Raw genomic sequence first — 57,671 nt, 5'->3', positions numbered from 1 at the left:
CTGGGGCGGTTGAACCTGATTACCGGCCCCAATGGCAGTGGCAAGTCCAACCTGTACCGCGCCCTACGCCTTTTGGCTGAAACAGCACAGGGTGGAGTGGTCAATGCCCTGGCCCGTGAAGGTGGACTGGACTCGACGTTCTGGGCCGGGCCGGAAGTGATCAGCCGACGCATGCGCAGCGGCGAGGTGCCCGTTGGCGCGACGGTGCGGCTCAATACCAAACGCCTGCGCCTGGGGTTCGCCATGGAAGACTTCAGCTATTCGATTTCCCTCGGCCTGCCGGAACCGAGTTCGTCCGCGTTTTCCCTGGACCCTGAAATCAAGCGCGAATGCATCTGGGCCGGCCCCACGTTCCGACCGGCCAGCCTGCTGGTGGATCGCAACGGCCCCATGATTCGTGCACGGGATGGCCGCGCGTGGGACGTTCTGGCCCAACACACGCCCACCTTCGACAGCCTGTTCGACCAGGTCGGCAGCCTGCGCACCTCGCCGGAAGTGCTGCAGATACGCGAGTTCATTCGACGCTGGCGCTTCTACGACCATTTTCGCAGCGACGCCGACGCCCCGGCGCGCCAACCGCAACTGGGCACCCGCACGCCAGTGCTGCACCACGACGGACGTGACCTGGCAGCCGCCCTGCAGACCATTCTGGAAATTGGCGACGATCAAGCCCTGCACACGTCCATCAGCGATGCCTTCCCTGGCGCCCGGCTGCACATCGATAAATTGCCAGGCGGGCGTTTCGGCATCGAATTTCACCAGCATGGCCTGCTGCGACCGCTGTCCGCCGCCGAACTGTCAGACGGGACCCTGCGCTACCTGCTGTTGATCGCCGCACTGCTCACGCCCCGCGCGCCTTCGCTGATGGTACTCAACGAACCGGAGACAAGCCTGCATCCGGATCTGTTGCCGGCGCTGGCGCGTTTGATCATCAGGGCTTCGAAGCACTGTCAGGTCTGGGTGGTTTCCCACGCCCGGCGCTTGATCACGGCCTTGCAGAAGGAGGGCGATTGCAATTGCATCGTGCTGGAAAAAGACATGGGCCAGACAGGGATCGTCGGCCAGGGAATGCTGGATGCGCCGGCGTGGAGCTGGCCGGATTGATCCATGGTATTTGCAGAAGGCTTGCAGGAGGTCTATTTTTCCTGCGCTGCAGGACGGGTCCGATGATACCGCCAAGGAATCGCAGCTTCAGGCCAGGCTTTCTGGCGACATGCACAAGGAGAATTGAAATGGCCGACGTGAAAGCCCCGCAACAACTCGACCCGCAAGACATGCTCAAACTGCTCGTGGCCCTGCGCCGGGCGCTGAAAAACAGGGCGGCGTAGATCCATCATCCCTATGGCAAGGGAGCTTACTCCCTCGCCATATAGCTTTTTACAGGGTGGATTCGATCAGAACGCCGGCAATACCGCGCCGCTGTATTTCTTCTCGATGAACGCCTTCACTTCCGGGCTGGTCAGGGCCTTGGCCAGTTTCTGCATGGCGGCGCTGTCCTTGTTGTCCGGGCGGGCCACCAGGAAGTTGACATAAGGCGAATCCGAACCCTCGATCACCAGCGCATCCTTGGCCGGGTTGAGACCCGCTTCCAGGGCATAGTTGGTGTTGATCATGTCCAGGTCGACCTGATCCAGCACCCGCGGCAGCATGGCCGATTCCAATTCCTTGAACTTGAAGTTATGCGGATTCTTGCCGATGTCCTTGGGTGTCGCCAGGGCGTTTTTCGGGTCCTTCAGTTCGATCAGGCCAGCCTTCTGCAAGAGGATCAAGGCGCGGCCGCTGTTGCTGCCCTCGTTGGGAATGGCGATGGTAGCGCCGTCTTTCAGCTCGGCCAGGCTTTTGACTTTCTTCGAGTAGCCGCCAAACGGTTCGACGTGCACACCGATCACAGTGACCAGGTTCGTGCCTTTGCCTTCGTTGAAGCTCTTGAGATACGGCAGGGTCTGGAAGTAGTTGGCATCCAGGCGCTTCTGATCGACCTGTACATTGGGTTGCACGTAGTCGGTAAAGACCTTGATCTGCAGGTCCACACCTTCTTTTGCCAGGGCCGGCTTGATCAATTCGAGGATTTCAGCGTGGGGGACCGGAGTCGCCGCCACCACCAGTTTCTCCGCAGCCTGGGCCAGACCCGAAGCCAACGCTGCCGCCAATGCGGTGAACAACAGAACTTTTTTCATGCAGTGTCCTTATCGAAAAATCACGGTCGTCATGGACGACGGCCAAAGGGTGAGGTGCCAGCGAAGTGCTATTGCTCGCGTGAAGCGGACGATACCGACATTCTTTATTCCTTAACAATATCTTTTATTCAAGTTCATATTCAAATTTCTCATATAGACAAAGCGTTCTCGGCAACGCTTCAGAAGAGTTGATCCAGACGGGTCAGCAGCGCCTTGAGTGCCACACGCTCGGCAGCCGTTCCGCTTGCGAGGGTCACTGCTGCCTGCTCGATGGCGTCGAGTGCCAAGGGCAGGGACGGCAGGTTCAAATGCTCCGGCAAGATCTCCTCTTCCGTGCTCACCAGCAACGCGAAATGGATGACGTTCTCCAGTTCACGGGTATTGCCCGGCCAACCATGCCGCTCAAGCGCCTGTTGGGCTGCCTCGCTGATCAGCGGCATGGTCAGGCCAAGGCGTTGGGTATAGATGCCCAGGAAGTACTCGGCCAGGGGCAGGATGTCCCCCACCCGCTCGCGCAGAGCCGGCAATTCGAGACGGCCTTCGCTGAGGTAGTGATAAAGCCGTTCGTGAAATTTTCCGGCGGCCACCGCTTGCGCCAGGTCGATGCTGGTGGCTGCCACCAGCCGCACGTCCACGGGGCTGGGCTGATGAGCGCCAACACGGGTGACCTCGTGATTTTCCAGGGCCGCCAGCAATTTGACCTGGATCGGCAGTGGCAGATCGCCGATTTCATCCAGGTATAACGTGCCGCCATTGGCCGAACCGAACCAGCCGGCACGGCTGCTGGCCGAACCGCTGTAGCTGCCGGCCGCATAGCCGAACAATTCGGCGTCGGCATAAGTCGGACTGATGGCGCCGCAATTGACCGAAACGAACAACCCACCACGATCACTTTCGCGGTGGATATGCCGAGCGAGCAATTCCTTGCCCGTGCCGGTTTCTCCGCGAATCAATACCGGAATCGCGCGTGGCGCCAATTGCTCCAGAGCCTGGCGCAACTGACGCGAGCGTGGGTCAACGAACACCAGCGCCTTGGCGCGGATGCTCAGGGGGCTTTTTTCCGCATCGGGAAAGGTCAGCAACGGCTGACCGAAGGTTTCATGCAAGCTCATGGCAGACTCCCGCCTCACACCGCCGGGTAACGGAAGGGCGTTGAAAATTCAGGCGCGACGCAGGGCGTGATGCTCCATGCGGTTTTGCAGACGATAGAGATAGGCGAAACCCTGCTCCCAGCGCTGATGGCCGGACTGCACATTGATGTGCCCCGCCCCGGCCAGGATGCCGGCTTCGGCCCCCCAGTTACGTGCCAGTTCCAGCGCACGCGGCGCACTCACCGCGGCGTCGTTGTCGGAACTGACCACTTGGCTGGGAAAGGGCAACAGATCGGTGGGAATCGGTGCGAAATTGCGCAGTGCAGGCGCGCAGGTCGGCCGTTCGACATCCGCCGGTGCGACCAGCAATGCTCCGCGAACCTGTCGTAGCAGTTGCGACGGCGCGGTAGCGGCCCAATGGGCAACCGTGATGCAGCCCAGGCTATGGGCAATGAGGATCACCGGCGTTTGGTCGGCGGCAATGGCTTCGGCCAGCGCGGCCACCCAGTCTTCACGCCGGGGCGTCAGCCAGTCGTCCTGCTCGACCCGGGTACTGTTAGGCAGACTGTTCTGCCAATAGGTCTGCCAATGATTTTCCGGCGATCCTTGCCAGCCCGGCACAATCAGGTAGCGAGTCGATTCGTTGCGCATGGGTGCTCTCCTGCGTGTCTGTTCAGGGACGAGTATAGGGAGGAGAGATATATTATTTAAGGAATAAGAAGATATTTATTAATAATTAAATTGAATATACGTTTTATGGGGCGAGCTGTACTGGCTCCCCCAGGATCTGTCCCATGCATCAGTCACTGCGGCCCTTTCTCAACAACTCGTTCAACCGATCCACCACCATCGCCCAATCGGCATCCTCGAGGATTTCGTCGCGCAACAACTGCCGCTGACCCTCGTTCCAGAAAAACGCGTCAGCCAGGTGCAGTTCGGGCTTGAGGGGTGAATGGCTGGCAATGAACTGATCGATGCTGATGGCATCGTCGGGCAGGCCCAGTTGCTTGAACAGGGCGGGAAGGCTGTGGGTTGGGGCTTCCATGGGAACTCCTGACATGGCTGGATGCGGTGTCTCTTCCAGCAGTCTAGCTTCTGGAGCATCGCCAGACTGTTCAAAACTCGATCAATCCACGGTTCGACTAGACTGTGAGTAACGACTACGGATAAACGTCACGCATAGGCATTGCGGAGGGTCCGGTGAATATTCGCTGCTTGATGCTTGCGCTGCTGGCCATGAGCGGGCCGACGCTGGCAGCCGATGGCCCTGCGCTGATGGTCGCCAACTCCCTGGGTTTCTGGCTGATCGCCCTGGGCGTGGCATTACTGATTGCTGAGGCGGCCTTGCCCAACTATGGCGTAGCCGGGCTCGGGGGCATCATTTTGTGTGTCATCGGCGCGGTTATCCTGACCAATGCCGAGGTCCCCATTCCCTTGATGATCGGGCTGGGTGTGGTCAGTGCCTTGCTGCTGATCTTCCTGTTGGTCCGCGCATTGAAAACCCGGCCGCGTCAACCCGTCAGCGGCGACGCCGCGTTATTGGGAAGCGTCGCCGTGGTCACCTCTCTGCAGGCCGGCAATCATCACCATGGCTGGGTGCAGTTGGAAGGCGAACGCTGGCAAGTGGCATGCGCGACGTCGCTACGGCCTGGACAAGCGGTGCGTGTCATTGCCCGCAAGGGCCTGCTGCTGGAAGTGGCCCCTGCGGATTCACAAGGAGCATGAGATGGGTATGCAAATCGGTTTTGTAATGCTGCTGTTACTGCTGATCGCGCTGGCAGCCTCGACCTTTCGGATCCTGCGCGAATACGAGCGGGCGGTGGTGTTCCAGCTCGGCCGGTTCTGGCAGGTCAAGGGGCCCGGCTTGATCCTGTTGATTCCAGTGGTGCAGCAAATGATCCGCGTCGACCTGCGCACCATCGTGCTCGACGTACCGCCCCAGGACGTGATCACCCGGGACAACGTCTCGGTGAAGGTCAATGCGGTACTGTATTTCCGCGTCCTCGACCCGCAGAAGGCGATCATCCAGGTCGAGAACTTTCTCATGGCGACCAGTCAACTGGCCCAGACCACCTTGCGCGCCGTGCTCGGCAAACACGACCTGGACCAACTGCTGGCCGAGCGCGAGCAATTGAATGGCGATATCCAGCAGGTGCTGGACGCCCAGACCGACACCTGGGGCATCAAAGTGGCGAATGTCGAGATCAAGCATGTGGACCTCAACGAATCGATGATCCGCGCCATCGCCCGGCAAGCCGAGGCCGAACGGGAGCGACGGGCCAAGGTGATCCACGCTGAAGGCGAGCTGCAGGCGTCGGAAAAGCTCATGCAGGCCGCCGAGATGCTCGGACGCCAGCCAGGCGCCATGCAACTGCGTTACATGCAGACGCTGGGATCGATTGCCGGAGACAAGTCCTCCACCATTGTGTTTCCCCTGCCGATCGAGTTGCTCAAGGGGATGGCGGAGCTGTCACCGAACAAGCCCTGACGGGTCGCAGTCAAGCCTGAGCAACTCCCTCGCCAGAAGCGTTTACTTCGTCAGGGCCTGCAATGCTTCATACGGCCCTTGCGCCCAGGCCTGCACCCGCTCGCGCAACAAGGGCGACGCTTCTCGGCGCTTCTCCTCGCTGTCGCCGGTAAACCCCTGCGCCGGCTGCTTGGCGTGCCGCTTCACGCTGGCGAACGCCTGCCTGCGCTGCGCCTCATCAAGCTGGAAAAAGACCGCCAGCCTGCCCGCCATGGCGTCCGGCAGCTCGCTGTAGTCAATCGTCTGCGCGACGGATGCCCGGCACTGCTCCAACCCGGCCTGTAGCAGTCGTCCGACCCTGCGTGCGATGAAATCTTCCGGTCCGCCGAAAGGCAACCCATCGTCCAGGATACTCGGACCGATCAGCCCCGGCACCATGTGCATGCCGGGGCGGCGCAGATGAGACACGGCGATTTCCAGGGGATCGCGATACACGAACAGCCAGGGTGTATCGGGAAAACAATCATGCAGCCGTGACAGCTCACCAATGTTCCAGGCATCGAGCTTGATCACCAATCGCCGTTCCACGCCTCGACGAGGCTGCCCATAGGCCGATAGCAACCCCTTGAGCGCCGCACAGCGTTCGGCGGCGGGCAGATCACTGCGCAGTAGCCGATCCAGCGGCGGCGGTTCGGAGACGACGATGTGGTCGTCCAGTTGCGCCAGCATCTGGCTGATCAGTGTCGAACCACAGCGCGAGGCATGGAAGATGAACGCACTGGGCGCAAGGCCAGGGCTCTGATGCTGCCACCGGGCGAGCGCGTCCAAGGGAGTCTGGCGCCGGAACGCCTGATTGAAGGGCAAACGCAAAGCGTTTTCCACGGCATCACCGAAGAAGGGTTGCGACAGAGGCTGATCGTCGAACCAGCACCAATCGACCCGCCACTGCCCCGCCTCTTGCCACACGCGGATCGGCAGCCAGCCTTGCAGATTCAGGCCTTCCATTGGTCGCTCCACTGCCGACGACCGTTGCGCATCGCCGCCCGCAACTCCTCCCGGCGCACCTGCAACCCTTGCTGCGCAGCCAACGTCACGGCACATTCGATGAAAGCGTCCGGGTCTTCCTGGCTCTGCAGGGTCCGGGCGAGTTGCGGATCGCTTGCCACCTGCTCTTGAAAACGCAGGAAGTCGCCGCGTTCGTCGCGGACAGCTGGGGTGGTGGGCAGCCCATCGACAATCTGTTGCTCCAACCAAGGGCCGGGGCGACAGTCGAGTACCAGATGAACCCGTGGCGACCGGTCCCGATTGTCGACACGATGGGGCCGCGACAGGTCGAGAAACCAGCACTCGCCAGCCTTCATCGGGATACGCTGCCCCTCAAGCCAAAAATCTACTTCGGGAGGGCTGAGCAGTGGGATATGCAGACGCAGGTCGGCATCCGGCCCGCCCAGGTCATAGTCTCGGTGTTCATGAATCTGCCCACCGGGACCGAGCCGCAACAGCCGAGCCGAAACGATCGCCAGGGACCAGTCGCGCAACGCCCGGTGCCAGCGATCATCGTTTGACCAGGGCGGCCGGTGCAAAGGCTGCCCCTGTCCGGGAGACAATTCGGTCAGCGCGTCGGCCGCCGAAATCAGCGCCACGCCGCTCCAGTCGCCGTGGTAATAGGCGTTGTTGAAATGCCCCTGCCAACGATCGTCCTCAATGGCCGCCAGCGCTTGCAGCAACAAGGGCAGGTCCACCGTCACCGGTAGCCGGGAAAACGCCGGGCGCATCATGCCCACGCCCAGTTATGGCTTCACCGCCGCCTTCGGCACCGTGATGTCGCCCTGGGCCCAGGCCGCTTCACGGCTGGCCAGTGCCGTGGCAATCGACTGCACCTGGGTCGATTGCACTTCATCGGGCATCGGGTCGAGACCGGCGCTGGCGAAGATCTGGCCGTAGGCATTACGCAGATCGGCATAGGACAGATCCCGTCGCAGATCGGCCTGCAAGGTATTCAACTCGCCCTGGATCAGGTCCAGCTCACCGATGCCGGCGGCCTGATGACGGCTGCGCAACTGGCCGACGATTTGCCCGTCGATGTCCGACAGTTGCTGGTTGGTCTTGAACTGGCGCAGTGCATCACGGTAGTTGGCGTTGGCCACGTACAACTGCGCCAGCACGGCAATCGACATTGCCTGGCGCCGTGCCGCCGCCACTTCTTCACCGGCCTTGGCCACGTCGATGGCCGCCGGGGCGGAGATCACGTTGAACAGGTTCCAGGTGACCTTCACGCCATAGTCGGCCCAGCCCTGCTCCACCAGGAACGAGTTGCTGTCGTAGTGCCCGCCGGCGGAGAACTCCAGGCCCGGCAACAGCCGCAGCATGGCCTTGCGGGTTTCGGCGGCCGTGATGCGTGTCTGGTAATCCTGCTCGCGCAGTTCCGGACGGCTGGCCAGGGCTTCGTGTTCGAGACGGGCCATGTCGACCTTGAGTTCCGGGATCTCGTACTCATCCGGGGTCGCAAGGGTCAACTCCGTGCCCAGCGGCAGGTTGATCAGGGTGGCCAGTTCGGTCTTGGCCAGGGACAACGCACGCCGCTGCTCTTCGAGCTGGCGGGTGGCCTGGATCAGCGAGCGCTGGTATCCCAGGGCCTGCACCGGGTCACCGATGCGCTGCTCACTCATGCTCTGGCTGTTGTTGCGCGCCGCCTCGACCCGGGCCATCAGGCTGTCGATCTGCTTGAGCAGGCGTTCGGCAGCCATGGCTCGCCAATAGGCCGAACGCACATCCTGGACGATGGTGTTGATCACTTTGCGCCGGCGTTCCTGGACGATCAATCGCTGGTCACCGGCTTGCTTGGCGCTGATGTAGCTCACGCCGAAGTCGAGCACGTTCCAAACCATGGTGAGGTCGGCCACTTCACGGTCACGGTCCTGGGAGGTCGACGGCTCCAGGGACTGGGTGCCGGTCTCCACGCTCTGGCTGCTGGAGGCGTTGACGTTGTTGCGGCCCACGTAGCCGGCGTCCAGCGCCATGCGTGGCAGCATGTCGAAACTGGCCAGGTCCAGCTGCCGCTTGGCCAGGGCCTCTTCCATGATTTTCAGGCGTCCCTCCAGGTTGTACTTCACTGCCCGGGCCATGGCCTGGTGCAGGGTCAGCGGGCCGCTGAGGGGCTCCTGGCCCTTGTACATATTCTGCAGATCGGTTTGGGCGCGCTGTTCGCTGACGCTACGATCGATCGGCTCACTGGTGACTGCACACCCACTGACCACCACTGCCAGCAGACTCATACCGAATAACTTCTGACTTCTATTCATTCCCTGGAATGCCCCTGGTTGCCGCAAATTTTCTTATTGAATGCTTCAGGCCTGTATCTGGCTGATCCCGACCTGTTGCAGAGCCATTGCCAGGGTGTCGACCTGACGCTGCTCCGTGTCCTTGAGGTGTTGCAGTTGCTGGCCCAAGGTCGGTGCGCCGAACATTGCGCGCATACCTTGGGACACATCGCCCCCCTGCATCGATGAATTGCCAAAGGCATCCATCGACTCGCCTTCGCTGCCGGAATCATGGTTGAACAGGGTCGAAAGGGTGCTGCTGCCGAACACCCCACCGTCACCGCCGCCAAAACCGAGGAACCCTTGACCCGAGCCATCGCCGGCGGCATCAGTGCTGAATACCTGGGCGATGTAACTGGGCGCCAGCGCGCCACGGTTGATGAAGATATCGCCTATCGGCCGCAGGCCGCCGCCCACATCCCGTTGCTCGAACAGCGGTGGGAAGCCCACCGGCGAGCCCAGATCGCCCGTCGGCGGCGTGAAGACGACCGGCTGCAACGGTACTTCGGACGGTGGGGCGACCGTGACGGGATCCGATGTCAGGAACTCCGGCGGTGGCTTCACGTCGTTGGGCACTACCGTGTCGATGGCGTAATTGTTGGACACCGCCACGCTGGCCCCGGCATTGCCTGCCGCGTCGCTGACATTGCTGGTGTCCAGGGCAATGAAATTGCTCGGGTCGGTGAGATTCGCCGCGGGGGTGAAAGTCGCCGTCCAGGTCTTGCCACCATCGCTGCTGGTCAGGTTGGTCAGTTCGCCATTGGTGACGCTCAGGTCCGACAGGTCGAAACCGGCCACGGCTTCGCTGAACGTAATAGTCACGGTGGTGGTTTCGCCCACACTCAGGCTCGGATCGGCGACCACGATGGTCGCGGTCGGCCGGGTGGCGTCGAGTGCGTAGTTGCTGGAGATCGCGATACCCGCACCGGCGTTGCCGGCAATGTCCTGCACGTTGCTGGCGTCGAGCAGGATCAGGTTGGTGGCATCGTTGATACCCGCCGTAGGTGTCAGGGTCGCTGTCCAGGTCAGGCCGCCGTCACTGCTGGCGAGGTTGGACAGCACCCCATTGGCGACACTGAGGTCCGACAGGTCGAAACCGGTCACCGCCTCGGTGAAGCTGATGGTCACGGTGGTGGTCTGGCCGATACCCAGGCTGGTATCGCCGACCACGATGGTGGCGCCCGGACGCACCGTGTCGACAGCGTAGTTGTTGGAGTTCACCACGCCGATACCGCTGTTGCCGGAAACGTTGACCACGCCGCTGGTGTCCAGGCTGATCAGGTTGCTGGTGTCGGAAATGCCGGCACTCGGGGTGAACGTCGCCGTCCAGGTCACGCCACCGTCGGAAGACGACACGTTGCTCAACGTGCCGTTGTTCACGCTCAGGTCCGAATTGTCGAAGCCGCTGACCGCTTCCGAGAAGGTAATGGTCACCAGCGAGGTTTCGCCCACCGTGAGTGAGCTGTCCGCGACCACGACAGTGGCGGTCGGCACCTGTGTCTCGACCGCATAGTTGGCCGAGTTGGTGGTGCCTGTCCCGGCGTTGCCGGCTGAGTCGCTCACGCCGGTGTTGTCCAGGACGATGAGGTTGGTGGCATCGCTCACGCCCACGGTTGGCGTGAACGTGGCGGTCCAGGTCAGGCCACCATCGCTGCTGCTGACCGCGCTGAGGCTGCCATTGGCAACACTCAGGTCAGCGTTGCTGAAACCGCTCACAGCCTCGCTGAAGGTGATGGTTACCAGGGCGGTTTCGCCCGGCCGCAGCGTCGAGTCGCTCAGCACGATGGTGGCGGTCGGACGCTGGGTGTCGATGGCATAGTTGTTGGAGTCGGTGGTCCCGGTGCCGATGTTGCCCGCCAGGTCGGCGATACCGCCGTTGGTGAGGGTGATGACGTTGCTGGTGTCGTTGATCCCGGCACTCGGCGTGAACGTCGCGGTCCAGGTGATACCGCCGTCACTGCTGCTCAACCCGGTGACCGTACCATTGGCGACCGTCAGGTCGGCAGCGGTGAAAGCAGTCACCGCCTCGCTGAAGGTGATGGTCACCAGCGAGGTCTCGCCAGCGCCAATGGCGGTGTCGGCCACGACGACGGTCGCGGTGGGGCGTACGGTATCGACGGCATAATTGTTGGAGTCGGTGGTGCCGACCCCGGCATTGCTCGCCCCGTTGCGCACGCCGGTGTTGTCCAGGGTAATGAGGTTGCTGGTATCGGAAACGCCGACACTCGGGGTAAAGGTGGCCGTCCAGGTCACGCCGCCATCGCTGCTGCTGACGTTGGTCAGGGTGCCGTTGCTGACGGTCAGGTCACTGTTGTCGAACCCGTTCACCGCTTCGTTGAAGGTGATGGTCACCAGCGAGGTTTCACCGATACTCAACGACGAGTCGGCGACCACGATGGTGGCCGTCGGCACGTTGGTGTCGACCTGGTAGTTGTTCGAACTGGTCGTGCCGGTACCAGTGTTGCCCGCCGCATCACTGAAGCCGGTGTTGTTCAGCACGATGACGTTCGTGGTGTCGACGATCCCGAGAGTTGGCGTGAGGGTAGCGGTCCAGATGATTCCGCCATCGCTGCTGCTGACCGCGCTCAGCGTGCCGTTGGCCACACTCAGGTCCGAGTTGTCGAAACCGCTGACTGCTTCGCTGAAGGTGATGGTCACCAGCGAGGTTTCGCCGACGCTCAGCGCGTTATCGGCCACGACGATGGTGGCGGTCGGGCGTTGCGTATCGACGATGTAGTTGTTGGAATCGGTGGTGCCGGTGCCGGCATTGCCCACACCGTCCACGACGCCGGTGTTATCGAGGGTGATCAGGTTAGTGGTGTCATTGACGCCGACGCTCGGAGTGAAGGTGGCGGTGTAGATGATGTTGTCGCTGGTGCTCAGCCCGCTCAGGCTGCCGTTGGCAACGGTCAGGTCGGCCAGGGTGAACCCGGTCACCGCCTCGCTGAAGGTGATAGTCACCAACGAGGTTTCGCCGGCGGCAAGCGCCGTGTCGGCAATCACTACGGTGGCGGTGGGGCGCACGTTGTCGATGGCGTAGTTGTTGGAGTCGGTGGTGCCACTGCCGGCATTACCCGCCGCATCGCTCACCCCGGTATTGTCCAGGGTGATGAGATTGGTCGCGTCGCTGGTGCTGGCGCTTGGGGTGAATGTAGCGGTCCAGGTAATGCCGCCGTCGCCGCTGCTCAGCCCGGTGACGCTACCGTTGGCGACCGTCAGGTCGGCGCTGGTGAAGCCAGTGACCGCCTCGCTGAAGGTAATGGTCACCAACGAGGTTTCGCCGATACTCAACGTGGGGTCGGCAACGACAATGCTGGCGGTGGGGCGCTGCGTGTCGATGGCGTAGTTATTGGAGCTGGTGGTGCCGGTGCCGGCGTTGCCCGCCGCATCGCTCACCCCGGTATTGGCCAGGACGATCAGGTTGGTGGCGTCGGTGACACTGACGCTTGGGGTAAGCGTCGCGGTCCAGGTGATACCGCCATCGGCACTGCTCAACCCACTCAAAGAGCCGTTGGCGACCGTCAGGTCGGCCAGGGTGAAACCGGTCACCGCCTCGCTGAACGTGATGGTCACCAGCGAGGTTTCACCGGCGCTCAGTGCGGTGTCGGCCACTACAATCGTCGCGGTGGGGCGCAGCGTATCGACGGCATAGTTGTTCGAGTCGGTGGTGCCCGTACCGGCATTGCCAGACAGATCGGCAATGCCGCTGTTGTCCAGCGTAATCAGGTTCGTGGTGTCGCTGATGCTGGCGGTGGGAGTGAGTGTCCCGGTCCAGGTGATACCGCCGTCGCTGCTGCTCAGCCCGGTGACGGTACCGTTGGCCACCGTCAGGTCGGCGGTGGTGAAGCCAGTGACCGCTTCGTTGAAGGTGATGGTCACCAGCGACGTTTCGCCGACGCTCAGCGCGGTGTCGGCCACCACGATGGTCGCGGTCGGGCGCAGCGTATCGACGGCGTAGTTGTTCGAGTTGGTGGTGCCCACGCCGGCGTTGCCGGACAAGTCCGCGACGCCAGTCTTGTCCAGGACCACCAGGTTGGTGGTGTCGGTCACGTCAGCATCCGGGGTCAGGGTCGCGGTCCAGGTGATGCCGCCGTCGCTGCTGCTCAACCCGGTGACGGTACCGTTGGCCACCGTCAGGTCGGCGGTGGTGAAGCCGCTGACCGCTTCGGAGAACGTGATAGTGACGGCCGAGGTTTCACCGCTTTTGAGTGCGGTATCGGCCACCACGATGGTCGCCGTCGGCGCCACGGTGTCGTTGACCACATAGTTGTTCGAACTGGTGGTGCCTACGCCAGCGTTACCCGCCAGGTCGACAACGCCGGTGTTGTCCAGGGTGATCACGTTGGTGGTATCGGCGATGTTGCTGGCTGCCGTCAGCGTGCCGGTCCAGGTGATGCCGCCATCGCTGCTGCTGAAGGCACCCACGGTGCCGTTCTGCACCGTCAGGTCGGCAGAGGTAAACCCCGTCACGGCCTCGGAGAAGGTGACAGTCACCAGCGACGTACCACCGGAGTTCAGGCTGGTATTGGCCACCACGACAGTTGCGGTAGGCGGGGTCAAATCCGGCACATAGTTGGTGTTGATGGTTCCGCCGTCACCGTAGACATTGGCCACGGAAGCCGGCGACGTACCTGCGGTGCCCGCACTGCCGCCCCCGGTACCGCTGCCGCCGACATTGCCTGACAAGGCCGCGAAGTTGGCCGCGGTGATCAGGATCGCGCCCTTGTTCCAGATGGCGCCAACGCCGACGCCGCCCGCACCGCCAGTGTGGGTGTAGCCACCTCCGGCACCGCCACCACCACCGCCACCACCGGCGCCGATGTTGTTGGAAATCACCGAGTTGCCGATGATGCGCAGGGTCGCGCCGGTGTCGTTGTAGATACCACCCACTGCGCCGCCACCCGCACCACCTATGGAGTTGTAGCCGTCACCGCCCCCACCACCACCGATGGATAATCCCGCGCTGGCCGCCGTGCCGCCGGCCGATCCGGTGCTGTAGCCCGGGTAAGCGGCACCGCCGGCACCACCGGTGGAGTTACCGCCCCGCCCGCCCATGTTGAAGAAGCCGCCGCCGGCGCCGCCCTGTCCCGTCGAGCCGACGGAGCCCGTGGCATTGAGTGTGTCGCCGCCCTTGCCGCCGGTACCGCTGCCGACCGCGCCGCCGCCACCACCACCGCCACCGGCATATTGCGGCGTCACGCCACCACCGCCACCACCGCCCGAGGCGGCGTTGGCGGTAATCGTGACGTTCTTCAGGGTCAGGGTTCCTGCGTTATAAATACCGCCGGCCTTAGCAACCGCAGCATCGACGCCACCATTGCCGCCGTCACCCGCTACCATGCCACGGGTGATCACCAAACCATCGAGGGTTGCCGTGGTACCGGACGTCACGCTGAGGACCTGGGTGCGGAATTGCCCATCGAGGGTGACATCGGCAACGTTGTCGTTATTGAGGTCGCCATCGATGGTGACGTTCTTGTTGACCACCAGCACCTGGGTCAGCGCCACGGTCATGCCGCTGCTGAAGGTCACGATGTCGCCGTTCTGCGCAGAGGACAGGGCCGCACGCAACGAGCCGACACCGGTGTTGGCGTTGTTGGTGGCGGTCCAGGTGGCGAGGCCCCACTGGTAGTCGCTCATTGCAGTGGCAGACAACACGTTGGCGCTTTCGATGTTGCCGGTGGCGATTTCCAGGTCCCAGTCGCCGCCCAGACCGGTACGGTCGTTGGAAGCGGCCACATCGCGACCGGTCAATTGCGCCAGCGAATCGACCAGCTCCAGGCCACGTTCGCCTTGGGCGGTGTAGCAGCCATAGATCAGGATATCGCCTCCGGCGTTCATGTCCTGGCCAATCTGCGCCAGCACCTCGGCGCGGGCCTGGACGTTGTCCGCCGACAGGTAGGCGTTGCCCAACCACAGATCACCGGCGTTGCCATGGGCAATGATCTGCACCGAGCTGACGCCCTGGTGGGTGTCCAGGTAATCGGCGATCTGTTGCAAGCCGTCCTTGGTGGCATCCAGTTGCACGACCTCGGTGCCGGGCGCCACGCCTTCGAGCAGGCTGGCGGCATCCTTGACCCGGGAATCGACGAATACCACCGACTTGCCCGGCACGGCGGCTTCGGTGGCATCGGCCTGGCCCTGGGCCACGTGAGTATCGGTAGCCTGATCGGCCGTGGGCGTCTTGGCCGCGTCCGCGGTGGGATGGGCATCCGGCTGCGCGGCGTCGGCCACGGTCGCGGCGACGGCGCCGTCGAACAGCATCCGCGGTTCCAGGGACATGATCATTGGCGATGCCAGGGCCTGTGCGCCCTCGGTTACCCGCGATTTACCTTTGCTCCACCACATGATGTTCACCCGGACTCGAACTACTGAACACGTAAATGAAAAAACCGCGCTCAGCTGAGCGCGGCGTCGGTTTTCATACGAATGACATTGGCGGCGCTGGCAGAGCCATCGCGCCAGAACGACAACTGGGCATACTTCTCGAACAGATCCGGCGGCAGCAGGGTCCGTCGCGCTTGCGGCGCGACCCGGGGCTTGACCTTGTGCAGGCCGGCAACGCCCAGGGCCTGGTCGAAGGCCGGTGCGTCGTAGGTCAAGTGATTGAAATCGTGTTCATACCAGGGCTCGTCGATGAATTCGTAGATCAGCCGCATCACCCGCTCGGGCGCTTGGCTCAACAGGTCGTAGTCGACGATCAGCAACGACTCGGCGTTTTCGCCGTAATAGGCTTCCTTGAGTGCCGTCCAGGCATATCCCACCAGACGGTTGCGCTGGGCCAGGGTTTCGCAGCGGCTGTAGACGGTGTTGCGCTCGTCATCGTCGTTGAACAGCTTGGTGTTCTCGAACGGGTTGGCGCGGTAGAGCCGCTCCAGGCTGTCGAGCACCCAGGCAACGTTGCGTACGCAGGCGATGGTCTTGGCCTGGGGGAAAAGATCCTGCAGCGCGGGTAAACGAGCGCACCACTGGCGGTTGGTATCGAAGATGACGGGCTTGTCGGCTTTGTCGGCATAGTACGAATCGAACAACCCACGCAGCAGGCGACGGCGCAGGTCGGTGTCGATCACCGAACCGAATTCGCTACCGGCACTGCATTGCTGCAATACGCTGCTGAACAGCGTACCGACGGGGCTGGTCATGCCGGCATGAAAGCGTGGGTTCTGCAACAGGATCGCAGAAAGCAGGGTCGAGCCTGAGCGCGGTAGACCGGAGATAAAGTGAAACTTTGACAATCCCTTTCACCGTTTGTAGTCCATTTGTGTCCGAAGAGTAGACGAGGAAACAAACCTCGACTAGTACTACTTTGACATCAAACACACCTGTTCCTGAAAAAAAGATGGACGGTACAGCTCACCCCCAAACCTGAATCGATTAAGCCACGCGGCAACCTTTTTCAGTCCACGGGCAGAATGAAATAACCCCGTCTACGCTCATCCGGGCGTGACCGGCCAGGTGATCGCATCTTTACCCGTTGTATCCAGATACCGCAGACCAACAACCTGAAGGATGAGGACTCTATGGAAGTATTTATCGGGACTATCCAGCCGTTCGCGTTCAACTTCGCCCCCCGGGATTGGGCCTTGTGCAACGGGCAGACCCTCAGTCTCGCTCAATACGAGACATTGTTCGCCCTGATCGGGGTGACTTACGGCGGCGACGGCCAGACCACCTTTCTGCTCCCCAACTTGCAGGGGCGGATGCCCATGGGCCAGGGCAACGGCCTGGGGCTGACCCCTCGGGTGATCGGCACCGTCTCCGGCACTGAAAACGTCACGGCGACGCTGAACAACCTGCCCAACCACACCCACGCCCTTACCGGCATAACCGCCGCGACCACCCTGCAACTGGCGAACCCGGCCAGCAACCCGGTGAATACGCCAACAGCCACCAACTCCTTCATCGGTACCTCGGGCACCGGGCCGGGTGCAGCGAATATCTATTCCGACCAGCTAGGTGCTTCGCCGGTACCGCTGCAGGGTGTGACCACGACGGTCAGCGGCACGGTCGCCCCTACCGGCAATGGACTGCCGATGGCAATCATGAACCCATTCCTGGCGATCAACTTCAGCATTGCCCTGCAAGGCTACTTCCCATCCCGAAACTGATGATCCGCCGGAGGACCATGGCCCTCTGGCCTGTTGGAGTATCGATATGTTGCAAGCCGTCCATAGCCACCATTTCCAACCACTGCTGGGTCAGACCAGTCACCTGACCCTGCCTGACGGCAGTTGTCTGCCCGTACGGATCGAAACCCTCGAGCATGCGCCTCGGGCGAAAATGCCCAATACAGAGCGCATGCCTTTCAGCATCGAATTCAACAGTTTGCAGGCCACCGATTTCGTAGACGGTTTGTGCTCATTGGAAGTGCCCGAACTGGGCAGGCTCGAAGGGGTGTTCGTGTCGCGGGTACCGCCCATGGGACGAGACCCGGCTGTGGGGTATTTCTATATCGCGTTCAACTGATGTGGGAGCGAGCCTGCTCGCGAGGCGTCGTGTCAGGCAGCAGTGAAGTCGACTGATACACCGCTTTCGCGAGCAAGCCCGCTCCCCACGGGATCTGCAATGAAGCTTCACTCGGCAGAGCATGGCAACCACGTCTACGCTCAGCCGTGCGTGATCAGGCCAGGGAATAAAGGAGTCGGGCTGAACGCAATCTTCTTCCTTGGCAACACCAGAACGATAACCTGAAGGACGAGGAATCTATGGAAGTATTCATGGGCACTATCCAGTCGTTTGCCTTTAATTTCGCACCCAGCGGCTGGGCGTTGTGTAGTGGGCAGACGCTCGGCATCTCGCAGTACCAGGCACTGTTCTCACTGATCGGCACCTACTACGGAGGCAATGGCCAGACCAACTTCATGCTGCCCAACCTGCAAAGCCGACTGCCCTTGGGCCAGGGCAACGGCCTGGGCCTGTCCCCGCGTGTGATCGGCGAGACTTCCGGCACTGAAAACGTGACGGCAACACTGAACAACCTGCCCAACCACACCCACACCCTGACGGGCATAACCGCCGCAACCACCTTGCAACTGGCGAACCCGGCCAGTAATCCACTGAACGCGCCAACGGCCACCAACTCCTTCATCGGCACTTCAGGTACCGGACCGGGAGCGGCGAATATCTATTCCGACCAGCTAGGTGCGTCGCCAGTACCGCTCAAAGGCGTGACCACCACGGTCAGCGGCACGGTGGCTCCTACGGGCAATGGACTGCCGATGGCAATCATGAACCCATTCCTGGTCATCAACTTCAGCATCGCCTTGAACGGTCTGTTCCCATCCCGTAACTGATTTTCCAATCGCAGGGCAGCGGCCCTGTGGGAGCAAAGCTTGCTCGTGACTGCCGCTATCGCGAGCAAGCTTTGCTCCCACAGAAACATCCCACACACATTAAGGAATGTTGAGCTGTCAGTTGCCTTTCGGATACCAGACCAACCGTTCCGCCGCCGGGTTACGTTCCTCGACTTCGAAGCCCAGCGCCAGGTAATGCCGCCGTGCGTGAGGATTGCTGGTCCAGACCACGGTCGCCACCGGGCAGCGGATCTGTTGCGCGGCTTTCTGCACGCCTTGCAACACCGTCCGGCCATAACCCTGTCCGCGGGCCTGGGGAATGAAAGCCAGGTACAGCACACGAATTTCATTGGCACCGAAATCGGTGCTTAACGCGCCGATAGCGGTGCCGAGTTTTTCCACGACGTAATGCATGGCATTGGGAAAGTTGTCCCCCAGCCCCTGCTCCTGCACCTGAAACTGCTGCGCGATCACCTGCTGCACCTGCTCGTGCTCGCCATCGATCCATTGCAGGTCCGGTCGCGCCGCCTGATAAAGACTCTGCAAGAACGGACCATCGCTGACCCGCGACGGCCGCACCACCAGTCCCTCTGCCGCTACTGACTCCATGTATGCTCCTTAGAATCCGCTTTCCCTTACACCCAACGCCGCCAACCGACGCCAGGCCGCTCCCAGTATCGATTCGCCCTGCCCCTGCAGCACCACGACTCCCCGCAGCGGTTGCGACGGAGCAGCTTCGTCATCGACGGCGCTCAGGCGTACACCGTATTGCGCCTGCACCGGCTCGGCCCGCTGTTGCGAATCACGGCGAACGGCAATCGGCCCATGATGATCGGATGTCAACGCCTGCTGCTCGACCCAGGCGGTGCCATTGGTGTCGATTTCATTCAGTTGCACGGCAATCGAAGGGTGCATCGGATCATCGGCAATGAATCGTCCCGTGGCGCCAGGCCCGACCCGCCAAAGCTCGGCCTCGGTGAGGTAACCACGCAGGCGGGAGTCGGCCTGCACCACCCGCACCAGCGGTTGCGTGGGTGACAACCAGCGGCCTACCGCCAATTGTGGCAGCAGGTCACGCACCTGGCCGGCATGGGGCGCTCGCAGCAACAGTCGTTCACGTTGGGCGACCAGGCCACGATACTCGGCAACGGCTTCGGCCAGTTGTTGCTCGACAATACCTGCGTCGGCAGCGGTTTCGCTGCGGCCGGCCCGGCGACGCATCTGCAATTGCTGGATCTCGATTTCCCGACGCACGATGCTCAGGCGTGACGCCATGTCCGGCGACTCCAATTCAATCAACACATCGCCCTGGGCCACCACCTGCCCATCGTGCACATTCACCTGTTTGACCCGGGCCGCCACCGGTGCATACAAGGCACTGGCACGACCGGCCTCCAGCATCGCCGGCACTTCCACGGCGCTGCGCCAGGGCAAAAGCAAGGCCAGGATCAGTGCCAGCAAGACCAATCCGGTCAGCAACACCCGCGGCCCATGGGCTTGCTCGCGACGCTGCCACCATTGTCGCCACTCATTCACGATAGGCATGAAAATGAACCAGACCAATTCCACCATCATCAGGAAAATGCCCAACACTTTGAAGAACAGGTGATAGACCGCCAGGGCAATGCCAAAGAACAACACCGCTCGCCACAACCACGACCCATATCCCCATATGAGCAAGCGACGGCGCATCTTCGGCGACCAGGGTTCCGGTGCCACCGCGCCGTAACCGAACAAGGCTTCGCGCAAGCGCCAGCGACACAAGGCGAATGCCCGGCCTTGAAGGTTATCCACCGCCCAGAAATCGCTGAGCAGGAAGTACCCGTCAAAGCGCATGAAGGGATTCAGGTTGATGATCAGCGTGGTGATCCAGGTGGCGCTGGCCAGCATGAACGCGGCGGTGCGGGCCGGCCCATCGGGCAACAACGACCAGGCCAGCAGCGCGATGCATGCCAGCAGCAGCTCCGCCAGCACGCCACCGGCGCCAATCAGCAATCGAGCCCGACGATCATTGATCCGCCAGGCGTCGCTGACATCGGTATAGAACATCGGCAGCAGCACCATGAACGCCACCCCCATGCTTTGCACCCGGCAACCGGCGCGCTTGGCCATGAAGGCATGGCCGAACTCATGGCACAGCTTGGCGAAAAACAATGCCACCCCGAACGCAAGCGCACCGCCCAGGCTGAACAGGTGTGGAAAAGTCGCCAGGAACCGCTGCCAATCCCGTGACACCAGGAAAATCCCGGCACCCAGGGTCAGCGGCAGTCCATAGCGCAGGATCTTGGGCCCGAACCGTGCCAGCCAGGGCCAGGCGCGGTTGAGGAAAGCGTCTGGACGCCACAGTGGAATCCGGAAAAACAGGTATTGATGCAGCAGGATTTGCCACAGGCTCTGGCGCCGGGCGGCCGTCTTGAACTGATAGCTGTCACGCTGTTGCGGATCCATTGCGCTGATCAGATCGTGACCGCGTAGAAAGCCCAGCAACTGCTCCAGCGACTCGCCGTTGAGGGGCAGGCCCGGCTCACGGTTCGCAGCTTGCAGCACCCGCTCCGGGTCGCCCAGGGACCAATGCCGCAGCATGCGCATCGCCGCCGCACCCAGCTTGAAATAGCGCCCGCGTACCGGATCGGCCAGCGTCCATTGAGGCGAACCATCAGGGTCCGCTGCCGCCGGAGACAGCTGCAGATCCGGCCGCAGGCTCGGCAGGTCCACGCTACAGACCTACGCTCTGGCGCAGCCCAGCCAATGGTCGACGCAACAGGTACAGCGCCAACGGCGCACGATCGCCGAATATTTTTGCCGTGCCACGCAGGCCGATGCGCGGTGCCGCGGCATCGAAACGCGCATCCAACCGATAGGCCAGCTGTCCGGCGGCAGTGGGTTGCGCCTCGTAGGCCGAACGCTCGAGCCAGGCCACATGCCGCTGCAACGGATCGCTGTCGAGGAACAACGCGACTTGCGCACCGGGAGCCAGGGTTATCGCGTCGCCGACCGCCAATTCGATACGCAGCTCAGCCTGGCTGGGGTCGGCGATTTCCATCAACCGCTCGCCGGTCTGCACCGGCTTGCCGAGCCAGCGCTCGACATCGGCAAACACCGCAATGCCATCCCGTTCGGCACGCACCTCACTGCGTTTGAGCAACTCCAGGGCATAGTTGCGCTCGGCGCGTTTCTGCTCGACGCGAGCGGCCAGGAGGTCGATCTTTGAGCTCGATTCGGCATCGGCAAACGAGCGCTGGGAGTTGGCCTTGAGCTCCGCCTCGGCCACGTCCAATGCGCGTTCGGCCACATCGGCCTGGGCCTTGAGGCTGGTGCTTTCGAAGCGCAGCAACAGGTCGCCGTTCTTGACGGCCTGGTTGGGCTTGACCATGAATTCGGCGATCACGCCGTCCAGCGGCGCCGCCACCACCTGGCCACCCAGCGGCACCACTTCGGCCGGGGCCAGCACCGACTGGCGCACCGGGACCAGCAAGCCCAGTAACAGCACCGCCACCAGCGCGACCTGGCGCTTGCGCGTCCAGCGCAGGCGCCACGGCTTGCGCGGTTGCAACGCCAGCCACGCATGGCTGTAGGTATCGCCCAATTGCGACAGCAGTACTTGCTCGGCCGGCGTCCAGGGCAGGTCACGGGCCAACCACAGACCGCCGAAGACCAGACCCTTGTGATCGATCAACGGCAGCCAGAATACCTGCCCGGCCGACAGGCTTTGCCAGTCCGCCTGAACGGCCTCGCTGACACCACCGGCAGCAATCACCCGAGCCTGGTTCAGCAGGCCTTGCTTGAACAATTGCGCTACCGCCTGCTCGACAAACGCCACGAAAGGCGCATTCGGTTCCACGGCACTGATGCCGGTCACTGCCTGCACTTTGCCGGCAATCAACAGCGCGGCGTGGCGAAACCCGAACAGGGCCTGGCCATCGTTGACCAGGCTGTAGCTCAGTTGCGTCGGGTTACGCGCGGCCCGCGTCTGACGCTCCAGATCGAGGAAGCGGGCAAATACCTGCTCGGCGTTACCCATGACCGGCGCGTTCACTTGGACTCCGCGAAACGCGCCGTGCCGCTCATGCCGGACAGCAAGCCACTGGCATCAGGCAGGCTCGCCACCAGCAGCAACGTCTGGCTGCCCTCATCGATACGCGCGCCGAGGCGCTTGACCGTCGCTTGCAGCGGCCGGCCGGTTTCGTCGGGAATGAATGTGAAGGATTGGCCGGGCTTGAGCCTGTCCATCCAGCGCGACGGCACCAGCAGATGGATCTCCAGGGTGCGGTTGTCGACCACGTCCAGCAACGGCGCGCCGGCCGCCACGCTCTCATAACGCTGGACCTTGCGCGCCACCACCTGCCCATCGAACGGTGCAATCACACTGCAGCGCTTGACCTGGACCTGATACACCTGGGATTGCGCCTGGGCCTCGCTGAGCCGGGCCTCGGCCCGTGAGACCTCGAAACGCCCGACGGATTTCAATGCCTCCAGCTGCCGGTTATGCGCCAACTCCTCATTGGCGCCCCGACTCGCCGCCTGGGCGGCGTTGAGCTGGGCCTGATAGGCCGAGCAATCGAAACGCGCGAGGGTATCGCCCTTCTTGAACGACTCGCCCTCACTGAACGGCAATTCGACGATACGTCCGGCCAACTCACTGGCCAGCACGGCCTGATCCCGCGCCCGCAGCACCCCTCGCGCCTCGTTGCCACCCGGCGCCCCGGCCGTCACGTTGCTCTCGAACAACGGATCGTTCGCGACAGACGTCTGCGCCTGGACCGCACACGTTATAAAGGCCAATCCCACAAACCAACTGCAAAAACGCTGCATGACCGCTACTCCCTGACGGATGGTCGGAGTCTACGACAGCGGTGGGGAGCGTCAAGGGAGATGCGTTCAGGTTTGGGAAATCTCTTATTTCAAAAAGGTTAGGAGAGGGGTTAGGCAACGGTTGACGTCAGAATTCGCCCGACTCAGGTCTCCCTCGCTGCTGGCGACCACCCCAGCCGCGCCCTACTCCACCAACGTCAACTCCCCATCCCGATACAGCACCTCGCGACCCAGCCAGGCCGCATCCACCTGCGGCAGTACCGCCGAGGGCTTGCGCAATTCGCGCAGCAAGGTCGAGCCATGGGACAAGCGTCCGCCCATGCGCGCAATCACTGCCCGGGCGTTTTGATAGTGTGCATGGCGACCTGGGTCCAGGGTTTCTTCAAGCAGAATGTCGTCGCCCAGGATGCCTTGCACCTGTCCCGGGTAGATCAGGAATCCACTCGCTTGCTCGGTGCCCTCGCGACCGTCCTGCCAGAAGCTGCCTTCCCGGCTGCGAACGTCCGGATGCGGTGCGAACCAATGGGCCCGTTCGGCCGCCGGCATGGCGTGATGCAGGCGAAAAAAAATCCGCATCAGGTTGTCGCGATACCACTCACGCACTTGCAGGTAGTAGCCGCGCAATCCCGGCAGACCGCTCGAATGGGCCAGGCGCACCGCCAACGGCCATCGAGGGAACGCCTGCAGCGGCAATTCGGTCGGTGCCGGACGCGGCGTAGCCGGGTCGGTTTCCCATGGCAGCCGATGCGGGGCGGATTCCAGGTTGTCATAGACGGTCGGGGGCCGGCCCAGCCAGTCGCCACCGCTGCTGGCCAATGCGGTGGCGATGCACAGGTTGCCCTGGACCACAAATACGTAGAAACGGGTGAACCAGTCGGCCAATTGTTGCCCGCCAGCCCCCTGTTCGGTCAGCTCGCAGAGTTCCCGGTCGAAGCGCAGTAAACCCTTTTCTAACCTCGGCAGATGCCCACGAGCGATGCGCTGCATGCGCAGGAACAACGGCAGCGAACGGACCAGGCGAAGCGGTCGCCAAGGCAGATGCGGTGTAGCGCCGCCGACCTCACCCGCGTAGTTGCTGGCACTGATGCCCCAGTCCGCCAGGCGCGCGAGAAACAGGTCGTTGTTGATGTACGAAGCACCGCCAAACACCGCGGTAAAGGGCTCGTTGTCCTGCAATATCCGCGCGTCCCAACGCGCCATGATAGCGGGAATGCTCGCCGCGGCACGGCGCTGGGCGTACTCCACCAGGACACTGGGTCGCGGCGGCAGGATCTCGGCGATATTGGCGGCGGTCAGGTGTCGACGCCAGCCATAATCGCTGATCGGCCGGTATTGCAGCAGCCAGAGTTGTTTGCCGTCCCAGGCCCATTCAACATCACCGGGCACGTAGTGGAACACCCGCAGCACACCTTGCAGGAATCGCCACAGCTGATCGGCGGTCAGGCCGTGGGAAGGTTTGAACGTGTCGCTGTTCCATGAATCGCCCAGCCGGGAAATGATCGCGCGTTCAGGGCTCGCCTGACCGTCGGCCAATGATTCAAGATGACCTTCGACCCACTCCAGCTCGACGGCCAGGTGACGGACGAAGGCGATCCCGGACAGCCGCGGCGTGATGAATCGCTGCACCACCACTTCCTCGACCCCCGTTGCATTCAGCTCGGCAACGCGCGCCGGCACATCCTGCGTCGCTACACGCAAGAACGTGGTGCTCAGGCCCGCATTCGCCGCATCGGCCTGGTCCTCGCCATAACTGGAGGAACGCACCGCCCAAAGAGCGTCCGATGGATCGTCGAGGAACGCCGGCAGGCGCGGATCATGGCAGTCGTTGAGCGACAGCGCCGCAGGCACCGCTTGCCCGGCCAGCGCCGCCAGGCGCAAGCGCCCACCCTTGGTATGGGCGACGAATCCTCGCTCGTCCGACTCCAGCCACGCGGCGAACTCGGCCGGCGCGTCAATCCACGGATAATGACCCCAGCCGGGTTTCAGGCTGATGGTCAGATCGGCGCGAGCGAGAATGGCTGACCACGCCGCGGCCTGCTCGATGCCCAGAACATTGTCCTGATCGCCCCAGACCAGTTCTACCGGATCGGTAATCCACTCCAGCAGTGGCAACGCGGTGTCCGCGCGCACCAGATCCCAGTGCGGCACAAAGGCCCGACAGCGCGCATACCCGGCACCCATGCGCCGGTACTGCGCAGGCGTCCAGGTCTGGTTGGAAAACTTGCGGGCAAACAGCGTCGGTTGGTTTGCCAACAGCCAATGAATGGATTTGCGCAGCGGCAGGGGCGACATCAATGCCGGTAGGCGGCGCTGCCACAAAAACGCCCCGACCGGCGCCAGCAGTACACTGCGACAGAAGTGCCCGGGCTGACGCTGCAAGGCATGCAACACCAACAGCGCATTCACCCCGACGGAGGTGATCGCGCTGCCCTTGACCGTCATCTGCAGCAAAGCTTGGGCGTAGGCGGCCAGGTCTTCGCAAGGCGCCTGGGGATGATTGCCGAAGCCGGGCAGTTCCAGCGGCAGCACTTCGTAGCGCTCGAAGTGCGGCAATGCATCGTCCCACCAATCAGCGGCGCTTCCGTTACCGGCCAGCAGGTACATCAAGGGCTTGCTCATGAGCGGTCCTCAGGCCAGATCACGCAGGGCAGCGTCGAGGGTCGGGTAACGGAACCGATACCCGGCGTCAGCGAGACGGCTCGGCACCACGCGTTGGCCGTCGAAAAACAACTGGGCCATCTCCCCTGCCAGGGCTCGCACCGGTGCGGCAGGGATGTGAAACCATACCGGGCGCTTGAGAACCTTACCGACGCGCTCGGCAAACTCTCCCTGGCTGACCGTGTCCGGCGCCACCAGGTTGTAGGTGCCGCTCAGGCTCTCATCGTCGAAGGCCCGGGCGATCACCTGGATCACATCATCGCGGTGTATCCAGCTCATGATCTGCCGCCCATCACCCATCCGCCCACCGAACCCCAGGCGAAACGGAATCAGCAAAGGCAACAGCGCACCGCCCGGACCAAAGACCACGCCCAGGCGCATCACCACCTGCCGCAGGCCCAATTCAACGGCTGGCCGCGCCGACGCTTCCCAGCGAGCACAGAGGTCGGCCATAAAACCATCGCCCTTGGAAGCTTGCTCATCCAGTCTTTCACTGGCATCGCGCACGCCATAAAAACCGATGGCCGAAGCCTGAACCCACAGCGTCGGTTTGTTCCGGGCGTTCTTCAGCCAGGTCATCAACGCTTCGGTGGTATTGACCCGGCTGGCAATCAGCTGCGCCTGGCGCCGGGGGCTCCAGCGCGGACCGGCCACCGGCGCCCCCGCCAGATTGATCATCACATCGAAGATTTCGTCATGGCCCAGCTTGTTCAGCGAGCGCAGGCAACGGGCACGGCCGTCGAACAGGTAGGCCGCTTTCAACGGATCCCGGGCCAGCACACTGACGGTGTGCCCGGCATCGAGCAATTGATTGACCAGCGTCTCCCCGATAAACCCGGTGCCGCCGGTCACCAACACGCGCTTATGGATGCCGCCCGCGAACGGATTGCCGGATTTGCCCTGGCGTTGCATGCGCAGCGCCGCCAGCCCGTCACGAATACCCGAGGCACTGACACCTACGGCAAACAGCGTCAGCAACCAGCCGCGCCAGCCGAGATCGAGCGCGCCCAGGCCGGTAGGCAAACTCGCCCATTGCGCCAGTTGCACCCCGTACAGCGCGAAGAACGCCCCGCCGTTGACCGCCAGCACCGTGTGCATGATGCGCTCGATGGCCGGCAGCTTGCGGCTGCGGTCCTCGACCACGAAATCCCAGAGCGTCAGGCCGATCTCCAGGGCGAACAGCAACCCGATGACAATCGCCCACGCTCCCTGGAAGGTCAGGTGGGCGATGCCCAGGAACAGAACCCCGTAGAAACACGAACGCAGGGCGTGGATCGACAGCTCCAACCGGGCGCTGTGGCGATAGGGCAGCGCGACGGTCAGTTCATGGTGATAGAGGGTATCCAGCGCGCCCAGGACAGCCTGGGCAATCAACAACGCGATGGCCCAGTCGAGGAGAGAAAAATCAGGCATGGTTTGACTCACTTAGCAGGTGGTCGACGAGGGGATTGCGGCGATCATGACGGTAGAGCCAGAACAGCGGAGGCAGCAATGCAAACAGGGCAAGGCTGTCGAACCACAAATGCGACCAGACCTGCGCCTGGGCCGAAAGCAGGATGTCCTGGGGCGCCCAGAGCAGGATGCCGGCAATCAACCACCCCCAAGGCATCGCGCTTCTCAGTCGATTACCGAGATGGACCAGGGCCAGCATGTACAGCGAATAACTTTGCAACGTGGCGCCGAACAGCGCCAGCCACCAGACCTGCTGCGCCCGGGCAGCCGAAGGCACCGCAGCGTCGGGCCAGAAAGCCTGTTCGATGGTTTGCAGATAGCCGTCGAGCAATCCGGAATGCCCTGCCCAGGTCAGCACGAGGCTGACCAGCAGATGCATGAGGGCAGCGGCGTATAGCCAAGCGACCAGGGCTTTTCGAAGGGTGTTGGGAGAGGTTGGCATTCCATGTTCTGAAGGCTTGCTTGAGGGCGGCCAGTCTAAAGGAAAAGGGCGGGGCTTTACTTGGCTAATGGCCTGGGCAGCGATAAATAACGTTCGCCGCCTGGAGCGCCTGAAACCTAAGCCGGATGGTCGATAAGGTGCATTTGCTGGTGGAATGGGAGGCGGATCGGCTTATACGCCTGGGTGAACTTCGAATATCGCCTCCGCAAGCAAGCTCACTCCACAGGTGAAGCTTGTGCATCTGTTTTTCATGACCGGCAACTGAATCCCATCGTTGGGTATCAGCGACACGAATCACATTAAGGGCAAGGCCAAGGCTTCCAAGCCGGCGGATTCTGGGGGATCTACAGTCCCTTGCGCAAAGTGCCGTAGACACTCGGAAAGTAGCCGTCGGACAGGGTCGCCGTTCGTCGGCACTGTCAACTACGACAGGTACGCAAGCCGGTCTTAAAGGTTTCTACTGCTCTTGCGTCTATCCACGGCGCTCCGGCAATTGAGCGTCAACGGAACGCTCAGATCGTCTACTAGAGGACAGCATCATGAGCAATAACCAGACAACCAATATTAATGACGACCTCAGTAATGAAGTGCTTGAAAAGGCACATCTGGAGAAGAGAAAAAAGTTAAGATCTGCAATCAGAGTATCTCTTGACAAGCTTAAACCCTCCATCTTGGAGCCTGAGTCGGCCAACATCGATTCAAACAACATCAAAGGTAAAACGAGCGAAATCCCCTGGCGAACCGATACGCTTTCAGGGAGCACGGGTAACTACAAAGGAGAACTAACTTTTCAGCATCGTTATGTTGATGGACGATTGCAGTTCAAAACGACTGCATACCGAATAACTCGAAGCAATGGTCAAAGTGGTGGGAATAAAGCCAACATTAACATTCTTATAGATAATTCGGCTGGGCAGTGGTCAAGCTTTTCTCCCGACTCGATGTGGCAGGACGGACAATGGCATCCCTATGAGCGAAACACCGACATGAGAATTTGGGATAAATGGGCAACGGTATATATCCTATTTATTTTCGATAAACCGAATGCCCCCGACCCTGACGTAACTGTTTCGAAGCAGTACTACTATTAAGTTCTAATCGACGCCTGAAAAGTAACAGCGTCGAAGCCAGACCACCTAGCAGGTCCAACCCTTGAAACAGTACCTGACGAGAAAACATATTATGCCAAGGCAACTCTAATGTGATGTTTATACTTTCGATGGAGCTAGGCTAGCCGGGATAAGGACATCACCCTATCTGCTCAGGTTAACGATAGCTTGGAACTAATCCTGTTTGTCTATTCTATTGTTGGACTACGGCCCTGTGAGCGCGAGCTTGCTCGCGATGACGTCAGCCCAGGCAACCCAAAACCCGGGCGAGGAGTCTTACCTGCTCAACGCTGCATCCCCCAGCGCCTCACCGTCACCCGCTCCAGGCTGTCGAACACCAGGTTTTCCACCAACAACCCGATCAGAATCACCACCGCCAATCCGGCGAAGACCTTGTCGGTGTATAGCTCGTTGCGGTTCTGGAAGATGTACCAGCCCAACCCACCCTTGCCGCTGGTGGCGCCGAATACCAGCTCGGCGGCGATCAGGGTGCGCCAGGCGAAGGCCCAGCCGATCTTCAGCCCGGCGAGGATCGATGGCAGCGCCGCCGGGATCAGGATGAACAGCACAAAGCGCACCCCCCTGAGCCCATAGTTACGCCCGGCCATGCGCAACGTCTCGGACACACCAAGAAACCCCGCGTACATGTTCAGCGCCAGCGCCCACAGCACCGAATGCACCAGCACGAAAATCAGGCTGTTCTGCCCCAGGCCAAACCACAACAATGCCAGCGGCAACAGGGCGATGGCGGGCAGTGGGTTGAACATCGAGGTCAGGGTGCTGAGCAGGTCGCGGCCCAACTGCGTCGACACCGCCAGCGTGGTCAGCCCGAACGCCAGCACGATCCCCAGCAGATAGCCCTTGAGCAGCACCACCAGGGAAATCCACACCTTGCCCAGCAGCTCGCCGCTGAGCAGACCGTCGTACAACGCATTGGCTGTTTGCAGGAAACCTGGCAGCAGCAGGTCATTATTCTGGTAACGGGCCACGGCTTCCCACAACACCGCCAGCAGCAACAGGATCAGGCTCTTGCGCAACCAACCCTGTTGCCAGAGCCGTTGGCCGAGCGGCAATTCGCGCTCCAGCGGCACCTGGGTCAGAGGCTGCAGGTCAACTTCGTATTCTTCGCGCACGGGCGATAACTGGCTCATGGAACGCTCCCCTTAATACGCGATGCGGATGTCGGCGAAATCCAGCTCACGCTCGCTGTCCGGCGACTGGCCCTCATTGAACAGCAGCCGATGAATCCGTCGCGCCGTCTGCTGGAACGCCGCGCCACCCAGGCTGTGCAAGTCGTATTGATGGCTGTGGATCTCCGCCCGCACCCGCCCCGGATGCGGCGACAGCAACAGGATGCGATTACCCACCACCAACGCCTCCTCGATGGAATGGGTGACAAAGAGCAGCGTGAAACGCACCTCCTCCCACAGCAGCAGTAACTCTTCCTGCATCTTGCGTCGGGTCAGGGCATCGAGGGCGGCAAAGGGCTCGTCCATCAGCAGGATTTTCGGTTGCATCGCCAGCGCCCGGGCGATGGCGACACGGGCTTTCATGCCGCCAGACAGGGTATGGGGATAGGCATCGGCAAAAGCGGCCAGCCCTACCTTGTCCAGGTAATGCAGTGCCCGCTCTTCGGCCTCGCGACGCTTGAGAGTGTGAGACGCCAACAGGGCGAACATTACGTTCTGCTTGACAGTTTTCCACGGTGGCAGCTGATCGAACTCCTGGAACACCACGATCCGGTCCGGCCCCGGGGCACTGACGGTTTGCCCCTGCAAACGGATCTGGCCTTCGCACGGCGCGATGAAACCGCCGATGGCCTTGAGCAGCGTGGACTTGCCGCAACCGGACGGGCCGAGCAGGACAAACCGGTCCGCCGGATCGACATCGAAACTCACCCGGTGCGTGGCCCGCACCACGCGCTGCGGGGTGCGGTATTCCAGGCTGACGTTATCCACCGACAACAGCGCCGTATCGGTGGGGATGGGATTGCTGGCCGCGCGGCCTTGCAAAGGCGCGTTCATGACCATCAGCTCCCTTGCAACGGTTTGGCGTCCTGGAAGAAATAGTCCTGCCACGACGCCGGCTTGTTCTTGACCGCGCCGACGCGGTAGAGGAATTCGGCCAGCGGGTAGGTATTTTTCGGCGTAACAGTGAATTCGATCTGCGGGTTGTCGATGATCTTCAGCAACGTCGCCCGGTCGATCTTGGCCTTGGTCACCCGCAGGTAGGTATCCGCCGCCGCGCCCTTATCCTTCTGGGCGAACTCGGCCGCTTCGGTCAACGCCTCGACGAAGGCCTTGTAGGTCTTCGGGTTTTCCTCACGGAATTTCTCAGTGGCAAACAGCACCGTGGGCGAGTTCGGCCCGAGCACGTCATAGGAATTGAGCACCACATGGACATTGGGGTTCTCCAGGGCCTGGTCCTGGAACGGCGGGTTGGAAAAATGCCCGGTCAGCTCCGTGCCGCCGGCAATCAACGCCGCCGTGGCATCCGGGTGCGGCACTGCCAGGGTGTATTTGTCGAGGCGGTTGAACTCCTTGTCGCCCCATTGCTTGGCAGCGGCGTATTGCAAGAATCGCGACTGCACCGACACGCCCACCGCCGGCACCGCGATACGGTCCTTGTCGGTGAAATCGGCAATGGTCTTGACCTGTGGATTGTTGCTCAGCAGGTAGTAGGGAAAGTTGCCCAAGGAGGCCACGGCCTTGACGTTCTGCTTGTCGCGGGTACGGTCCCAGATGGTCAGCAACGGCCCGACCCCGGCACCGGCGATGTCGATGGAGCCCGAAAGCAGCGCATCGTTGACCGCCGCGCCACCGGACAACTGGGTCCAGTCGACCTTGATGTCGATACCTTCCTGCTTGCCGTATTTCTCGATCAACTGCTGGTCGCGCACCACGTTCAACAGCAGGTACACGATGCCGAACTGTTCGGCGATGCGAATCTCGCCCTCGGCCTGGGCGCTGGGCGGCGCCACCAGACTGCCGGCCAACAGGCTGAACCCCAGGCCGATGGCGGCGGCCAACGGTGCGAAAGCAATGCGTTTGGACATGATGAATCTCCGGGCTCTTTGCGCAAGGCGCAGCCGATCAGAAAGGGGCATCGCCCTGGATGGTGGTGCGATACAACTTGCGGCGCAGATGACTCGGGCAGCCGGCCGCCAGGTGGATCAGTGAGCGGTTGTCCCAGAACACCAGGTCATGGGGCTGCCATTGATGGCGGTAGATGTTCTGGGGAAGCACGCTGTGGGCATACAGCTCGGCCAGCAGCGCCTGGCTTTCGTCTTCCGGCAGGCCAACGATGCGGGTGGTGAAACCCTCGCTGACAAACAGCGCCTTGCGCCCGGTTTCCGGATGAGTGCGCACGATTGGATGCACGACTTCAGCGACTTGGGCCAGTTGCTGCGGGGTCAGCGTCGGCCGCCAGTTGCCTTCGAATTTGGTCTCGCTGTAGCGCGCCGTGTAGGAATGCGCCGCCGAACGGCCTTCGACTGCTTTGCGCAGCGCTTCGGGCAGGCCATCCCAGGCTCTGTGCATGTCGGCGAACAATGTGTCGCCGCCTTCGCTCGGCAGCTCCTGGGCGTGGAGCATCGAGCCGAGGCTGGGCAGTTCTTTATAGGAAAGATCGGAATGCCAGAACTTGCCGGCATCACCCAGGCCAATGGATTGGCCGTTTTCGATGATGTTGGAAACAATGAGGATTTCCGGATGCCCGGTCAGCAGGAACTGCTTGAGCACGTGGATCTGCAATACGCCGAAGCGGCGACTGAAGGCGATCTGCTGTTCGGGGGTGATGCGCTGGTCGCGAAACACCACCACGTGATAATCCAGGTGGGCGCGGTGGATGCGGGCAAAGTCCTGGTCGTTGAGCCGCCGGGACAAATCCAGCCCAACGATCTCAGCGCCCACGGCGCCGTTGAACGGACGGATTTCGAAGGACTGCGGCGCGATGTTGGCGGCGCTTGGATCCGGAGAATAAGAGACGGCTGGCATACATCACTCCCACGCACGGCACGCCTTACTGACGCGCCTCGATCAAAACTCACGGTTGAACCGTGTTGGTTTGTGTCGTGCGGCGCGCCGATTAGTCGGCAGGTACGCAGGAGGATGACTTTATCGATATAAGAAAATTAAATTAAATACCGATAAAGAATAACCATATGATTTTCAGCCCGAGAATACAGAACCTGTGGGAGCAGGCTTGCTCGCGAAAACATTGTGTCAGTGACAGACTCATGTCTGATCCAACGCTATCGCGAGCAGGCTCGCTCCCACAGGGATCGGTGTTAATCACGGCCTAGCTGGCAGTACAAAACCAATGTGGGAGCCAGCCTGCTCGCGATGGCGGAGTGGCAGCGACATTTCAGTCATTGACCCAATGCTTTCGCGAGCAAGCTCGCCCACATAGAGAATGAGGCGCAGCCTTACCGTTCGTGCAACGCCTCGGCCCGGGCCTTGATGATGGGCTTGAGCAGGTAGCTGAGCACGGTTTTCTTGCCGGTGATGATGTCCACCGAGGCCACCATGCCCGGGATGATCAGCAGCGGTTTGTCATCAGTGCCCAAGTGGCTGCGCTCAGTGCGCAGCTTGATGATGTAGTAGGTGGTTTTCTTGTCTTCGTCGGTGACGGTATCGGCACCGATCTGCTCCAGCTTGGCTTTCAACCCACCGTAGATGGTGTAGTCATAGGCGGTGAATTTCACCGTGGCGTCCTGGCCAGGGTGCAGGAAGGCGATGTCCTGGGGACGGATTTTCGCTTCCACCAGGAGGGTGTCGTCCAAAGGCACGATTTCCACCAGGTCGCTGCCGGGCTGGATTACGCCGCCGATGGTGTTTACCAGCATTTTGTTGACGATCCCCCGCACGGGCGACGTTACCAGGGTGCGGCTTACGCGGTCCTCCAAGGCCTTGCCGGTCGCCTGGGCCTTGTTCAGGTCGGTGCGCGCCTCGTTGAGCTGGGTCAGCGCTTCGCTGCGGAATTTGCCGCGGGTCTCGTCGATCTTGCGTTGCACTTCCTTGATCGCCGATTCGGCGCGAGGAATCGCCAGTGTCGTGGCATCCAGTTGTCCGCGGGTCTCGACTTCAGCGCGCTTGAGCCGCAGCACTTCCACCGGCGATACCGCGCCCTGGGCCACCAGGGGTTCGGACATGTTGATTTCCTGACGTTGCAAGGCCAGACCGGAACGGTACTGCGCCTGCTTCGAAACGAACTCGCGCAACTCCTGCTGACGCTGCACCAGTTGTTCCTGCAACCCGCCAATTTCATCGTGCAACTGCTGGCGACGACTGATGTACAGCGACTCTTCACTGGCGGCCTGACCCGGCACCGCCTTGAGTACGTCGGCCGGGAAATTCAGCGGCCGGTCGTCGACCTCGGCACTCAATCTTTCGACTCGCAACAGCATGGACAGGCGATCCGCCTCGGTTTCCCCCACATTCGAGACAAACCGCGTGTCGTCCAGGCGAATCAAAGGCGCACCGGCCTCGACGATCTGCCCTTCCTTGACAAACAGCTCGGCGACGATGCCGCCCTCCAGGTTCTGGATCTTCTGGATCTTGGACGACGGAATGGCCTTGCCGTCGCCCTTGGTCACTTCATCGACCACGGCGAAGTTGGCCCACAGCACCAGGAACACAAAGAACGCGATGATGCCCCAGATCGTCAGGCGCACCACCCGCGGAGCGTCTTCGATCAGGGCCTTGTTGACCTCCGGCAGGGGTTGTCCGCGAAGCGAAGCGGAGCCTTTGAAATAGCGGCCCACGGAATCCTTGAAACCCGACTTAAGCAACACTGATCTGCCCCTTCTTCAACGCTTCCATCACGGCAGCTTTCGGGCCGTCGGCCAGGATCTGTCCACGGTCGATCACCAGCAGGCGATCCACCAGCGACAGCAAGGATGCCCGGTGCGTCACCAGCAGCACGGTCTTGTTCTCAACCACGGCGGCCAGGCGCTGCTTGAGGCGCTCCTCACCGGTGTTGTCCATGGCGCTGGTGGGTTCGTCGAGCAACAGGATCGGTGGGTTGAGCAGCAACGCTCGGGCCAGGGCGACGTTCTGGCGCTGACCGCCAGACAGGTTCTGCCCGCGTTCGCCAACCTGTAGCTCATAACCCTGGGGATGCAGGCGCGCGAACTCATGCACGCCCGCCAGTTCGGCGGCTTGGAGCACCAGTTCGTCTTCGACATAGCGGGCGCCTGAGGTCAGGTTATCCCGTAGGGTACCGGCCAGCAGCTGGATGTCCTGGGGGACGTAGCCGATGTTGTAGCGCAGCTCGCTGACATCGATCTGGCGGATGTCCACGCCGTCCACCAGCAAGGCGCCATCGTCCGGCTGGTAAAGGCCTACCAGCAACTTCGCCAGGGAGCTCTTGCCCGAACCGCTGCGGCCGATGATGCCGATTTTTTCACCCGGCTTGATCACCAGGTTGATGTTCTTCAGCGCGGCGTTCTGCTGGTTCGGATAAGTGAAATTCAACTGCCGGCATTCAATGGCGCCCTGCAGGACCTTGCGGCTCAGCGGGCGCTCTTCGAAATTGCGCTCCTGGGGCAGTTCCATCATCTGGTCGACGGACGTCATCGTCACCCGCGCCTGCTGATAGCGGGTCAGCAAGCCCGACAGCGATGCCAACGGGCTGAGGGCGCGGCCACTGAGCATGTAGCAGGCCACCAGCCCACCCATGCTCAGGTTACCGGCGATGATCAGGTAGACACCGAAGACAATCATGATCACGCCAGCCAGCTGCTGGATCAGCAAGGTGATGTTCATCGCCAGCCCGGAGAGCATTTTTACCCGCAGTTCGAGACGGCTGAGGGTGCCGATAGTCTGCTCCCATTGGTATTGGCGCTCGCTCTCGGCATTGTTGACCTTCACCGCATCCAGGCCGGCCAGGGTCTCGATCAGGCTGGACTGGCGCTCGGCGCCCAGGGCCATGGTTCGTTCCATGGTCGCCACCAACGGCTTCTGCAAGGCATAGCCGATCAACAGGGCAATCGGGAAAGCCAACACCGGAATCCACACCAGGTGCCCACCGATAATCGCGATGACCATGAAGATCAACAGGGTGAACGGCAAATCGATCAGGCTGGTCAGGGTCAGCGAGGCGAGGAAGTCCCGCAGGCTCTGGAACTCATGGATATTCTGGGCAAAGCTACCGACCCGTGCCGGACGGTACTTCATCGCCATGCCGACGATTCGCTCGAACAGCGTGGCGGAAATGATCAGGTCGGTTTTCTTGCCCGCCAGGTCCAGGCACAGGCTGCGCAACATTTTCAGGATCAGGTCGAACAGGTAGGCACCGGTGATGCCGATGGCCAACACCCACAGGGTCGACTCGGCCTGGTTCGGCACCACGCGGTCATAGACGTTCATCACGAACAGCGGCGCGGCCATGGCGATGATGTTGATCAGCAGGCTGGCGGCAATCGCATCGGCGTACAGCCAACGAGAACGCTTGAGGGTGTCGCGAAACCACGAACGCGCCCGGGGAATGAGCGTGCCGTGGTTCACATCGAATTTGTGCTGAGGTTGGGCGAAGAAGACCTTGCCGCTGTAATCGTCGGCCAACAGCTCACGGCTGACCGTCACCTCCCCGCCGTCGCTTTCACTGAGCAGCAGCCGCGCCTGATCGTCGCCGACCCAGCCCAGCAACACTGCACTGCGACCCTCGTTGAGTAGCAACAGGGCCGGCATGGCAATGGTCGGGATCTGCTCGAGCCGGCGTTGCAGCACCCGGCCTTGCAAGCCGGCCCGGGCGGCCGCACGCGACAATAATTCGACGCTCAGCCGCTGCTTGGGCAGTGGCAGCCCGGTGGTCAGCATCGCCGCGCTGGCCGGTTTCTGATGCAGCATGCAGAGCGCCAGCAACCCGTCCAGCAACGGGTCGTCATGCAGCGTGCGCGGGTCATGGACTAGTTCGACTCGACTGACTTCTGATTCCACGCTCTGCACTCTTTACTGATCAAACTGGATGGATGACTCAATTCATCCCAGGTAACTGGACCTTGGGTTTGACGTCGTTCTGCACAACGGATGCCAACGGCGCGACGACGCCCTGACTTTTGAGCAATTCACCCATGGTTGCCTTGATCCGGTATTGGGTGAACAACTGTACGTTCTTGATTTCCGCCAACCGCCGGGAGGCGCTGAACAGCTCGTTTTCGCTGTCGAGCAGGTCGAGCAGGGTCCGCTCGCCAAGGCTGAACTGCTTTTGGTAGGCGTTGCGCACGCTGGAGCTGCGGTCCACGTATTGCTGGGCAATCGGCACCTGGGCATTGGCGTTGTTGAGGGCGTTCCAGGCCAGGCCCAGCTCTTCGGTCAATTGGCGCAGGGCGTTGTTACGGATGTCCAGGGCCTGGTTGGACAGGTAAGACTTGGATTCCAGATCGGCTTTGTTACTGCCACCGGCATACAGGTTGAAACGCATGCGCAGCATGGCCTGCCATTCATTGTTATGACCGTTCTGGCCGTCCAGGTCGTTGTCGGCGGTGCGGCCCAGCTCGGCGTCAAAGCGCGGGTAGAAGCTCGACTTGGCGGCTTCGTACTGTTTCTCGGTGGCAACGATGTCTGCTTCAGCTGAACGCAGTACCGGGCTGTTCTCCAGCATCTGGGCGCGAGCTTCCGTCAGGTTGGCCGGCAGCAGCGCCATAAAATCGGCGGGACGCTCCAGCTGGTCGGGCAATTGCCCCACGGCACTGAGGTAGTTGGTCTCGGCGTCGGCCAGATTGGTCTGCTCGGTGATCAGGTTGTTGCGGGCCTGGGCCACGCGTGCTTCGGCCTGGTCGTGGTCGGCACGGTTGCCCACGCCGCGCTCGGTGCGCAGCTTGATCTGATCGAAGATGCGCTCGTGGCTTTTGAGGTTCTCTTCGGCCAGGCGCACGAACTCGCGCCGGGTCAGCACATCCAGATAAACCTGGGCCACGGTCAGACCGGTGCGCTCGGAGGTATCGAGCAACGAATAGGCACGGGCATTAACGGTGGCTTGTTGACGCCCCACTTCGCTGGACGTCGCAAAACCGTCAAAAACCATTTGCGTCACACGCAGGCTCGACTCGCTGCGGTTCAGGGTTTCCCAATGATTGTTGCTGCCCGACCGGGTGGTAACACTGTCAGTGCCTTCGCGACCGTACCCGGCTGCGAGGTCGACCCGAGGCAGGTAACCGCCCTTCGCCGCCTTGAGTTGGTAGTCAGCCGCCAGGCGGCTGTTCACTCCGGCCTGGATTTCAGGGTGCACGTTCAGCGCCTGTTGCATAGCCTGCGGCAAGGTTTGTGCTTGTACGAAGCTGGCGGCCAGAGCAAAGGGTAAAGCCATGAACAAATGCGGACGCATGATGTGTTTTTTTCCTGAAACGCTTGTCTTGGATCACAGCGAAACGAGGCGCTGCATCGGATGATGGCAACCGGAATGACCGTATGTCGGAAAGTTCGAAACTGGTACTGAAACTTGCACCGAAAGGACAGGTCGCCGCTTAAATATCAATGTGACATTACCTAGACGATTGTTTAGGATGGCCGGCAGAAGGTCAATAGTTTGGCAGAAACAAAACCCATTGGATCTATAGCCAAAATATTGACACAGCAGAGCGTCAAATACCCTTATTAAGTTAAAGCCAAAACGTCCAGACCGCCGCCCATAGCTTGCGGACTCATGGAAGTTTACTGAACGTGGCACCCGGAGAGTCTTCAATGAGCAGCGTTATTGCCGTCGTCAAAAGCATTGTCGGTCAGGTTTTCGCCGTATCCCCGGAGGGTATCCGGCGCGTACTCATTGAAGGCGATCGTCTGTTCACAGGCGATCAGTTGGACACCGGCCCTGCCGGTGCCGTCACCTTGGAACTGGCCGACGGCCGCACCCTCGACCTGGGCCGAGACACCCAGTGGAGCGCCAACGCCCCGGACTCTTCCACCGACCTTGCGCAGGCCACTGCCCAGGCCGCGCCATCGGTAGAAGAGCTGCAGCAAGCCATCGCCGCCGGTGCCGACCCGACCACCGCCCTGGAAGCCACCGCCGCCGGAGCTGGCGAAGCGAGTGCCGGTGGTTCCGCCGGGGGCGGCCACAGCGTTGTCGTGCTGGATGCTACGGCTGGCAGCGTCGACCCGACTGTCGGTTTCCCGACTGAAGGCCTGAGCGTGGCTGCCGCCGCTGATAACAACATCACCGGCCTGGCCACCAATGCCAACGCCAACACCGCTGCCAACACTCTGATCAATTCGACGCTGACGCTGAGCGCCACCCCGACACTGACCGAAGCCGGCGGCGTGCTGGTCTATACCGCGACCGTGACCCAGGCCCCCCTGACCGACCTGACGGTGACGCTGTCCAATGGCTCGGTGATCGTGATTTCCGCCGGCCAGACCACCGGCAGCGTCAACGTCCCACTGGCACCGAACGACACCGTCTACAACGACCCAAGCCAGATCAGCGTGACCGTGACCGGCACCACCGGTGGCAGCGGCATTGCCGTGACCGTGCCCACCACGCCAGCCGTGACCCAGATCACCGACACCATCGACACCACCAACGTCACCCTGACCGCCGGCGAGACCGTGACCGAAGGCGGGCAGATCACCTACACCGCAACCTTGACCAACCCGGCGCAAACGCCAGTGACCGTGACCTTGAGCAATGGCTCGGTCATCACCATCGCTGCGGGCCAGACCACCGGTACCGTCAACGTCGAGACACCTGCCAACGACGTCTACAACAATGGCAGCACAGTCAGCACCACCATCACTGGTGCGACTGGCGGCAACTTCGAGAACCTGGTGCCGAGCACCGCGCCTGCGGTCACCACGATCACTGATTCGGTGGACGACACTGGCCTGACCCTGAGCGCCAGCGAAACCATCACCGAAGGCGGCCAGATTACCTATACCGCCACGCTGACCAATCCGGCCCAGACCCCAGTCACTGTAACCTTGAGCAATGGTTCGGTTATCACCATCGCTGCCGGTCAGACTACGGGTACCGTCAATGTCGAGACGCCAGCCAACGACGTCTACAACAATGGCGGCACCGTCAGCACCACCATCACCGGCGCCACCGGCGGCAACTTCGAGAACCTGGTGCCGAGTACCACGCCTGCCGTCACTACCATTACCGACTCGGTGGACAACACTGGCCTGACCTTGAGCGCCAGCGAGAACATCACTGAAGGCGGTTCGATTGTTTACACCGCGACCCTGACCAACGCCGCGCAGACGCCAGTGACCGTGACCTTGAGCAACGGCTCGGTCATCACCATCGCTGCGGGCGAAACCACCGGCAGCGTGAATGTCGAGACACTAGCCAACGACGTCTACAACAATGGCAGTACCGTCAGCACCACCATCACCGGCGCAACTGGCGGCAACTTCGAGAACCTGGTTCCGGACACTACGCCTGCGGTCACCACGATCACTGATTCGGTGGACGACACTGGTCTGACTCTAAGTGCCAGCGAAACCATCACCGAAGGCGGCCAGATCACCTATACCGCGACGCTGACCAACGCGGCGCAGACTCCGGTAACCGTCACGTTGAGCAATGGCTCCGTCATCACGATTGCGGCTGGCGAAACCACCGGCACCGTCGCGGTGAATACACCCGCGAATGATGTCTACAACAACGGCAGCACTGTCAGCACCACCATCACCAGTGCTACCGGTGGCAATTTCGAGAATCTGGTCCCGGACACTACGCCTGCGGTCACCACGATCACCGATTCAGTGGATAACACTGGCCTGACGCTGAGTGCCAGCGAGAGCATCACCGAAGGCGGCCAGATCACCTACACCGCGACCCTGACCAACGCCGCGCAGACGCCAGTGACCGTCACGCTGAGCAATGGCTCGGTGATCACCATCGCAGCCGGCGAAACCACTGGCACCGTCGCGGTGAATACGCCTGCCAACGACGTCTACAACAACGGCAGTACAATCAGCACCACTATCACCGGTGCGACCGGCGGTAACTTCGAAAATCTGGTCCCGGACACTACGCCTGCGGTCACCACGATCACCGATTCAGTGGATAACACTGGCCTGACGCTGAGTGCCAGCGAGAGCATCACCGAAGGCGGCCAGATCACCTATACCGCGACGCTCACCAACGCCGCGCAGACGCCAGTGACCGTCACCTTGAGCAACGGTTCGGTCATTAACATTGCTGCGGGCGAAACCACCGGCACCGTTGCGGTTAATACACCTGCGAATGACGTCTATAACAACGGCAGCACCGTCAGCACCACTATCACTGGCGCAACTGGCGGCAACTTCGAAAACCTGGTGCCAGACACCACGCCAGCCGTCACCACGATCACCGATTCGGTGGATAACACAGGCCTGACTCTGAGTGCCAGCGAGAGCATCACCGAAGGTGGATCGATTGTTTACACCGCAACGCTGACCAACGCCGCTCAAACGCCAGTGACCGTGACGCTGAGCAACGGCTCAGTGATCAACATCGCTGCGGGCGAAACCACCGGCACCGTTGCGGTTAATACACCTGCGAATGACGTCTACAACAATGGCAGCACCGTCAGCACCACTATCACTGGCGCAACTGGCGGCAACTTCGAAAACCTGGTGCCAGACACCACGCCAGCCGTCACCACGATCACCGATTCGGTGGATAACACAGGCCTGACTCTGAGTGCCAGCGAGAGCATCACCGAAGGTGGATCGATTGTTTACACCGCAACGCTGACCAACGCCGCTCAAACGCCAGTGACCGTGACGCTGAGCAACGGCTCAGTGATCAACATCGCTGCGGGCGAAACCACCGGCACCGTTGCGGTTAATACACCTGCGAATGACGTCTACAACAATGGCAGCACCGTCAGCACCACTATCACTGGCGCAACTGGCGGCAACTTCGAAAACCTGGTGCCAAGCACTACGCCTGCGGTTACCACGATCACCGACTCGGTGGACACCACTGGCCTGACCTTGAGCGCCAGCGAGAACATCACTGAAGGCGGTTCGATTGTTTACACCGCCACCCTGAGCAACCCAGCCCAAACCCCGGTCACCGTGACGTTGAGCAACGGCTCGGTCATCACCATCGCCGCCGGCGAAACCACCGGCACCATTGCTCTGGAAACATCGCCCAACGACGTCTACAACAATGGCAGCACCGTCAGCACCACTATCACTGGCGCAACTGGCGGCAACTTCGAGAACCTGGTGCCGGACACTACGCCTGCGGTTACCACTATCACTGATTCGGTGGACACCACCGGCCTGACCCTGAGCGCCAGCGAAACCATCACCGAAGGCGGCCAGATCACCTACACCGCCACGCTGACCAACGCCGCTCAAACACCAGTCACCGTCACACTGAGCAACGGCTCGGTCATTAATATCGCTGCTGGCGAAACCACCGGCACCGTCGCGGTGAACACACCTGCGAATGACGTTTACAACAACGGCAGCACCGTCAGCACCACCATCACCGGCGCCATCGGTGGAAACTTCGAGAACCTGGTCCCGGACACTACGCCTGCGGTCACCACGATCACCGATTCGGTGGATAACACTGGCCTGACGCTGAGTGCCAGCGAAACCATCACCGAAGGTGGTTCGATTGTTTACACCGCAACCCTGACCAACGCCGCGCAGACTCCGGTCACCGTCACGTTGAGCAATGGCTCCGTCATCACGATTGCGGCTGGCGAAACCACCGGCACCGTCGCGGTGAATACACCCGCGAATGATGTCTACAACAACGGCAGCACTGTCAGCACCACCATCACCAGTGCTACCGGTGGCAATTTCGAGAATCTGGTCCCGGACACTACGCCTGCGGTCACCACGATCACCGATTCAGTGGATAACACCGGCCTGACCCTGAGCGCCAGCGAAACCATCACCGAAGGCGGCCAGATCACCTACACCGCGACGCTGACCAACGCCGCTCAAACACCAGTCACCGTCACACTGAGCAACGGCTCGGTCATTAATATCGCTGCTGGCGAAACCACCGGCACCGTCGCGGTGAACACACCTGCGAATGACGTTTACAACAACGGCAGCACCGTCAGCACCACCATCACCGGCGCCACCGGTGGAAACTTCGAGAACCTGGTCCCGGACACTACGCCTGCGGTCACCACGATCACCGATTCGGTGGATAACACTGGCCTGACTCTGAGTGCCAGCGAGAGCATCACCGAAGGAGGTTCGATTGTTTACACCGCAACGCTGACCAACGCCGCGCAGACGCCAGTGACCGTGACCCTGAGCAATGGCTCGGTCATCACCATCGCGGCTGGCGAAACCACCGGCACCGTCGCGGTGAATACACCTGCGAATGACGTCTATAACAACGGCAGCACCGTCAGCACCACCATCACCGGCGCCACCGGCGGCAACTTCGAGAATCTGGTACCAAGCACCACGCCAGCGGTCACCACAATCACCGACACCATCGATACCAGCACCGTTTCGCTCAGCGCCACGTCGACCATCGCGGAAGGCGGCACTGTCGTCTATACCGCTTCGGTCAACGCACCAGTGACCGATGCGCCGCTGGTTGTCACCCTGTCGAACGGCCAGACCATCACCATCCCGGTCGGCGCGAGCTCCGGTTCGGTGAACTTCATCGCACCGAATGATGCCCTCGCTGGCGGCAATAGCCTCAGCGTCAAGATCGACGACGCCAAGGGCGGCAACTACGAAAAACTCGACATCGACGGCAAGCCGGCCAATACCGCGGTCACCGATGTCCAGGACGACACCGGCCTGAGCCTGAGCGCCACCGGCACGGTTGCCGAGGGTGGTCAGATCACCTACACCGCGACCCTGACCCATGCCGCCGGCACACCGGTTACCGTGACCTTGAGCAACGGCGCGGTCATTAATATCGATGCCGGCAAGACCACCGGTACTGTCACCGTCGACGCGCCGAAGGACGATGTCTATCAGGATGCCGGCAATGTCCAGGCGACGATCCAGTCCGCCACCGGCGGCAACTTCGAGCACCTGGTGCCGAGCACCGCGCCAGCGGTGACCGCCGTCTCCGACACGGTCGACAACACCACCGTCAGCATCAGTGGCAGCTCGTCGGTCACCGAAGGCCAGGCCGCGACCTACACCGTCAGCCTGACCAACCCGGCGCAGACCGAGGTGACCCTCAAGCTCGTCTACAGCGGCACCGCGGCCGACGGCACGGACTTCACTGGCGTCTACACCGTCAAGATCCCGGCCAACGCCACCAGCGCGACCTTCAACGTGGCGACGCTGGACGACAAGATCACCGAAGGCACGGAAAACTTCGTGGTCAAGATCGATTCGGCGACCGGTGGCAACTTCGAGCACCTGGCGATCAGCAACACCAATGGCAGCGTCAGCACTTCGATCATCGACAACGATGCGCCACCGGTACTCGACCTGGACGCCAACAATTCCAGCGGCAAGACCGGAGCCGATTATCAGGTCACGTTCACCGAAGGCACCACGGGGCCAGGCGTGTCGATTGGCGATACCGACCTGAAGATCACCGACCCGGACAGCACCCTGCTGACCGGCGCCACCGTCGTGCTGACCAACCGCCAGCCGGGCGATGCGCTGAACCTGGGCAACAGCGTCAACGGTATCAGCATCAACGCCAACAGCACCAACGGCACCGTCACGCTGACGCTGTCGGGAAATGCGACGCTGGCCGACTACATGCAGCAGATCAAGAACATCACCTTCATCAACAACAGCGAAGACCCGAGCAGTGTGCCGCGCATCATCACCGTGACGGTGACCGATGGCAGCAACTACTCCAACACCGCCACCACCACCGTGAACGTGGTCGGGGTCAACGATGCACCGGTTGCCACGGGTGGCACAGTGACGGGCACCGAAGACACTTCGCTGGTCCTCGGCTGGTCGACCTTTGGCGTCAGCGACGTGGATAGTGCCGCCGCCAGCCAGGGCGTGAAAATCACCGGTCTGCCAGGCGACGGCAAGTTGCAGTACCTGGACGGCACGACCTGGAAAGACGTGACCAACAACCAGACCTTCACCAAGGCTGACATCGACGGCGGCAAGCTGCGCTTCACACCGGACGCTAACGAATCCGGCGCCAACGGTAACCCGACCGGCGTGGGCGATCAGAAGTCCGATTACGCACAGATCCAGTTCCAGCCCACCGATGGCCAGGCACTGGGCAACACCGGGACCGTGAAGATCGACATCACCCCGGTAGCGGATGCACCGAGCCTGAGCGTGGCCGGCAACAATGTGACCTCCACCGGCCTGATCAAGGAAGTCTGGACCGGCCTGTCGGGCCTGGGCACCGATGGCAGCGGCGCGCCGTCCGGCACGCTCAAGTCGGTGATCGATGCCGCCGGCACACCGAACAGCACCAGCACCGTGACCAATGTGCAGTCCGATAGCAACGTGAACGCCGGCACGGCCTCAAAGACATCGGGCCTGATCTACCTCGAAGCGGGCAAGACCTACACTTTCAGCGGCACCGGCGACGACAGCTTGCTGGTTACCGTCGGCGGCAAGGACGTGGCGGCCATCACCTGGGGCGCGGGCGGCAAGTTGAACGGCTCGTTCACGCCGACCACCAGCGGTTACTACACCCTCGATATCTATCACCACAACCAGACCGGCCCGGGCAGCTATGACGTGAACCTGTCGGTCAACGGCGGCACGCCCGTCGACTTGAGCGGCGCTGGCGTACCGCTGTACACCAGCGTGACCGACCTGACGAAAGCCGGCGTGACCGTCTCCGACCTGCACGGTACCAATGGTGAAGGCTACTACGACGGCTACAAACTCAACGAAGGCGCCGAAGGCACCAGCGTGCATCTGTCGAAGATCACCACCGCGCTGACCGACACCGACGGCTCCGAGAAGCTGAGCGTGAAGATCGGTGGCATGCCGGAGGGCAGCGTGCTGACCGACGGCGCGGGCCACACCGCGACCGTGGGCAGCAACGGCGAAGCCACGGTCAGCGGCTGGAACCTGGGCAGCCTGACCCTGACACCACCGGCCTACTACAACGGCCACCTGGACCTGACCGTAACCTCCACATCCACCGAAACCCTCGGCGGGTCCGCCGTGACTACCGCGCATATCCCGGTCACCGTGTACCCGGCGGTCTACAACGCGGCGACCGCCACCTCGGGCAGTGACAACGTCACCGGTACCGATGGCAACGACGTCATGGTTGCCGACATCGGCGGGCTGACCGTCGTGCCGGGCGTCAACTACAACATCGCGTTCATGGTCGACAGCTCCGGCAGCATGAGTTCGTCGTCCATTGCCGCAGCCAAGAACTCGTTGACCCAGGTATTCAATACCCTCAAGCAGAGCCTGGGCAGCAACTCCGGGACCGTGAACATCTTCCTGGCGGACTTCGACAACCAGGTGAACAAAAACGTTGCGGTGAACCTCAATGATCCGAACGCGCTGACGTTGCTCAAGAACGTCATCGATTCGATGGTCTCCGGCGGCGGTACCAACTACGAAGACGTGTTCAAGACCACGGCGAACTTCTTCAACAGCACCCAGGCCCTGAGCAATACTGGCGCGAAAAACCTGACGTACTTCATTACCGACGGCCAACCGACGCTCTACCAGTCCGGCGAACAGACGAACCCGACCCTGTACGGCACCGTCAAGCTCGATGACGTCTTGAGCGCGGCCAACTACACCCTCGGCAAGTACTACACCCAGTCGATCGACAGCACGCACAAATACACCATCTACGAAAACGGTGACATGTACCTGTCGACCAAAAACGGCAAAAACTGGAACGACAACTATGTCGGTACCGTGCACGCCGAGGGCAACGGCACCTTCGAGTTCTCCTACGTGGACGGTAGCGGCTACGCCGATTCCTGGGCAGCGACGGGTTCGAGCGCCAGCTTCACCCTGCTCAAGGGTCTGAGCAATGTCGAAGCCATTGGCCTGAACAACGGTGTGACCCTGAACGACCTCAAGCCGTACGACTCGGATGGAGTACCGCAGACCAACATCGACCCAAGCAACCTGGCCAACTCGATCATCGGCCACACCGAAGCGACCCTGCCGGGCGCCGACACGGTCAACGGTGGCGAAGGCAACGACATCCTCTTCGGCGACCTGGTGAGTTTCAACGGCGTCACCGGCGAGGGTTACCAGGCCATCCAGGCGTTCGTGGCCCAGCAGAGCGGCGTGGACGTCAGCAAAGTCACCACCAGCAACGTGCACCAGTACATCACCGAGCACTATACCGCGTTCGACGTATCCGGTGCCCATGATGGCAACGACACGCTGCTGGGTGGCGGCGGCAACGACATTCTCTTCGGCCAGGGCGGTAACGACTCGCTCGACGGCGGCAAGGGCAATGACATCCTGCTCGGCGGTACTGGCAACGACACGCTGATCGGCGGTCAGGGTCATGACACGCTGATCGGTGGCCTGGGCGGCGATACCTTTGTCTGGAAGGCCGGGGACACCGGCAACGACGTGATCAAGGACTTCAAGGCTGCCGATGGCGACCGAATCGACCTGCGGGATCTGTTGCAAGGCGAGTCCGGCAGCACCATCGACCACTTCCTGCAGATCAGCACGGTCGATGGCGTGTCGTCGTTGCAGGTCAGCACCACCGGCCAGTTCAACGGCGCCAACGGTGCATCGGCCGCGCCGGACGTGACAATCAAGTTGGAAGGCAACAACTGGTCGAACGTCAACCTGAACACGTTGATCGCTGGCAGTGACCCGACCATCAAGGTCGATCACAACAACAGCTGAACCTGACACGCCCCGTGGCGAGGGAGCTTGCTCCCGCTGGACTGCGAAGCGACCCCAAGAAAGGGCCGCTTCGCGCCCCAGCGGGAGCAAGCTCCCTCGCCACAATAAGTGTTCATACTCGCGCACAGTTGGCCTATGCTGCTCGGCATGACGCCGCTTAATCCATGAGGGATGCCCGATGTTTTATGTGCAACGCGATGCACAAGGCCTGCTGGTGCGCGTAGAAGCCATCGCCTATGCCGAAGCCACCGAAACCCTGCCGGCCGACAGCCACGAGATCCAGGACTGGTTCGCCAACCAGGCCGTGGAAAACAGCCTGAAACAACTCAAGCAGAGCGACCTGGAGATGATCCGGGTACTCGACGACCTGATCCAGGTGCTGACCAGCAAAGGCATCATCCGCGTCACCGACCTGCCCCCGGCCGCCCAGGCCAAGCTGATGGACCGCAACCAGGCCCGGGAAGCCCTGGGCGGGCTGAGCCGGTTGATCGATGATGATGAAAAGGGGTTGATCTAGGCGCCTGGACTGACGTCATCGCGAGCAGGCTCGCTCCCACCATTGATCGGAGTTGACCGCAATATTTCAGGTAACACCCATCCCTTGTGGAAGCGAGCCTGCTCCGGGCGGCGATCCGACGATAGCGATCTCCAAGCCCCCGCCCCCCTCAGCCCGACGCCCGGGCTTCCAGCCGGTCCATCGCTCGCTCCACCAACAGATGCACCCCATCGGCCATCCGACTGATCGCCAGGATCACACTGCGACGTGAACCGTCGACATCATCCGCCAGATCGGAGGCAATGGCGCTGATGGACAGCAAGTCTTCGGAAGCGTTGGCCAGCAGGGTTTCGGTATCGATGTCCGGGGCGACGACGAAGAGCTGACCGGATGGGGACTCGTCGACGGGTTTGGGCTTGAGGTAATAGTCGAGGGCGCGCTCGGCGGCTTCGTCGAGTTTTTTGGTTTTCGAGGATGTGTCAGAGAAGTTGCCTGGCGGGTTTGGAGTGACCTTGAACATTTTTGGCTTCCTATTCAATAAGAGCCGCCCTGGCTCGCTTGCACGCGATACAAAGGGTGGCAGCTATGTGAGGGTGTGCAAGACCGAGTAGGAAACACCAAAAAACCTCGGCAGACCCGAAGGTCTCCCCACACACAGCCGCCATAAAACACAGGCACGAATGTTCGTTAATGGCTGGTGGCATTATTTGGCTCCTTTTAACCGGACTTGCACGTCCGTGTCACCGTTTTTTCAGTGACAAACCCAGACTAGCCACCCGTCCGGCGCTGGACAAGTTCACCGACTTCGCTACAACTTGAAGGAAATCTCCTAGGACCTGGCTGCCCTCTGCATATCCCAAGGTTGGGTTGTCTGGGCTGGCGCCATCGCGAGCAGGCTCGCTCCCACAGTGGATCGGGGTACGTCCGGAGAGCAGGTTGGCTGTAAGGCCGCCTTCGCGAGCAAGCCCGCTCCCACAGGGGGAAACAAGGTCAGCCGCAAGAAATAGGCCGGCCTTAAGGCCGCCTCGCTTTTGCTTTTGCTTTTGCTTTTGCTTTTGATCTGAAAGCCCCGTTAACCACGACGGCCGAACGCAGGCATTGCGCAGTGGGCAACCCGGCATGGATGCAGGGTTAGCCGCGCTGGGCCATGGATGGCCCTTCGCGGCGGGCCCACGTAGCAATGCCTTCGTTAAGGAACACCTCGCCTTGGCGAGGTGCCGAGTGGTGGGGCAAAGACCTTTGGTTACTTTGGGGCGTTTGCCAAAGTAACCCGCTGTAAGAGCGGAACCGCCAGTGGCCGCTACCGCAGCAACGGATATGTACTCAAACCTAAAACCCCAAACCTCACCCCCAACGCCGCGGCCCCCCCACCAACTGCCCCTGCACCCCAAACAACCCCATCTCCCGAATCACCGCCAACTCCCCCTCGGTCTCCACCCGTTCGGCAATCAACGGCAGGTCGATACTGTGGGCAGCACGCTGGATAGCCTCGATAAACAGACGCTTATCACTCTCCTGATCGATCGCTCGAATATAACTGCCATCGATTTTCAAATAGGCCAACCCCAACCGCGACAAGTTGCCGATCATGCTGAAACGCCCACCAAAACGCTGCAGGCTCAAGGAAAAACCAAGCTCACGCAGACGCCGGGTCAGTTGCTCCAGCACCGCTTGCTCAGGCAATTGTTCCTCACCGATTTCCAGGGTCAGGCGCGACCCGAGATTGGAATGGGCCCGCAGAATCTCAAAAACTTTGTTCAGCGCCTGCGGGTCGGCCAGGGTGGCCGAAGACAGGTTCAGCGCCAGAGCCTCTTCGTGCCCAACCATTTGCTTGAGCACCTGTTCGAGCATCAGGCGGTCCAGCCGCGCCGTCCAGCCGAAGCGCTCCAGCCAAGGCAGGAAACGCCCGGCGGGAATGCTCTGGCCCTGATCGTCGAGCAACCGCGAAAGGACTTTGTAGTGCAGCACCATCTGAGTGTCCTGGGCGGCCACCACCGGCTGGAAATAGAGCTCGAACCGCTGATTGTCCAACGCCCGGTCGAGCAGCGTATGCCAGGCATGATGATCGTCGCCGACACTGGCCGAAGCACTGTGCTCCAGACAGGCCCAGCCCGGCTCGCCCTGGCTTTCGGCCTGGGCCAGGGCCTGGTCGCCAAGCTGCAGCACCGCTTGCGGCGAGTCGCCATGGATGAAAGGCGCCAGCCCGATAGCAGCCACCGACGCCACGTCGGTCGCACCGGTGGCATGCAGGCTCGCCAGTGCGGCTTCGAGATTCTGCGCCAGTTGCAGCGCCTCTTCGCGCACCAGCCCCGGCGCCAGCACCGCGAATTCCCCGCCACGGATACGCGTCACCAGATTCTGGGTTTCCGGGTATCGGGCACACTCGCGTAACAGCTGCTCGCCCACGGCCTTGAGCAATTGGTCGGTGCGCTGCCCACCCAAGCGCTGGTTCAAACCGGCCAGGTCCCGGACCCGCAGCAACAACAGATAGCCGGAACTGGCTTGCTCCGGGTTGCTCACCCGGGCATTGAGCTGCATTTCGAAATAACGACGGTTGGCCAGACCAGTGAGGTTGTCCTGGTAGGACTCGATCCGCAGCTTTTCGCTGCGCTCGGCCTGCTCCTGGAACAACGCCTTGAGCTTCTCGACCATCTGGTTCATCGCCTGCACCACGCGGCGCAGTTCAGGGGTGCGTGGTAGCTCCGGCAAACTCAGGAATTCGCGCCGGGCGATAGCATGGGACTGGCGCACCATGTAATCCAGTGGCTTGAGCTGGCGACGCAGTAGCAAGGCCCCCAACACCGCGCTCACGGCGCCGCATAGCAGCAACCAGCCCAGGCTGCCCAGCGCGCTCTGCCACAGCTTGGCAAGCGCGAACATCGGATGGCTGACCACTTCGACCCGTGCCGCCTGTTCCCAACCACGGCTGACAATCGCATCGCCACCGGCCGGCTCCAGGCCAATGAGCTTGACGAACCACCGTGGCACGCTGCCGGCGTCCGGCGTGCCAGTGCGCTCGACCAGGGTCTTGTCGGTGGCCACGTCGACCACGCGGATGCTGGCGTAGTAGCCGCTGTCGAAGATGGAACTGACCATCAGCTCCACCATCGCCGAATCGTCGATGTTCGGCGTCAGGGACAACGCTAGCGCCGTGGCCGCGTCCTGGGCGTGGGAGCGCAGCTGGTTGACGTACTGGGCCCGCGAGCTTTCCAGGCTGACCATGAAGCTGCCGCTGAAGGCAACCACCAGGAACAGACAGATAGCGATCAACAGTTGTTTGAACAAAGACATCTGAGCGCATGCTCCTAGTTAGTCGTCTCGACCGGAAAACCTTCGGCCTGCATTTTTTTCAACACATCCTGCCACCGGGACAGGCGCTTGGTATCGCTGACTTTCTTGTTGCCCTTGGTGCCCGGCAGCCACAACCCTTCGGCATTGAAAGAGTAGACCGGCAACAGGTCGGTTCGCTGGCTGGCCGGCTGGATCGCGTCGATCAGGCTGTCGAGCACCAGCGGCATGGCTTCGGGCGTGGCGTAATAGGTGAGCACCATGTGCGCCCGGTTCTGTCGCAACGCCTTGACGTAGGTGATGCGCAGTTTGTCACTGGATACCCCGAGATGCCGCAGGCTGAAGTACTTGGCGATGGCGTAGTCCTCGCAATCTCCGGCTCCCTTCCATAGAGCCTGGATCGGAGTTTCCCAGTAATCGACCTCATGCCACAGGTCAGTGTCTTCCACGTAGCGCACCTGTTTGTTGAAGAACAGGTTCACCACCTTGAGCTGCTCCAACTCCGGCGTCTGCTTCTCGGTCGCCAGCAGGTGCTGCCAGGCATCGATCCGTTGCTGCCCGTCGCCCAACGGTCCGTACAGGGCCTGCGCCCGTCGGCTGATCTGGGCAAAGTCCCAGTCGGCCTGCAGGGCACTGAGCATGAGGCCGGCCAGCAACAATGCCGAACACAACCAGCGCAGGGGCCTGAGGGCAGGAGAAGGTGCAGCCAAGGGAATGCGTCCAGAAAAGACCGTTGAGGATGCGTGGGATGGTGAAGGCTGGCCCGGCAAAAGACAATGGCAGGGTGCAATCACTCCAGGCACGCTAAACTTTAGTTCAGGAAGGCCGGCCGCGAGACTTTGACGGCCAGGTAATCTGTCATTAATGTTGGCATGGATCCAATTCGTCATTCAGGGTGCGTGGTCGTGACAAAGAAGCCCAAGCCGTTAAGCACTATCCAGGTCAACGGACCCATACCCGCTGCCCAGGCCCGCTCGATCATCGAGAGCGCCCTGCGCGAAGCCATCCTCGACGGACGCTTGCCCTGCGGCACGGCTCTGCGCCAGCAGGAACTGGCCGACCTGTTCGGCGTGAGTCGCATGCCAGTACGCGAGGCGTTGCGCCAGCTCGAAGCGCAATCGTTGCTCAATGTAGTTCAACACAAAGGCGCCGTGGTCGCCCCACTGATTACCAACAACGCCATCGAAACCTACACGCTGCGCGCGGTGCTTGAAGCGTTCGCCTTGCGCCTGTCGATACCTCTGCTCGATGCCGACGACCTCGCGCTGGCCGCCCATTACATCGAACAGTTGGAAACACAGACCGATCATGCCGAGATCGGCAAGCTCAATCGGTTGTTCCACATGTCGCTTTACCACAAGGCACCCAACAGCAAGTTGTTGGACCTGATCGAACGCGAGCTCAATGAAGAGGAGCGTTTCCTGCGCTTTCACCTGTCGTCCATGGGGCTCGGCAAGCTGACCCAGGATGATCATCGCGCATTGCTCGAGGCCGTGAGCGCCAAGGACACCGATACAGCGGTGGCCCTGCTGGAGCGTCATCTGGAAAAAGCCTGCGTCACTATTCGGCGATACCTGGAACAGCCATCCAGCTGATCGTTCGCCGGCGACCTGGCCGGCGTATCACTTTCTTACATATCCTTCCTAGCCGTCTGCCCGCCAGCCTGACGCGGCTTGGCCGTGTCTGCGACCCGCCGCCACATCAGTTCAATGGCACTGCCGTCGATTTGGGCTCACTCTTGCGTTTGTCGATTCAGAAAAAGACCTGAAGAAGTCAGCGCCTGGCGACAAGCCGGGCGAATCGAAGCCACCACGCAAGGAGCGTCGCCCACCGGCGGGAGAATCGAATGTCCGACCGACGTCCCGCCCATAAAACACAAACTTCTTTATTCCCTGCTCCCTGAAGTGCTCCGGGTGAGGCATTCACTCGAACTATTTATTCTGATCGCTATAAATCGGAAGGAGCAACTTCGCCCCAATAAAACTTGTTCAACAAGTTTTACAAGAACTCTTCGCGCCCAATAAAACATAAACTTTAAATAATTAAAAAATCGCTTGCCGACGGATTGTTTCGTGTATTAGTTTTTTCTACGTCGATTTGCTTTCGACGACCTGGAAACTCCACAACCAATTAAAAATAAAGGCATTCATGCCTTGTAATTGAAATAGCAGCAGACACTTGCATGACTTGGGTAATTCATGGATTCCGGTTCAGGCACCCGCTCGCCTTATTAAAGGCCCGGGGCACCCTGACGGACAAACATCATTGATGAGGACGTTCAAATGCAGCCAACAAAAGAACAACTTTTTTTGAAAAAACGTGAACTTGGCCAACACCCTGTTTTTTCCGAAATAACATCAATCGACCTGTTACGCCGCTTTATGGAAAGCCACGTTTTTGCCGTGTGGGATTTCATGTCGCTGACCAAGCGGCTGCAACGGGAACTGACCTGCATCCATCTGCCCTGGCTGCCACCGGCCGATCCGCAAGCGGCACGCCTGATCAATGAAATCGTACTGGGCGAAGAGTCCGACGATCGCCCCGGCGCAGGGTACTGCAGCCATTTCGAACTGTACCTGGACGCCATGCGCGAAGTCGGTGCGGATACCCGGGCGATCGAGCAATTCATTACCTTGCAACAGGAAGGCGTCAGCCCCGAAACCGCCTTGGATAGCGTCGAGGTTGAACCCGCGGCGGCCCGCTTCGTTCGCCAGACCCTGCACACTGCCCTGCATGCCCCAGCCCACAGCGTAGCCGCCGCGTTCGTGCATGGTCGCGAAAGTGTCATCCCGCAGATGTTCCAGCGCATGCTGGACGCCTGGGGCATCGGCCTGGATCAGGCGCCGACGTTCCGGTACTACCTGCAACGGCACATCGAAGTCGACTCCGAAGACCACGGCCCTGCGGCGGAGAAACTGTTGGCCCGCTTGATCGATGGCGACCCGCAGCGCGAAACCGAGGTGCTGTCCGCCGCGCTCGCCGCCGTTCACAGTCGAGCGGCCCTGTGGGATGGCCTGCGCCAGAGCATGGCCCAACCGCTCGCGCAGGTGACGCCATGAACGCCATCCAATACCAGTCCTTCGCCGACGCCTGGGAAAGCCGCGCCACGATCCGTACCCGGCCACGGCGCCGGGTCGAAAATGACGGCAAGCTGATCTTCCCCATGAGCCGCCAGCCCCTGGTGCACAGCCAGACCTTTCTCAGCCATTGTCCGCAACTGCGCGACTACGCGCTGGTGCAGAGCCTCTACAAGTTCATCAACGACGTGGTGATCTTCGAGACCGAACTGGTGGACCACACCGCCCGGCGCATCGCCAAGAATCGCTTCGGCATCGAGTTCCCGTTCGCCTGTCGCTACGACGCGATGACGGTAGTGGTGGACGAGGATTATCACGCGCTGGTGGCGATGGATTTCATGCAACAGACCATCGACATGACCGGCATCGAGCCGATTCCGTTGCCGCCCCAGATCGAACTCAGCCGCGCGATACCGGCGACGCTGGCCCAGGCGCCGGAACATCTGCAAAGCGCCGTGGAGCTTATCTGCATCGCGATCGCCGAGAACACCGTGACCAACGAAGTCGCCGCATTCGCCCGGGACGACTCGGTCAAGGCGTCGATCAAGGGTCTGATGGCCGATCATTTGATGGACGAGGGACGGCACTCGGGTTTCTGGACGCGGCTGGTGCAGATGTACTGGCGCGCAGCCCCCGAAGAAGACCAGCAGGCGATTGCCCGGCTGATGCCTGGCTTCATCGTCCAGTACCTGGCGAGCGATCTGCAGCAGGCCTTCGATTTCGAGCTGATCGCCCATCTGCCCGTCGACGAATCGGTGCGCCAGTCCCTGCGCGAAGAGGCCGGCGCGCTGGCCTACCCCATCAATCGCTTCCATCCACTGGTGGGCAACATCACCCGCTTTTTCCGCAGCAGTTCGATGCTCGCCTCCCCCTGCGTGCGCGATGCCCTGGCCGATTACCTGACCCCATGAGGAGCTGCCGATGAGACGCCTCGAAATTGCAGTGCCTGGCACCAGCCAGGCCATGGCCGAACTGGCCCAGGAACTTGAACTGCACGGCCATGGTGTCGTGACGATTCAATCTCCGGCGGTCGACTTGTTGATCGACGATGGTACGGCGCCGTGCGCCATTGAAGTCCGCTCACGCCTTGAGGTGCGCGTAGCGCTGCGAACGGTGCCCGGCGAAGCATTGCCGCAACCAGTCATTATTTTTCGCGACGGTGCGCAGCGGCTGTTATGCCAGGAGGTGATAGCTCCGCAAAGCGGCAACGGTCAGTCCTTGCGGCTACAGGCCCTGGCGGTGGTAGTTGAGATCGGGGCGCGGCTGGTCAGCCAATTATCCCGGGATGACACCGGCCTCAATCACTGGCCGACGGTACAGGCCGACGCTGCCGAACACCCGTTACAGGGGCTCGATGCGCTGGACACGCTGGCCTTCGAGCATGGCCTCAACCGGCCGCCAGTGCCCTGGCTGCTGGCCGCCGCCGAAGTGCCGGTGATGCACGGCATCGAACAACGCATGCTCGATGATGCGGTGCTACCGGCGCTGTGGGTCGAAGGCCAGCTCACCGACTACAAGACCTTGCGCACCCAGGCGCTGAGGTTGCAGCAGGCAATGCTGGAACGGCTGGGACACGCGCAATCCGTAGGAGCAAGGCTTGCCCGCGATGTCGACACAGCGGTACCCAACCAGACCGAGTCATTCGTCCCGGGCAAGCCTTGCACCCACAAGCCTAGCTCTCAAATGGTGATTGCGGTGTGTCTGTCCAAATCCGCGCCGTTATATGCGGCAATCCTGGCCGTGCTGGGCTGTGGCGCCGTGTACCTGCCACTGGACCCGCAACACCCCGTGCAGCGTCGACGCTTCATCCTGGAAAGCGCCAAGGCCGACCTGCTGCTGCACGATGGCGACAGCGACTTGGGCGATCTGCCCGTGCCCGCGCTGAACATACATAGGCTGCCAGCGCTCAAGCCGGGCATCCCCGTCTCGCTGATCCGCCGCTCGGTGGCCATCGACGAGCCGGCCGTGGCGATCTACACCTCCGGCACCACCGGCCAACCCAAAGGCGTGCTGCTCAGCCATCGCAACCTCAGCCATTTCTGTGCCTGGTACAGCGATTACGTCGGGTTGCAGCGCGACAGCCGGGCGTTGCAGTTCTCCACCATCAACTTCGATGCGTCGCTGCTGGATATCCTCCCGACCTTCCTCCAGGGCGCATTGCTGGTGGTGCCCAGCGAAGACCAGCGCCGCGACCCGCAGCAACTGGTGGCGTTGATTCACGAGCAGCGGGTCAGCCACGCATTTCTCCCCCCGGCGCTACTGAGCGTGCTGCCGCTGGAGGCACCGCTGGGCCTGGCGCACCTGATCACCGGAGGGGATGTCTGTGAGCCGTTCGTGATCGAGCGACTCGCGCCCCAATGCCGCTTCCACAATATCTATGGCCCGACTGAAACCACGGTACTTGCCACCACGCGGCAGTTTGGCGTGGGTGATAACAACCGCAACCTCGGCGTGCCCATCGCCAACGCTCGAGTGCTGATCCTCGATGAACAGCTGCAACCGGTGCCCCAAAGCGTACCCGGTGAGCTCTACATCGCCGGGCCGGGCGTCGGCCTGGGGTATCTGCACGACCCGACACTGACGGCCACGCGGTATCTCGACCTGACCCTGCCAGACGGGCAAAGGCTGCAGGTCTATCGCACCGGCGACATCGGCCAGTGGAGCGACAACGGCATCGAACTGTGCGGCCGGCGCGACAACCAGGTGAAGATCCGGGGTTTTCGGGTCGAACCCGAGGAAATCGAACATTGCCTGCGCGAGAGCCAATTGTTCCGCCAGGTGGCGGTGGGTGTGGACGAGCGCCGAAGGATCCTGGCGTTCCTGGTCCATCCCCGGGAAGACCAGCCCGGCGCCGCCCTTCAGGCGCTGCGCGAGCATGTGCAGGACACGTTGCCCAGCTACATGCACCCGGGCGCCTACATCGAACTGCCCAGCCTGCCCTACACCAGCAACGGCAAGGTCGATCGCCGCGCCTTGCTCACCCTGTCGGTGCAGGTCCAGGCCGGCGGCCAACGACGCCAGCCGCAGAACCCGCTGGAAACCCAGTTGCAGCAATTGTGGGCCGAGCTGCTGGAGCTGCCGGCCGAAGACATTGCCACGGACGAAAGTTTCTTCAACCTGGGCGGGCATTCGATCCTGCTGTCGCAATTGCTGCTGAGCATTCGCCAGACCTTCGGCCGCAGCCTGTCGATCAATCGCTTCATCGAGGCGCCGACGCTGATGACCTTGGCGAAGCTGCTCGACGGTCCCGAACAAAGCGACACATCGGTGCTC

39 protein-coding genes (2 of these 39 cut by a window edge) are annotated in these 57,671 nt (G+C 61.6%); 13 read left to right on the top strand and 26 right to left on the bottom strand.

Annotated features, from left to right (window positions below; translation table 11 throughout):
- Positions 1 to 1,104, top strand: partial view of an AAA family ATPase gene (locus FBX99_RS10930; RefSeq protein WP_144929735.1) — the 3' portion only. The gene continues 57 nt to the left of window position 1, outside the view; only the last 1,104 of its 1,161 coding nucleotides appear in the window; its start codon lies beyond the left edge, outside the window; it ends in the stop codon at positions 1,102 to 1,104.
- Positions 1,105 to 1,394: 290 nt separating this feature from the next.
- Here FBX99_RS10930 and FBX99_RS10925 read toward each other — a convergent pair whose 3' ends face one another.
- The 4 genes from FBX99_RS10925 to FBX99_RS10910 form a co-directional block, all read right to left on the bottom strand.
- Positions 1,395 to 2,177 (bottom strand): MetQ/NlpA family ABC transporter substrate-binding protein, encoded by a 783-nt coding sequence (locus FBX99_RS10925; protein WP_144929736.1) that lies wholly within the window; start codon positions 2,175 to 2,177, stop codon positions 1,395 to 1,397.
- A gap of 179 nt (positions 2,178 to 2,356) precedes the next feature.
- Positions 2,357 to 3,289 carry a sigma 54-interacting transcriptional regulator gene (locus FBX99_RS10920; protein ID WP_144929737.1) on the bottom strand — a complete coding sequence of 311 codons (933 nt, stop codon included), beginning with the start codon at positions 3,287 to 3,289 and terminating at the stop codon, positions 2,357 to 2,359.
- Between the two features lie 48 nt (positions 3,290 to 3,337).
- Positions 3,338 to 3,919 (bottom strand): alpha/beta hydrolase, encoded by a 582-nt coding sequence (locus FBX99_RS10915; protein WP_144929738.1) that lies wholly within the window; start codon positions 3,917 to 3,919, stop codon positions 3,338 to 3,340.
- Between the two features lie 148 nt (positions 3,920 to 4,067).
- Positions 4,068 to 4,313 (bottom strand): DUF2789 domain-containing protein, encoded by a 246-nt coding sequence (locus FBX99_RS10910; RefSeq protein ID WP_144929739.1) that lies wholly within the window; start codon positions 4,311 to 4,313, stop codon positions 4,068 to 4,070.
- Positions 4,314 to 4,468: 155 nt separating this feature from the next.
- Here FBX99_RS10910 and FBX99_RS10905 point away from each other — a divergent pair, with 155 nt between their 5' ends.
- Entirely contained in the window at positions 4,469 to 4,993 is a 525-nt protein-coding gene (locus FBX99_RS10905) for an NfeD family protein (RefSeq protein ID WP_144929740.1), read from the top strand.
- A gap of 1 nt (position 4,994) precedes the next feature.
- A complete protein-coding gene (locus tag FBX99_RS10900; RefSeq protein ID WP_145131565.1) occupies positions 4,995 to 5,756 on the top strand; it encodes a slipin family protein in 762 nt (253 codons plus the stop codon).
- Positions 5,757 to 5,798: 42 nt separating this feature from the next.
- Here FBX99_RS10900 and FBX99_RS10895 read toward each other — a convergent pair whose 3' ends face one another.
- The 5 genes from FBX99_RS10895 to FBX99_RS10875 are packed head-to-tail and all read right to left on the bottom strand — an operon-like array spanning position 5,799 to position 16,290.
- Positions 5,799 to 6,740, bottom strand: a complete 942-nt coding sequence (locus FBX99_RS10895; RefSeq protein WP_144929742.1) for a sulfotransferase family protein — start codon at positions 6,738 to 6,740, stop codon at positions 5,799 to 5,801.
- Positions 6,728 to 7,513 (bottom strand): aspartyl/asparaginyl beta-hydroxylase domain-containing protein, encoded by a 786-nt coding sequence (locus tag FBX99_RS10890; RefSeq protein WP_145131563.1) that lies wholly within the window; start codon positions 7,511 to 7,513, stop codon positions 6,728 to 6,730. Before FBX99_RS10890 ends, FBX99_RS10895 begins: the two co-directional genes overlap by 13 nt.
- A gap of 12 nt (positions 7,514 to 7,525) precedes the next feature.
- Positions 7,526 to 9,037: a TolC family protein gene (locus FBX99_RS10885; protein WP_145131561.1), complete on the bottom strand. Its 1,512-nt coding sequence runs from the start codon at positions 9,035 to 9,037 to the stop codon at positions 7,526 to 7,528.
- Between the two features lie 45 nt (positions 9,038 to 9,082).
- A complete protein-coding gene (locus FBX99_RS10880) occupies positions 9,083 to 15,403 on the bottom strand; it encodes an Ig-like domain-containing protein (protein WP_145131559.1) in 6,321 nt (2,106 codons plus the stop codon).
- Between the two features lie 50 nt (positions 15,404 to 15,453).
- Positions 15,454 to 16,290 carry a sulfotransferase gene (locus FBX99_RS10875; protein ID WP_145131557.1) on the bottom strand — a complete coding sequence of 279 codons (837 nt, stop codon included), beginning with the start codon at positions 16,288 to 16,290 and terminating at the stop codon, positions 15,454 to 15,456.
- Positions 16,291 to 16,575: 285 nt separating this feature from the next.
- Here FBX99_RS10875 and FBX99_RS10870 point away from each other — a divergent pair, with 285 nt between their 5' ends.
- The 3 genes from FBX99_RS10870 to FBX99_RS10860 all read left to right on the top strand — a co-directional run bounded on the left by FBX99_RS10870 (position 16,576) and on the right by FBX99_RS10860 (position 18,348).
- Complete coding sequence (locus FBX99_RS10870; protein WP_144929747.1) at positions 16,576 to 17,163, top strand: phage tail protein; 588 nt, start codon at positions 16,576 to 16,578, stop codon at positions 17,161 to 17,163.
- A 46-nt stretch (positions 17,164 to 17,209) separates the two neighbouring features.
- Positions 17,210 to 17,521, top strand: a complete 312-nt coding sequence (locus FBX99_RS10865; protein ID WP_144929748.1) for a hypothetical protein — start codon at positions 17,210 to 17,212, stop codon at positions 17,519 to 17,521.
- A 239-nt stretch (positions 17,522 to 17,760) separates the two neighbouring features.
- Positions 17,761 to 18,348, top strand: coding sequence for a phage tail protein (locus FBX99_RS10860; protein ID WP_144929749.1), 588 nt, complete (start codon positions 17,761 to 17,763; stop codon positions 18,346 to 18,348).
- 117 nt (positions 18,349 to 18,465) lie between these two features.
- Here the strand turns inward: FBX99_RS10860 and FBX99_RS10855 are convergent, their stop codons facing one another.
- From FBX99_RS10855 to FBX99_RS10825, 7 genes are all read right to left on the bottom strand, one after another.
- The gene (locus tag FBX99_RS10855; RefSeq protein ID WP_144929750.1) at positions 18,466 to 18,957 is read right to left on the bottom strand and encodes a GNAT family N-acetyltransferase; all 492 of its coding nucleotides are present in this window, start codon (positions 18,955 to 18,957) and stop codon (positions 18,466 to 18,468) included.
- 9 nt (positions 18,958 to 18,966) lie between these two features.
- Positions 18,967 to 21,063 (bottom strand): efflux RND transporter periplasmic adaptor subunit, encoded by a 2,097-nt coding sequence (locus FBX99_RS10850; RefSeq protein ID WP_144929751.1) that lies wholly within the window; start codon positions 21,061 to 21,063, stop codon positions 18,967 to 18,969.
- A 1-nt stretch (position 21,064) separates the two neighbouring features.
- Entirely contained in the window at positions 21,065 to 22,384 is a 1,320-nt protein-coding gene (locus tag FBX99_RS10845) for an efflux RND transporter periplasmic adaptor subunit (protein ID WP_144929752.1), read from the bottom strand.
- Positions 22,381 to 23,160 (bottom strand): efflux RND transporter periplasmic adaptor subunit, encoded by a 780-nt coding sequence (locus FBX99_RS10840; RefSeq protein WP_145131555.1) that lies wholly within the window; start codon positions 23,158 to 23,160, stop codon positions 22,381 to 22,383. Before FBX99_RS10840 ends, FBX99_RS10845 begins: the two co-directional genes overlap by 4 nt.
- Before the next feature lie 183 nt (positions 23,161 to 23,343).
- Positions 23,344 to 25,779, bottom strand: coding sequence for an alpha/beta hydrolase (locus FBX99_RS10835; protein ID WP_145131553.1), 2,436 nt, complete (start codon positions 25,777 to 25,779; stop codon positions 23,344 to 23,346).
- 9 nt (positions 25,780 to 25,788) lie between these two features.
- The gene (locus FBX99_RS10830) at positions 25,789 to 27,231 is read right to left on the bottom strand and encodes a TIGR01777 family oxidoreductase (protein WP_144929755.1); all 1,443 of its coding nucleotides are present in this window, start codon (positions 27,229 to 27,231) and stop codon (positions 25,789 to 25,791) included.
- Positions 27,224 to 27,712: a cell division protein gene (locus FBX99_RS10825; protein WP_144929756.1), complete on the bottom strand. Its 489-nt coding sequence runs from the start codon at positions 27,710 to 27,712 to the stop codon at positions 27,224 to 27,226. The genes FBX99_RS10830 and FBX99_RS10825 overlap by 8 nt, the downstream gene beginning before the upstream one ends.
- Positions 27,713 to 28,251: 539 nt before the next feature.
- On the opposite strand from FBX99_RS10825, the gene FBX99_RS10820 reads away from it, so the two are divergent.
- Positions 28,252 to 28,803, top strand: coding sequence for a hypothetical protein (locus FBX99_RS10820; protein WP_144929757.1), 552 nt, complete (start codon positions 28,252 to 28,254; stop codon positions 28,801 to 28,803).
- Between the two features lie 302 nt (positions 28,804 to 29,105).
- On the opposite strand, the gene FBX99_RS10815 is transcribed toward FBX99_RS10820, so the two are convergent.
- From FBX99_RS10815 to FBX99_RS10785, 7 genes are all read right to left on the bottom strand, one after another.
- Positions 29,106 to 29,972, bottom strand: a complete 867-nt coding sequence (locus FBX99_RS10815) for an ABC transporter permease (RefSeq protein ID WP_144929758.1) — start codon at positions 29,970 to 29,972, stop codon at positions 29,106 to 29,108.
- Between the two features lie 12 nt (positions 29,973 to 29,984).
- Positions 29,985 to 30,845: an ABC transporter ATP-binding protein gene (locus tag FBX99_RS10810; protein ID WP_144929759.1), complete on the bottom strand. Its 861-nt coding sequence runs from the start codon at positions 30,843 to 30,845 to the stop codon at positions 29,985 to 29,987.
- A 5-nt stretch (positions 30,846 to 30,850) separates the two neighbouring features.
- Positions 30,851 to 31,876, bottom strand: coding sequence for an ABC transporter substrate-binding protein (locus tag FBX99_RS10805; RefSeq protein WP_145131550.1), 1,026 nt, complete (start codon positions 31,874 to 31,876; stop codon positions 30,851 to 30,853).
- Positions 31,877 to 31,913: 37 nt separating this feature from the next.
- The gene (locus FBX99_RS10800; RefSeq protein WP_145131548.1) at positions 31,914 to 32,816 is read right to left on the bottom strand and encodes a TauD/TfdA family dioxygenase; all 903 of its coding nucleotides are present in this window, start codon (positions 32,814 to 32,816) and stop codon (positions 31,914 to 31,916) included.
- Positions 32,817 to 33,247: 431 nt separating this feature from the next.
- Complete coding sequence (locus FBX99_RS10795) at positions 33,248 to 34,615, bottom strand: HlyD family type I secretion periplasmic adaptor subunit (protein WP_144929762.1); 1,368 nt, start codon at positions 34,613 to 34,615, stop codon at positions 33,248 to 33,250.
- Entirely contained in the window at positions 34,605 to 36,761 is a 2,157-nt protein-coding gene (locus FBX99_RS10790; RefSeq protein ID WP_144929763.1) for a type I secretion system permease/ATPase, read from the bottom strand. Before FBX99_RS10790 ends, FBX99_RS10795 begins: the two co-directional genes overlap by 11 nt.
- 37 nt (positions 36,762 to 36,798) lie before the next feature.
- Positions 36,799 to 38,148, bottom strand: a complete 1,350-nt coding sequence (locus FBX99_RS10785) for a TolC family outer membrane protein (protein ID WP_144929764.1) — start codon at positions 38,146 to 38,148, stop codon at positions 36,799 to 36,801.
- Between the two features lie 356 nt (positions 38,149 to 38,504).
- Between FBX99_RS10785 and FBX99_RS10780 the strand changes: the two genes are divergently transcribed.
- Together FBX99_RS10780 and FBX99_RS10770 are read left to right on the top strand one after the other, a co-directional pair.
- On the top strand, positions 38,505 to 47,537 hold the full coding sequence (locus tag FBX99_RS10780) for a retention module-containing protein (RefSeq protein WP_145131546.1): 9,033 nt from the start codon (positions 38,505 to 38,507) through the stop codon (positions 47,535 to 47,537).
- A 178-nt stretch (positions 47,538 to 47,715) separates the two neighbouring features.
- Entirely contained in the window at positions 47,716 to 48,054 is a 339-nt protein-coding gene (locus FBX99_RS10770) for a tryptophan synthase subunit beta (RefSeq protein WP_144929766.1), read from the top strand.
- Between the two features lie 148 nt (positions 48,055 to 48,202).
- Here FBX99_RS10770 and FBX99_RS10765 read toward each other — a convergent pair whose 3' ends face one another.
- The 3 genes from FBX99_RS10765 to lapG all read right to left on the bottom strand — a co-directional run bounded on the left by FBX99_RS10765 (position 48,203) and on the right by lapG (position 51,962).
- Positions 48,203 to 48,553 (bottom strand): DUF6124 family protein, encoded by a 351-nt coding sequence (locus FBX99_RS10765; RefSeq protein ID WP_144929767.1) that lies wholly within the window; start codon positions 48,551 to 48,553, stop codon positions 48,203 to 48,205.
- A gap of 824 nt (positions 48,554 to 49,377) precedes the next feature.
- Positions 49,378 to 51,324, bottom strand: a complete 1,947-nt coding sequence (gene lapD / locus FBX99_RS10760; protein ID WP_145131545.1) for a cyclic di-GMP receptor LapD — start codon at positions 51,322 to 51,324, stop codon at positions 49,378 to 49,380.
- A 14-nt stretch (positions 51,325 to 51,338) separates the two neighbouring features.
- On the bottom strand, positions 51,339 to 51,962 hold the full coding sequence (lapG, locus tag FBX99_RS10755; protein ID WP_256662544.1) for a cysteine protease LapG: 624 nt from the start codon (positions 51,960 to 51,962) through the stop codon (positions 51,339 to 51,341).
- Between the two features lie 264 nt (positions 51,963 to 52,226).
- Here lapG and FBX99_RS10750 point away from each other — a divergent pair, with 264 nt between their 5' ends.
- The 4 genes from FBX99_RS10750 to FBX99_RS10735 all read left to right on the top strand — a co-directional run.
- Positions 52,227 to 52,916 carry a GntR family transcriptional regulator gene (locus FBX99_RS10750; protein ID WP_145131543.1) on the top strand — a complete coding sequence of 230 codons (690 nt, stop codon included), beginning with the start codon at positions 52,227 to 52,229 and terminating at the stop codon, positions 52,914 to 52,916.
- 687 nt (positions 52,917 to 53,603) lie between these two features.
- Positions 53,604 to 54,380 (top strand): DUF3050 domain-containing protein, encoded by a 777-nt coding sequence (locus FBX99_RS10745; RefSeq protein ID WP_144929771.1) that lies wholly within the window; start codon positions 53,604 to 53,606, stop codon positions 54,378 to 54,380.
- A complete protein-coding gene (locus tag FBX99_RS10740; protein ID WP_144929772.1) occupies positions 54,377 to 55,309 on the top strand; it encodes a diiron oxygenase in 933 nt (310 codons plus the stop codon). The genes FBX99_RS10745 and FBX99_RS10740 overlap by 4 nt, the downstream gene beginning before the upstream one ends.
- Before the next feature lie 10 nt (positions 55,310 to 55,319).
- Positions 55,320 to 57,671, top strand: partial view of a non-ribosomal peptide synthetase gene (locus FBX99_RS10735; protein ID WP_145131541.1) — the 5' portion only. 1,152 nt of this gene lie beyond the right edge of the window; 2,352 of the gene's 3,504 nt are visible here — the first part of the coding sequence; its start codon is at positions 55,320 to 55,322; its stop codon lies beyond the right edge, outside the window.

Origin of the sequence: Pseudomonas sp. SJZ074, from assembly GCF_007828215.1 — a bacterium.
Classification (GTDB): Bacteria; Pseudomonadota; Gammaproteobacteria; order Pseudomonadales; family Pseudomonadaceae; genus Aquipseudomonas.
Note: the sequence above shows the minus strand (reverse complement) of the source record. Positions and strands in the feature narration are given on the sequence as shown.

What these genes read in the sequence shown, in the direction of transcription:
- FBX99_RS10900 (WP_145131565.1), top strand. Translation starts at nt 4,995, where the DNA reads ATGGGTATGCAAATCGGTTTTGTAATGCTGCTGTTACTGCTGATCGCG.
- FBX99_RS10815 (WP_144929758.1), bottom strand. Translation starts at nt 29,972, where the DNA reads ATGAGCCAGTTATCGCCCGTGCGCGAAGAATACGAAGTTGACCTGCAG.
- FBX99_RS10780 (WP_145131546.1), top strand. Translation starts at nt 38,505, where the DNA reads ATGAGCAGCGTTATTGCCGTCGTCAAAAGCATTGTCGGTCAGGTTTTC.
- FBX99_RS10740 (WP_144929772.1), top strand. Translation starts at nt 54,377, where the DNA reads ATGAACGCCATCCAATACCAGTCCTTCGCCGACGCCTGGGAAAGCCGC.
- FBX99_RS10745 (WP_144929771.1), top strand. Translation starts at nt 53,604, where the DNA reads ATGCAGCCAACAAAAGAACAACTTTTTTTGAAAAAACGTGAACTTGGC.
- FBX99_RS10910 (WP_144929739.1), bottom strand. Translation starts at nt 4,313, where the DNA reads ATGGAAGCCCCAACCCACAGCCTTCCCGCCCTGTTCAAGCAACTGGGC.
- FBX99_RS10835 (WP_145131553.1), bottom strand. Translation starts at nt 25,779, where the DNA reads ATGAGCAAGCCCTTGATGTACCTGCTGGCCGGTAACGGAAGCGCCGCT.
- lapD (WP_145131545.1), bottom strand. Translation starts at nt 51,324, where the DNA reads ATGTCTTTGTTCAAACAACTGTTGATCGCTATCTGTCTGTTCCTGGTG.
- lapG (WP_256662544.1), bottom strand. Translation starts at nt 51,962, where the DNA reads ATGCTCAGTGCCCTGCAGGCCGACTGGGACTTTGCCCAGATCAGCCGA.
- FBX99_RS10785 (WP_144929764.1), bottom strand. Translation starts at nt 38,148, where the DNA reads ATGCGTCCGCATTTGTTCATGGCTTTACCCTTTGCTCTGGCCGCCAGC.
- FBX99_RS10870 (WP_144929747.1), top strand. Translation starts at nt 16,576, where the DNA reads ATGGAAGTATTTATCGGGACTATCCAGCCGTTCGCGTTCAACTTCGCC.
- FBX99_RS10920 (WP_144929737.1), bottom strand. Translation starts at nt 3,289, where the DNA reads ATGAGCTTGCATGAAACCTTCGGTCAGCCGTTGCTGACCTTTCCCGAT.
- FBX99_RS10805 (WP_145131550.1), bottom strand. Translation starts at nt 31,876, where the DNA reads ATGTCCAAACGCATTGCTTTCGCACCGTTGGCCGCCGCCATCGGCCTG.
- FBX99_RS10885 (WP_145131561.1), bottom strand. Translation starts at nt 9,037, where the DNA reads ATGAATAGAAGTCAGAAGTTATTCGGTATGAGTCTGCTGGCAGTGGTG.
- FBX99_RS10820 (WP_144929757.1), top strand. Translation starts at nt 28,252, where the DNA reads ATGAGCAATAACCAGACAACCAATATTAATGACGACCTCAGTAATGAA.
- FBX99_RS10860 (WP_144929749.1), top strand. Translation starts at nt 17,761, where the DNA reads ATGGAAGTATTCATGGGCACTATCCAGTCGTTTGCCTTTAATTTCGCA.
- FBX99_RS10855 (WP_144929750.1), bottom strand. Translation starts at nt 18,957, where the DNA reads ATGGAGTCAGTAGCGGCAGAGGGACTGGTGGTGCGGCCGTCGCGGGTC.
- FBX99_RS10865 (WP_144929748.1), top strand. Translation starts at nt 17,210, where the DNA reads ATGTTGCAAGCCGTCCATAGCCACCATTTCCAACCACTGCTGGGTCAG.
- FBX99_RS10880 (WP_145131559.1), bottom strand. Translation starts at nt 15,403, where the DNA reads ATGTGGTGGAGCAAAGGTAAATCGCGGGTAACCGAGGGCGCACAGGCC.
- FBX99_RS10810 (WP_144929759.1), bottom strand. Translation starts at nt 30,845, where the DNA reads ATGAACGCGCCTTTGCAAGGCCGCGCGGCCAGCAATCCCATCCCCACC.
- FBX99_RS10830 (WP_144929755.1), bottom strand. Translation starts at nt 27,231, where the DNA reads ATGCCTGATTTTTCTCTCCTCGACTGGGCCATCGCGTTGTTGATTGCC.
- FBX99_RS10925 (WP_144929736.1), bottom strand. Translation starts at nt 2,177, where the DNA reads ATGAAAAAAGTTCTGTTGTTCACCGCATTGGCGGCAGCGTTGGCTTCG.
- FBX99_RS10915 (WP_144929738.1), bottom strand. Translation starts at nt 3,919, where the DNA reads ATGCGCAACGAATCGACTCGCTACCTGATTGTGCCGGGCTGGCAAGGA.
- FBX99_RS10825 (WP_144929756.1), bottom strand. Translation starts at nt 27,712, where the DNA reads ATGCCAACCTCTCCCAACACCCTTCGAAAAGCCCTGGTCGCTTGGCTA.
- FBX99_RS10890 (WP_145131563.1), bottom strand. Translation starts at nt 7,513, where the DNA reads ATGATGCGCCCGGCGTTTTCCCGGCTACCGGTGACGGTGGACCTGCCC.
- FBX99_RS10895 (WP_144929742.1), bottom strand. Translation starts at nt 6,740, where the DNA reads ATGGAAGGCCTGAATCTGCAAGGCTGGCTGCCGATCCGCGTGTGGCAA.
- FBX99_RS10800 (WP_145131548.1), bottom strand. Translation starts at nt 32,816, where the DNA reads ATGCCAGCCGTCTCTTATTCTCCGGATCCAAGCGCCGCCAACATCGCG.
- FBX99_RS10765 (WP_144929767.1), bottom strand. Translation starts at nt 48,553, where the DNA reads ATGTTCAAGGTCACTCCAAACCCGCCAGGCAACTTCTCTGACACATCC.
- FBX99_RS10840 (WP_145131555.1), bottom strand. Translation starts at nt 23,160, where the DNA reads ATGCAGCGTTTTTGCAGTTGGTTTGTGGGATTGGCCTTTATAACGTGT.
- FBX99_RS10770 (WP_144929766.1), top strand. Translation starts at nt 47,716, where the DNA reads ATGTTTTATGTGCAACGCGATGCACAAGGCCTGCTGGTGCGCGTAGAA.